This window comes from Cellulomonas sp. GbtcB1 (genome assembly GCF_019091725.1).
Lineage (GTDB): Bacteria > Actinomycetota > Actinomycetes > Actinomycetales > Cellulomonadaceae > Cellulomonas.
In genome coordinates, this window is the sequence record NZ_JAGXJG010000010.1 from 1 (window position 1) to 55,560 (window position 55,560).

At 75.8% G+C, this 55,560-nt stretch carries 54 protein-coding genes (1 of these 54 only partly in view); 31 read left to right on the plus strand and 23 right to left on the minus strand.

All coding sequences use genetic code 11. The features are described from left to right. The first annotated feature begins 64 nt into the window (after positions 1–64). Both KVT14_RS05425 and KVT14_RS05430 read left to right on the plus strand, forming a co-directional pair. A complete protein-coding gene (locus KVT14_RS05425; protein WP_308160901.1) occupies positions 65–1,345 on the plus strand; it encodes an amidohydrolase family protein in 1,281 nt (426 codons plus the stop codon). A gap of 10 nt (positions 1,346–1,355) precedes the next feature. After that, positions 1,356–2,348 (plus strand): SDR family oxidoreductase, encoded by a 993-nt coding sequence (locus tag KVT14_RS05430; protein WP_217614742.1) that lies wholly within the window; start codon positions 1,356–1,358, stop codon positions 2,346–2,348. Positions 2,349–2,365: 17 nt separating this feature from the next. Here KVT14_RS05430 and KVT14_RS05435 read toward each other — a convergent pair whose 3' ends face one another. Together KVT14_RS05435 and KVT14_RS05440 are read right to left on the minus strand one after the other, a co-directional pair. Beyond that, a complete protein-coding gene (locus KVT14_RS05435) occupies positions 2,366–2,764 on the minus strand; it encodes a hypothetical protein (protein WP_217614743.1) in 399 nt (132 codons plus the stop codon). Continuing rightward, entirely contained in the window at positions 2,761–3,393 is a 633-nt protein-coding gene (locus tag KVT14_RS05440; RefSeq protein ID WP_217614744.1) for a nucleotidyltransferase domain-containing protein, read from the minus strand. The genes KVT14_RS05435 and KVT14_RS05440 overlap by 4 nt, the downstream gene beginning before the upstream one ends. A 160-nt stretch (positions 3,394–3,553) precedes the next feature. Here KVT14_RS05440 and KVT14_RS05445 point away from each other — a divergent pair, with 160 nt between their 5' ends. From KVT14_RS05445 to kdpC, 5 genes are all read left to right on the plus strand, one after another. Then, positions 3,554–4,447 (plus strand): aldo/keto reductase, encoded by an 894-nt coding sequence (locus tag KVT14_RS05445; protein WP_217614745.1) that lies wholly within the window; start codon positions 3,554–3,556, stop codon positions 4,445–4,447. Between the two features lie 349 nt (positions 4,448–4,796). Beyond that, on the plus strand, positions 4,797–4,886 hold the full coding sequence (locus KVT14_RS23395) for a potassium-transporting ATPase subunit F (protein ID WP_147795050.1): 90 nt from the start codon (positions 4,797–4,799) through the stop codon (positions 4,884–4,886). Then, a complete protein-coding gene (gene kdpA, locus KVT14_RS05455; RefSeq protein WP_217614747.1) occupies positions 4,886–6,556 on the plus strand; it encodes a potassium-transporting ATPase subunit KdpA in 1,671 nt (556 codons plus the stop codon). The genes KVT14_RS23395 and kdpA overlap by 1 nt, the downstream gene beginning before the upstream one ends. 5 nt (positions 6,557–6,561) lie before the next feature. Beyond that, positions 6,562–8,739 carry a potassium-transporting ATPase subunit KdpB gene (gene kdpB, locus KVT14_RS05460; RefSeq protein WP_217614748.1) on the plus strand — a complete coding sequence of 726 codons (2,178 nt, stop codon included), beginning with the start codon at positions 6,562–6,564 and terminating at the stop codon, positions 8,737–8,739. 25 nt (positions 8,740–8,764) lie between these two features. Further along, entirely contained in the window at positions 8,765–9,373 is a 609-nt protein-coding gene (gene kdpC, locus KVT14_RS05465) for a K(+)-transporting ATPase subunit C (protein WP_217614749.1), read from the plus strand. A gap of 69 nt (positions 9,374–9,442) precedes the next feature. Here kdpC and KVT14_RS05470 read toward each other — a convergent pair whose 3' ends face one another. Beyond that, a complete protein-coding gene (locus tag KVT14_RS05470; RefSeq protein WP_308160902.1) occupies positions 9,443–10,327 on the minus strand; it encodes an EamA family transporter in 885 nt (294 codons plus the stop codon). Positions 10,328–10,366: 39 nt separating this feature from the next. Between KVT14_RS05470 and KVT14_RS05475 the strand changes: the two genes are divergently transcribed. From KVT14_RS05475 to KVT14_RS05505, 7 genes are all read left to right on the plus strand, one after another. Further along, complete coding sequence (locus KVT14_RS05475) at positions 10,367–10,867, plus strand: MarR family winged helix-turn-helix transcriptional regulator (RefSeq protein WP_217614751.1); 501 nt, start codon at positions 10,367–10,369, stop codon at positions 10,865–10,867. A gap of 92 nt (positions 10,868–10,959) precedes the next feature. Then, positions 10,960–11,286, plus strand: coding sequence for a ferredoxin (gene fdxA, locus KVT14_RS05480; protein WP_217614752.1), 327 nt, complete (start codon positions 10,960–10,962; stop codon positions 11,284–11,286). A 5-nt stretch (positions 11,287–11,291) separates the two neighbouring features. Next, positions 11,292–11,864, plus strand: coding sequence for a redox-sensitive transcriptional activator SoxR (gene soxR / locus KVT14_RS05485; RefSeq protein WP_308160916.1), 573 nt, complete (start codon positions 11,292–11,294; stop codon positions 11,862–11,864). Between the two features lie 35 nt (positions 11,865–11,899). Continuing rightward, positions 11,900–12,457 (plus strand): hypothetical protein, encoded by a 558-nt coding sequence (locus KVT14_RS05490; protein WP_217614754.1) that lies wholly within the window; start codon positions 11,900–11,902, stop codon positions 12,455–12,457. Between the two features lies 1 nt (position 12,458). Further along, complete coding sequence (locus tag KVT14_RS05495) at positions 12,459–13,562, plus strand: amidoligase family protein (protein WP_217614755.1); 1,104 nt, start codon at positions 12,459–12,461, stop codon at positions 13,560–13,562. Further along, complete coding sequence (locus KVT14_RS05500; protein WP_217614756.1) at positions 13,559–14,158, plus strand: RNA polymerase sigma factor; 600 nt, start codon at positions 13,559–13,561, stop codon at positions 14,156–14,158. The genes KVT14_RS05495 and KVT14_RS05500 overlap by 4 nt, the downstream gene beginning before the upstream one ends. Next, entirely contained in the window at positions 14,155–14,847 is a 693-nt protein-coding gene (locus KVT14_RS05505) for a hypothetical protein (protein ID WP_217614757.1), read from the plus strand. Before KVT14_RS05500 ends, KVT14_RS05505 begins: the two co-directional genes overlap by 4 nt. A gap of 12 nt (positions 14,848–14,859) precedes the next feature. Here the strand turns inward: KVT14_RS05505 and KVT14_RS05510 are convergent, their stop codons facing one another. From KVT14_RS05510 to KVT14_RS05520, 3 genes are read right to left on the minus strand one after another with little or no spacing between them, the layout of a single operon-like run. After that, entirely contained in the window at positions 14,860–15,567 is a 708-nt protein-coding gene (locus KVT14_RS05510; protein WP_308160903.1) for a glycosyltransferase, read from the minus strand. After that, complete coding sequence (locus KVT14_RS05515) at positions 15,564–16,922, minus strand: bifunctional PIG-L family deacetylase/class I SAM-dependent methyltransferase (RefSeq protein ID WP_217614758.1); 1,359 nt, start codon at positions 16,920–16,922, stop codon at positions 15,564–15,566. Before KVT14_RS05515 ends, KVT14_RS05510 begins: the two co-directional genes overlap by 4 nt. Beyond that, a complete protein-coding gene (locus tag KVT14_RS05520; RefSeq protein ID WP_217614759.1) occupies positions 16,916–17,983 on the minus strand; it encodes an acyl-CoA dehydrogenase in 1,068 nt (355 codons plus the stop codon). The genes KVT14_RS05515 and KVT14_RS05520 overlap by 7 nt, the downstream gene beginning before the upstream one ends. Before the next feature lie 285 nt (positions 17,984–18,268). Between KVT14_RS05520 and KVT14_RS05525 the strand changes: the two genes are divergently transcribed. After that, the gene (locus tag KVT14_RS05525) at positions 18,269–18,763 is read left to right on the plus strand and encodes a hypothetical protein (RefSeq protein WP_217614760.1); all 495 of its coding nucleotides are present in this window, start codon (positions 18,269–18,271) and stop codon (positions 18,761–18,763) included. Positions 18,764–18,861: 98 nt separating this feature from the next. Here the strand turns inward: KVT14_RS05525 and KVT14_RS05530 are convergent, their stop codons facing one another. Both KVT14_RS05530 and KVT14_RS05535 read right to left on the minus strand, forming a co-directional pair. After that, positions 18,862–19,848, minus strand: a complete 987-nt coding sequence (locus tag KVT14_RS05530; RefSeq protein ID WP_217614761.1) for an aldo/keto reductase — start codon at positions 19,846–19,848, stop codon at positions 18,862–18,864. 76 nt (positions 19,849–19,924) lie between these two features. After that, positions 19,925–20,836, minus strand: coding sequence for a helix-turn-helix transcriptional regulator (locus KVT14_RS05535; protein ID WP_217614762.1), 912 nt, complete (start codon positions 20,834–20,836; stop codon positions 19,925–19,927). 145 nt (positions 20,837–20,981) lie between these two features. Here KVT14_RS05535 and KVT14_RS05540 point away from each other — a divergent pair, with 145 nt between their 5' ends. Beyond that, the gene (locus KVT14_RS05540; RefSeq protein WP_308160904.1) at positions 20,982–21,392 is read left to right on the plus strand and encodes a cupin domain-containing protein; all 411 of its coding nucleotides are present in this window, start codon (positions 20,982–20,984) and stop codon (positions 21,390–21,392) included. Then, entirely contained in the window at positions 21,389–21,769 is a 381-nt protein-coding gene (locus tag KVT14_RS05545) for a DUF2255 family protein (protein WP_217614764.1), read from the plus strand. Before KVT14_RS05540 ends, KVT14_RS05545 begins: the two co-directional genes overlap by 4 nt. A gap of 31 nt (positions 21,770–21,800) precedes the next feature. Here KVT14_RS05545 and KVT14_RS05550 read toward each other — a convergent pair whose 3' ends face one another. Continuing rightward, the gene (locus KVT14_RS05550; RefSeq protein ID WP_217614765.1) at positions 21,801–22,223 is read right to left on the minus strand and encodes a GNAT family N-acetyltransferase; all 423 of its coding nucleotides are present in this window, start codon (positions 22,221–22,223) and stop codon (positions 21,801–21,803) included. A 123-nt stretch (positions 22,224–22,346) separates the two neighbouring features. Here KVT14_RS05550 and KVT14_RS05555 point away from each other — a divergent pair, with 123 nt between their 5' ends. Together KVT14_RS05555 and KVT14_RS05560 are read left to right on the plus strand one after the other, a co-directional pair. Beyond that, a complete protein-coding gene (locus KVT14_RS05555) occupies positions 22,347–23,831 on the plus strand; it encodes an amidase (RefSeq protein WP_217614766.1) in 1,485 nt (494 codons plus the stop codon). A gap of 106 nt (positions 23,832–23,937) precedes the next feature. Then, positions 23,938–24,525 carry a sugar O-acetyltransferase gene (locus KVT14_RS05560; protein WP_217614767.1) on the plus strand — a complete coding sequence of 196 codons (588 nt, stop codon included), beginning with the start codon at positions 23,938–23,940 and terminating at the stop codon, positions 24,523–24,525. A 160-nt stretch (positions 24,526–24,685) separates the two neighbouring features. Here KVT14_RS05560 and KVT14_RS05565 read toward each other — a convergent pair whose 3' ends face one another. The 3 genes from KVT14_RS05565 to KVT14_RS05575 form a co-directional block, all read right to left on the minus strand. Beyond that, entirely contained in the window at positions 24,686–24,883 is a 198-nt protein-coding gene (locus KVT14_RS05565) for a hypothetical protein (protein WP_217614768.1), read from the minus strand. Between the two features lie 2,418 nt (positions 24,884–27,301). Beyond that, positions 27,302–27,796, minus strand: coding sequence for an NUDIX domain-containing protein (locus KVT14_RS05570; protein WP_308160905.1), 495 nt, complete (start codon positions 27,794–27,796; stop codon positions 27,302–27,304). A gap of 2 nt (positions 27,797–27,798) precedes the next feature. Beyond that, positions 27,799–28,611, minus strand: coding sequence for a DeoR/GlpR family DNA-binding transcription regulator (locus KVT14_RS05575; protein WP_217614769.1), 813 nt, complete (start codon positions 28,609–28,611; stop codon positions 27,799–27,801). Positions 28,612–28,883: 272 nt separating this feature from the next. Between KVT14_RS05575 and KVT14_RS05580 the strand changes: the two genes are divergently transcribed. The 6 genes from KVT14_RS05580 to KVT14_RS05605 all read left to right on the plus strand — a co-directional run bounded on the left by KVT14_RS05580 (position 28,884) and on the right by KVT14_RS05605 (position 35,408). Beyond that, a complete protein-coding gene (locus KVT14_RS05580) occupies positions 28,884–30,179 on the plus strand; it encodes a sugar ABC transporter substrate-binding protein (RefSeq protein WP_217614770.1) in 1,296 nt (431 codons plus the stop codon). Positions 30,180–30,257: 78 nt separating this feature from the next. Further along, entirely contained in the window at positions 30,258–31,241 is a 984-nt protein-coding gene (locus KVT14_RS23400) for a sugar ABC transporter permease (protein ID WP_308160906.1), read from the plus strand. Position 31,242: 1 nt separating this feature from the next. Further along, entirely contained in the window at positions 31,243–32,127 is an 885-nt protein-coding gene (locus tag KVT14_RS05590) for a carbohydrate ABC transporter permease (RefSeq protein WP_217614771.1), read from the plus strand. A 58-nt stretch (positions 32,128–32,185) separates the two neighbouring features. Next, the gene (locus KVT14_RS05595; protein ID WP_147795023.1) at positions 32,186–33,052 is read left to right on the plus strand and encodes a ketose-bisphosphate aldolase; all 867 of its coding nucleotides are present in this window, start codon (positions 32,186–32,188) and stop codon (positions 33,050–33,052) included. A gap of 125 nt (positions 33,053–33,177) precedes the next feature. Further along, positions 33,178–34,377 (plus strand): ADP-dependent glucokinase/phosphofructokinase, encoded by a 1,200-nt coding sequence (locus tag KVT14_RS05600; RefSeq protein ID WP_217614772.1) that lies wholly within the window; start codon positions 33,178–33,180, stop codon positions 34,375–34,377. A gap of 5 nt (positions 34,378–34,382) precedes the next feature. Continuing rightward, positions 34,383–35,408, plus strand: coding sequence for a class I mannose-6-phosphate isomerase (locus KVT14_RS05605; RefSeq protein ID WP_217614773.1), 1,026 nt, complete (start codon positions 34,383–34,385; stop codon positions 35,406–35,408). A 10-nt stretch (positions 35,409–35,418) separates the two neighbouring features. Here the strand turns inward: KVT14_RS05605 and KVT14_RS05610 are convergent, their stop codons facing one another. From KVT14_RS05610 to KVT14_RS05625, 4 genes are all read right to left on the minus strand, one after another. After that, positions 35,419–36,144: a hypothetical protein gene (locus KVT14_RS05610; RefSeq protein WP_217614774.1), complete on the minus strand. Its 726-nt coding sequence runs from the start codon at positions 36,142–36,144 to the stop codon at positions 35,419–35,421. 65 nt (positions 36,145–36,209) lie between these two features. Next, positions 36,210–37,046 (minus strand): PhzF family phenazine biosynthesis protein, encoded by an 837-nt coding sequence (locus KVT14_RS05615; protein ID WP_217614775.1) that lies wholly within the window; start codon positions 37,044–37,046, stop codon positions 36,210–36,212. Positions 37,047–37,093: 47 nt separating this feature from the next. After that, positions 37,094–37,951: a hypothetical protein gene (locus KVT14_RS05620; RefSeq protein WP_217614776.1), complete on the minus strand. Its 858-nt coding sequence runs from the start codon at positions 37,949–37,951 to the stop codon at positions 37,094–37,096. 99 nt (positions 37,952–38,050) lie between these two features. Beyond that, positions 38,051–38,872 carry an alpha/beta fold hydrolase gene (locus tag KVT14_RS05625; protein ID WP_217614777.1) on the minus strand — a complete coding sequence of 274 codons (822 nt, stop codon included), beginning with the start codon at positions 38,870–38,872 and terminating at the stop codon, positions 38,051–38,053. Positions 38,873–39,032: 160 nt separating this feature from the next. Between KVT14_RS05625 and KVT14_RS05630 the strand changes: the two genes are divergently transcribed. Beyond that, entirely contained in the window at positions 39,033–41,345 is a 2,313-nt protein-coding gene (locus KVT14_RS05630) for a helix-turn-helix domain-containing protein (RefSeq protein ID WP_217614778.1), read from the plus strand. Positions 41,346–41,355: 10 nt separating this feature from the next. Continuing rightward, a complete protein-coding gene (locus tag KVT14_RS05635; protein ID WP_217614779.1) occupies positions 41,356–42,348 on the plus strand; it encodes a Gfo/Idh/MocA family protein in 993 nt (330 codons plus the stop codon). A gap of 9 nt (positions 42,349–42,357) precedes the next feature. On the opposite strand, the gene KVT14_RS05640 is transcribed toward KVT14_RS05635, so the two are convergent. The 6 genes from KVT14_RS05640 to KVT14_RS05665 all read right to left on the minus strand — a co-directional run bounded on the left by KVT14_RS05640 (position 42,358) and on the right by KVT14_RS05665 (position 49,019). After that, complete coding sequence (locus tag KVT14_RS05640; protein ID WP_217614780.1) at positions 42,358–42,966, minus strand: DUF664 domain-containing protein; 609 nt, start codon at positions 42,964–42,966, stop codon at positions 42,358–42,360. Between the two features lie 49 nt (positions 42,967–43,015). Then, positions 43,016–44,281 carry an APC family permease gene (locus KVT14_RS05645; RefSeq protein ID WP_217614781.1) on the minus strand — a complete coding sequence of 422 codons (1,266 nt, stop codon included), beginning with the start codon at positions 44,279–44,281 and terminating at the stop codon, positions 43,016–43,018. A gap of 365 nt (positions 44,282–44,646) precedes the next feature. Continuing rightward, positions 44,647–45,942 (minus strand): MFS transporter, encoded by a 1,296-nt coding sequence (locus KVT14_RS05650; protein WP_217614782.1) that lies wholly within the window; start codon positions 45,940–45,942, stop codon positions 44,647–44,649. Positions 45,943–46,155: 213 nt separating this feature from the next. Then, positions 46,156–47,535: a UTP--glucose-1-phosphate uridylyltransferase gene (locus tag KVT14_RS05655; RefSeq protein WP_217614783.1), complete on the minus strand. Its 1,380-nt coding sequence runs from the start codon at positions 47,533–47,535 to the stop codon at positions 46,156–46,158. Between the two features lie 94 nt (positions 47,536–47,629). Next, entirely contained in the window at positions 47,630–48,157 is a 528-nt protein-coding gene (locus KVT14_RS05660; protein WP_217614784.1) for a hypothetical protein, read from the minus strand. A gap of 268 nt (positions 48,158–48,425) precedes the next feature. Next, positions 48,426–49,019, minus strand: a complete 594-nt coding sequence (locus KVT14_RS05665) for a helix-turn-helix domain-containing protein (protein ID WP_308160907.1) — start codon at positions 49,017–49,019, stop codon at positions 48,426–48,428. A 143-nt stretch (positions 49,020–49,162) separates the two neighbouring features. Here KVT14_RS05665 and KVT14_RS05670 point away from each other — a divergent pair, with 143 nt between their 5' ends. From KVT14_RS05670 to KVT14_RS05685, 4 genes are all read left to right on the plus strand, one after another. After that, positions 49,163–50,833: an ABC transporter substrate-binding protein gene (locus KVT14_RS05670; protein ID WP_217614785.1), complete on the plus strand. Its 1,671-nt coding sequence runs from the start codon at positions 49,163–49,165 to the stop codon at positions 50,831–50,833. A gap of 5 nt (positions 50,834–50,838) precedes the next feature. Next, positions 50,839–51,888 carry an ABC transporter permease gene (locus KVT14_RS05675; protein WP_308160908.1) on the plus strand — a complete coding sequence of 350 codons (1,050 nt, stop codon included), beginning with the start codon at positions 50,839–50,841 and terminating at the stop codon, positions 51,886–51,888. 188 nt (positions 51,889–52,076) lie between these two features. Then, entirely contained in the window at positions 52,077–52,823 is a 747-nt protein-coding gene (locus KVT14_RS05680; RefSeq protein WP_217614837.1) for an ABC transporter permease, read from the plus strand. After that, a complete protein-coding gene (locus tag KVT14_RS05685; protein WP_308160909.1) occupies positions 52,820–54,583 on the plus strand; it encodes an ABC transporter ATP-binding protein in 1,764 nt (587 codons plus the stop codon). The genes KVT14_RS05680 and KVT14_RS05685 overlap by 4 nt, the downstream gene beginning before the upstream one ends. Before the next feature lie 105 nt (positions 54,584–54,688). On the opposite strand, the gene KVT14_RS05690 is transcribed toward KVT14_RS05685, so the two are convergent. After that, positions 54,689–55,560: the 3' portion of an NADP-dependent oxidoreductase gene (locus KVT14_RS05690; RefSeq protein WP_217614786.1), read on the minus strand. Its footprint extends 52 nt past the window's final position; the window shows 872 of its 924 coding nt (coding positions 53–924); its start codon lies off the right edge, out of view; it ends in the stop codon at positions 54,689–54,691.

The following is a 55,560-nucleotide window of genomic DNA, read 5'->3' on the forward strand; positions in this document are numbered from 1 at the left end:
CGGCCCCCTCGATCATCGACACGTGGCCGTCCCAGTCGGGCAGCCCCTCGGCCTTGACCATGCCGTGCGCGACGTCGTCCCGGACGCCGGCTACGGCTGGCGCTCGGTCGCGGAGTACCTGGCCGAGGTGGACCGGCGCGGGAGCGCCACCAACGTGGCCTACCTGCTGGCGCTGGGCACCATCCGGATGGACGTCGTCGGCACGGAGGTCCGCCGGGCGACCGCGGCGGAGGTGGCCGCGATGCGCGCCCTCGTGGACCAGGGGATGCGCGAGGGCGCGTTCGGGATGTCGTCGGGGCTGACCTACGTGCCGGGGATGTTCGCCGACGCCGACGGGCTGGTCGCGCTCTGCGAGGTCGTCGCCGCGCACGGCGGGTACTACGCGCCTCACCTGCGCTCCTACGGCGCCGGGGCGCTCCCCGCGTACGCCGAGGTTGACGAGGTCGCGCGCCGCGCGAGCTCCGCGCTGCACCTCTCGCACGCCACGATGAACTTCCCGGAGAACCGGGGCCGGGCCGGCGAGCTGCTCGCGCTCGTCGACCGCGCGCTCGCCGACGGCGTCGACGTCACGCTCGACTCCTACCCCTACCTGCCGGGCGCCACCACGCTGTCCGCGCTCCTGCCCAGCCGGGTGGCCACCGGCGGGCCGGAGGCCACGGTCGAGCGGCTGCGGGACCCCGCGACCCGGGCGTGGGTCGCCCACGAGGTCGAGGTGGTCGGCAGCGACGGCTGCCACGGCGTGCCCGTCGACTGGTCGACGATCGAGGTCGCGGGCGTGCGGGACCCGGCGCTCGCGGACCGCGTCGGGCGGACCGTCGCCGGGATCGCGCGCGACGAGGCGCGGCCCGCGGCCGAGGTGTTCCTCGACCTGCTGGTGGCGGACCGGCTCGGGACGGGCATCCTGCAGCACGTCGGCGACGAGGCGAACGTCCGGGCGGTGATGCGGCACCCCCGGCACACCGGTGGCAGCGACGGCATCCTCGTCGGCGCGAAGCCGCACCCGCGCGGCGCCGGGACGTTCGCCCGCTACCTCGGGCACTACGTCCGCGAGGAGGGCGTGCTGACGCTCGCCGAGGCGGTGCGGCACCTGTCGGGGACGCCGGCGGAGCGGCTCGGGCTGCGGGACCGCGGGCGCGTCGCGCCCGGGTACGTGGCGGACCTGGTGGCGTTCGACCCGGCGACCGTCGCCGACCGCGCGACGTTCGCGGAGCCGCGGCGGACCGCGGCCGGGATCCCCTGGGTGCTGCTCGGCGGCGAGCCGGTGGTCGCGGACGGCGAGCGCACGGACGCGCGGCCGGGGCGCGCCCTGCGGCACGGACCGGCGGCGCCGCGGTCGCTCGGCTAGCGTGCCGGGCATGGCAGCAACGCGGCTCCTCGTCATCGGCGGCACCGGCGTCATCAGCTCGGCCGTCACCCGGCTCGCGGTCGAGCGGGGGTTCGACGTCACGGTCCTCAACCGCGGGTCGAGCGCGACCCGCCCGCTCCCGGACGGCGCCGAGGTCGTCCAGGCCGACGTGCGCGACCCGGCGTCCGTGCGCGCCGCGCTCGGGTCCCGTGAGTTCGACTCGGTCGTCGACTGGGTCGCCTTCACCCCGGAGCACGTGCAGACCGACGTCGACCTGTTCGCGGGGCGGACCGGCCAGTACGTGTTCATCTCGTCCGCGTCGGCCTACCAGACGCCCCCGGAGCGGCTGCCGGTCACCGAGTCGACGCCGCTGCGCAACCCGTTCTGGCAGTACTCCCGGGACAAGATCGCGTGCGAGGACCTGCTGGTGCGGGCGTACCGCGACTCGGGCTTCCCCGCGACGGTGGTCCGGCCGTCGCACACGTACGACCGGACGCTCGTGCCGCTCGACGGCGGCTGGACCGCGATGGAGCGGATGCGCCAGGGCCGGGAGGTCGTCGTGCACGGCGACGGCACCTCCCTGTGGACGCTGACGCACCACGAGGACTTCGCGCGCGGCATGGTCCCGCTGCTCGGGAGCCCGCGGACGCGCGGCGAGGCGTTCCACATCACCTCGGACGACGCGCTCACCTGGGACCAGATCGTGCGGGCGCTCGCGGCCGCCGCGGGCGTCGAGCCGCGGATCGTGCACGTGCCGTCCGACGCGATCGCCGCCGCCGACCCGGAGTGGGGCGCGGGGCTGCTGGGGGACAAGGCGCACTCGATGGTGTTCGACACGACCAAGCTCCGCCGGTTGGTGCCCGACTTCGCGACGACCATCCGGTTCGAGCAGGGCGCCCGGGAGATCGTCGACTGGCACGACGCAGACCCGGCACGCCGTTCCGTCGACACGCGCCTGGACGCGGTGATGGACGACCTGGTGGCCCGCTTCCGCGTGGGGTGAGGGGACGGGACGCGCGATCAGGTCGTGCGTGCCCGGGCCTCCTCGACCAGCGACCCCGCCGCGCGGAGCGCGGCCCGACGGTCCCGGTCGGTCAGGAGGCCGGTGCCGTAGTGGGCGGCCGGCTTGAGCGCGACCAGATCGCGCAGTCCCTTGCCGTGCCGGCTGTCGACCCGCGACAGCAGCTCGGCCGCCGCGGCGTGGTCCTGACCTGCATACCGCTCGCCCGTCGCGGCGACGCAGATCGCATCACCGGCGGCGATGCCTGCCAGGACGCACAGCCCGACGCAGACGTTGACCGCCGCGCCGTCCTCGGCCTCGATCAGCTCGGCCACCTCCAGGTACTTCTCCGCGATCCTCCGCCGCGCCGTCGCGTGCGGCGCGTCCTGCCGCCGGGTGGCGAGCCGCCGTGCGTTCACGACGGGCCGCTCCGTCCGGGCAGGAGCGCGTCGAACGCCGACCCGACGAGCACGAGGGCGTCGCGCGCGAGCTCCTCCACGAGCGGTTCCCCGGCGGCGGCCGCGGCGACGAGCTCGTCGGTGGACAGCACGAGGGGCTCGAGGGTGTTGCCGGTCCAGGTCAGCACGTCGTCCTCCAGGGCCCGCATCTGCGCGCGCCACGACTCAGCCTGCCGGTCCAGGCCGGGCGGTGTCACCACCAGAAGATCGAGGTCGGAGGCCTCGTCGCCTGCGCCGCGCGCGAAGGAGCCGAACAGCGACGCGTGCGCCGGCACGGGCGTCAGCGCCCCGACCGCCGCGCGGAGGCGGGACACGACCTCTCGGCGCGCGGCCACCGCGGACTCGACCGCCGGGGCGAGCACGTGGCTCCGGTTCAGGCGGTACATCGCTCCCGTGTTGGACGGCTCGGCGGTGATCAGGCCGGTCACGCTGAGGCGCTCCAGCACCAGCGACAGCCCGGCCCGGCTGCCCCGCCCTGCGAGGCGGGCCACCTGGCTGGCGGACAGCGCCGACTCCGTGCCGGCCAGCACCGCGAGGGCCGCGGAGTCGAGGCTGGGGATGAGCGACCGGAGCGGGTCGGAGAGGTCCATGCGCCGATCCTCGCGCTCGTCCAGCCCGGGTGCAACTATTCTGGCGCAGCGCCAGTATTCTGACGCGGTGGCCGCGATGGCCCCGCTGCAGGAGCCGGGCCATGCTGGACCCCGGCCCCGCCGCAGCCCGCCGCGGGGCGCCCGCCGCGAAGGAGCACCCGTGCAGCACCGCAGCATCGGCCCGTACACCGTCTCCGCGATCGGCCTCGGCGCCATGCCGATGTCGATGAACAACGACAAGGTCTACCCGGACCACGACGAGGCGATCGCGACCGTGCACGCCGCGCTCGACGCTGGCGTCACGCTGATCGACACCGCCGACATCTACGCGCCGACGTGGGACCAGATGGGCCACAACGAGCGCATCGTCGCCGAGGCCGTCCGCACCTGGGGCGGTGACACCGACGGCCTGCTGATCACCACCAAGGGCGGCATCACCCGCAGCGAGGGCGAGCAGTGGGGCCGCGACGGATCCCTCGCCTACCTGCGGTCGGCGGTCGAGAAGTCCCTGCGCGAGCTCGGCGTCGAGGCGATCGACCTGTACCAGTACCACCGCCCCGACCGGTGGCTCGTCTACGGCGAGATCATGGAGCACCTGGCGACGCTCAAGCAGGAGGGCAAGATCCGCGAGATCGGCATCTCCAACGCCAGCGTCGAGGAGATCGAGATCGCGCAGCAGGTGCTGGGCGACGGCGGCCTGGTGAGCGTGCAGAACGAGTTCTCGCCGCGGCACCCCGGCAGCTACGACGAGCTGCGGTACTGCGAGGAGCACGGGATCGCGTTCCTGCCGTGGAGCCCGCTGGGCGGCACGGGCGGCGGCGGCCGCGGCGTCGGCGACCGGTTCTCCGTGTTCCAGGAGATCGGCGAGGCGCACGGGGTCAGCCCGCAGCAGGTCGTCCTCGCGTGGGAGCTCGCGCTGAGCGACGTGCTGGTCGCGATCCCGGGTGCCCGGCGCCCGGCGTCGATCACCGACTCCGCGCGGGCGGCCGACCTGGCGCTCACCGCCGAGGAGGTCGAGCGCTGCTCGCGCGCGGTGGGGCTCGACGTCGGCTGACGCCGCTCCCCGACGCCGCGCCGCCCCCGGTCACCGCCGCCGCGTGACCGGGGGCGTCGTCGTCCCCCGGGAGGTTCGGGCCGGGGCGGGACTCCCGCGCACGCGATCCGTCAGGAACCGGCCGCGGCCCGTATGGAACCCGTGAGGATGGCCGCCGCCGCGCCGCGGCGGGAGTCGGATGGGACACGGCCCGGGGAACCGACCCGGGTCCGCCGGCGCGGCGCCCACCCCGGGGCCCGCCGGCGCGGTTCGACGTCTGGAGTCCCCCCGTGCTGGACCTGGTGTTCGTGGTGGCCGCGGTCGCCCTGTTCGCGCTCGTGAGCGCCGTCGCCGCGGGGGTCGAGAGGCTGTGATCGTCCTCGACCTCGTCGCGGCGGCGCTCGGCGTCGCGGCGGTCGTCTACCTGGTGTGGGCGCTCGTGAAGCCGGAGCGGTTCTGATGGCCGGCTGGCTGGCCGCGGGTCAGCTGCTGCTGGTGGCCGTCGTGATCGCGGCGCTGTACCGGCCCCTCGGCGACTACCTCGCCCACGTGTACACGTCGCCGCGCGACCTGCGGGTCGAGCGCGGCCTGTACCGGCTCGTGGGCGTCGACTCCCGGTCCGAGCAGTCCTGGCGCTCCTACGTGCGCAGCGTGCTCGCGTTCTCGCTGGTGGGCGTCCTGCTCGTCTACCTGCTGCAGCGGGCGCAGGCCGTGCTGCCGTGGGACCTGGGCCTGCCCGCGGTCCGTCCCGACCTGGCGTTCAACACGGCGGCGTCGTTCGTCGGCAACACCAACTGGCAGTCGTACTCGCCGGAGCAGACCCTCGGGTACTCGGTTCAGGTGCTCGGCCTGGCGGTGCAGAACTTCGTGTCGGCGGCCGTCGGCATGGCGGTCGCGGTCGCCCTGGTGCGCGGGTTCGCCCGCCGCCGCACGGGCACGATCGGCAACTTCTGGGTCGACCTCACCCGCGGCACGCTGCGGGTCCTGCTGCCGGTCTCGGTGGTCGGGGCCGTGGTGCTGATCGCCGGCGGCGTCATCCAGAACTGGGCCGCACCCACGGATGTCACCACCCTGGCCGGCGGCGTGCAGTCGATCCCCGGCGGACCGGTGGCCTCGCAGGAGGTCATCAAGCTCTTCGGCACCAACGGCGGCGGGTTCTTCAACGCGAACTCCGCGCACCCGTTCGAGAACCCGACGGGCTGGACCAGCCTGTTCGAGGTCGTGCTCATGCTCGCGATCCCGTTCGCGCTGCCCCGGACGTTCGGCCGCATGGTCGGCTCGCACAAGCAGGGCTACGCGATCCTCGCCGCGATGGGCGCGATCTTCCTGGCCAGCACCGTGCTGCTGACGGTCGTGGAGAGCCACGGCGCCGGGGCGGCCCCGCAGCTGGCGGGTGCCGCGATGGAGGGCAAGGAGCAGCGGTTCGGCATCGCGGCGACCACGCTGTTCGGCGGCGTCAGCACGCTGACGTCGACCGGCGCGGTCAACGGCATGCACGACTCGTTCACCGCGCTCGGCGGGCTGTTCCCGATGATCAACATGATGCTCGGCGAGATCGCCCCCGGCGGCGTCGGGTCCGGGCTCTACGGGATGCTCGTGCTCGCGGTCATCGCGGTCTTCGTCGGCGGCCTGATGGTCGGCCGCACGCCGGAGTACCTCGGCAAGAAGATCGGCCCGCGCGAGATCAAGCTCGCCTCGCTGTACATCCTGGTGACCCCGACGCTCGTCCTCACCGGCACCGCGCTGTCCTTCGCGATCCCGGGCGTGCGGGCGTCGGTCGAGTCCACCTCCATCTGGAACCCGGGGGTGCACGGCTTCTCCGAGGTGCTGTACGCCTTCACGTCGGCGGCGAACAACAACGGCTCGGCGTTCGCCGGCCTGACCGCGAACACCCCGTGGTTCAACACCGCGCTCGGCGTCGCGATCCTGCTCGGCCGGTTCGTCCCGATCGTGCTGGTGCTGGCGCTCGCGGGCTCGCTCGCCGCGCAGGACAAGGTCCCCGCCACCGCCGGCACCCTGCCCACCTCCCGGCCGCAGTTCGTCGGCCTCCTCACGGGCGTCGCGGTGATCGTGACCGCCCTCACCTACTTCCCCGTTCTCGCGCTGGGTCCCCTGGCGGAAGGTCTGTGACGTCGATGAGCACTGCCCTGCAGCACGACGCTGCCCCGACGACGGGCCCGGCCGACCCGGCCGCGCCCGCCCCGCGCCGCCCCCGCGGGCTGAGCCCCGCCCAGGCCCGTGAGGCGCTGCCGGACACGTTCCGCAAGCTCGACCCGCGCCTGATGTGGCACAACCCGGTGATGTTCGTCGTCGAGGTCGGCGCTGCGCTCACCACGGTCCTGGCCGTCGTCGAGCCGTTCACCGGCGGCCCCGAGCAGTCGGGCGGGACCGGCACCCCGGCCACGTTCACCGCCGGCATCGCCGTGTGGCTCTGGCTCACGGTGCTGTTCGCGAACTTCGCGGAGGCCGTCGCCGAGGGTCGCGGCAAGGCCCAGGCGGACAGCCTCCGGCAGACCCGGTCGAGCACCACGGCCGCGGTGGTCGACGGGTACGACCCCGTGCGCGACCCGGGTGCCGCGCGCGCCCGCACCCGGCCGGTCGCCTCGCCGGACCTGGTGCTCGGCGACGTCGTCGTGGTCACCGCGGGCGAGCTGATCCCGGGCGACGGCGACATCGTCTGGGGCATCGCCTCGGTCGACGAGTCCGCCATCACCGGCGAGTCCGCGCCCGTGGTCCGGGAGTCCGGCGGCGACCGGTCCGCCGTCACCGGCGGCACCCGCGTGCTGTCCGACCGCATCGTCGTGCGGATCACCTCGAAGCCGGGGGAGACGTTCGTCGACCGGATGATCGCCCTGGTCGAGGGCGCGGCCCGGCAGAAGACGCCGAACGAGATCGCGCTGAACATCCTGCTGGCGTCGCTGTCGATCGTGTTCGTGGTGGTCGCGCTGACTCTGAACCCGATCGCCGGGTACTCCGGGGCGTCGGTGAGCGTGCCGGTGCTGGTCGCGCTGCTGGTGTGCCTGATCCCGACGACGATCGGGGCCCTGCTGTCCGCGATCGGCATCGCCGGCATGGACCGGCTGGTGCAGCGGAACGTGCTGGCGATGTCCGGCCGCGCCGTCGAGGCGGCGGGCGACGTCACGACCCTGCTGCTCGACAAGACCGGCACCATCACCTACGGCAACCGGCGGGCCGTGGCCTTCCTGCCGCTGGCCGGGGTGGACGCGCACGACCTGGTGCGGTCCGCCGCGCAGGCCTCCGCCGCCGACCCGACCCCGGAGGGGAAGTCGATCGTCGACCTCGCCGCCGGGCAGGGCGTGGCGGGCGACGCCGCGACGATCGCCGCGGGCACGGAGGTCGTGCCGTTCACCGCGCAGACCCGGATGAGCGGCGTCGACCTGCCGGACGTCACCCGGATCCGCAAGGGCGCCGGCTCGGCCGTCGTCGTGTGGCTCGAGGAGGAGGGGACGCTGCCGGCTCCCGTGCGCCGGGAGCTGGACGGCCTGGTCGAGGGCATCTCGTCCGACGGCGGCACCCCGCTCGTCGTCGCCGCGAAGGACTGGTCCGGCCGCGGCCGGGTCCTCGGCGTCGTGCACCTCAAGGACGTCGTCAAGGACGGCCTGGCCGAGCGGTTCGCCGAGCTGCGCGCGATGGGCATCCGCACGGTGATGATCACCGGCGACAACCCGCTGACCGCGAAGGCGATCGCCGCCGAGGCCGGGGTGGACGACTTCCTCGCGGAGGCCACCCCGGAGGACAAGCTCGCGCTGATCAAGCGGGAGCAGGAGGGCGGCAACCTGGTCGCGATGACCGGGGACGGCACCAACGACGCCCCCGCGCTCGCGCAGGCCGACGTCGGCGTGGCGATGAACACCGGCACCTCGGCCGCCAAGGAGGCCGGGAACATGGTCGACCTCGACTCGGACCCGACCAAGCTGATCGACGTCGTCCGGATCGGCAAGCAGCTGCTCATCACCCGCGGCGCGCTGACGACCTTCTCCATCGCGAACGACGTCGCGAAGTACTTCGCGATCATCCCCGCGCTGTTCGCCGGGGTGTTCCCGGGCCTGGCAGCGCTCAACATCATGCAGCTGTCGTCGCCCGCGTCCGCGATCCTCTCCGCGATCGTGTTCAACGCGCTGGTCATCGTCGCGCTGATCCCGTTGTCCCTGCGCGGGGTGCTGTACCGCGCCGCGGCCGCGTCGTCGATCCTCGGCCGCAACCTGCTGGTCTACGGCCTCGGCGGCGTCGTCGCGCCCTTCCTCGGCATCAAGCTGATCGACCTAGTCGTCAGCCTGCTGCCCGGCTTCTGACCCCCTCGGACTGAAGGAGAGAGCCGTGAGCTCCCCTCGCACCACCTGGTCGCACCTCGTCGTCTCCCTGCGGGCGATGCTGGTCCTCACCGTGATCCTCGGGGTCGCGTACCCGCTGCTCGTCACGGGGCTCGGCCGGCTGATGCCGGCGCGGGCCGACGGGTCCCTCGTGACCGGGGCGGACGGCGCCGTCGTCGGGTCGTCGCTGATCGGCCAGTCGTTCACCGACGCCGACGGCGCGCCGCTGCCGCGGTACTTCCAGTCCCGGCCGTCCGCGGCCGGCGACGGGTACGACGGGGCCGCGTCGTCGGGGTCGAACCTGGGGCCGGAGAACCCGGACCTGGTCGCCGCGATCGAAGCACGCCGCGAGGCCGTCGCGGCCCTCGAAGGGGTCGACGTGGCGGCGGTGCCGGCGGACGCCGTGACCGCGTCGGGCTCGGGGCTCGACCCGCAGATCAGCCCGGCTTACGCGGAGCTGCAGGTGCCCCGCGTGGCGCGGGAGCGGGGGCTGCCGGAGCGGCAGGTCCGCGCGCTGGTGGCCGCCGCGACGACGGGCCGCGCGCTCGGCGTGCTGGGCGAGCCGGCGGTGGACGTCCTCGAGCTGAACCTGGCGCTGGACCGCGCGGGGTCCTGAGCGCGGCGCGTCGACTTCGGTGCCTGTCGCCGAGCTCGGTGCCGGGGAGCACCGAGCTCGGCGACAGGGCTACCGCGCGCCGACCACCTCCGGCACCCGGCGCCGTGCCCGGGTCGCGCCCAGCGCCATCGCCCCGAGCACCACCGCGATGCCCGCGACCTGGCGCCAGGTCAGCACCTCCGCCGCGAGCACCGTCCCGAGCAGCACGCCCGTCACCGGGTTGAGCAGCCCCACGAGCCCGACCGTCGACGGCCCGAGGTGCCGCAGCGCGGCGAACCACGCCACGTTCGCCACGGCGGTCGCGATCAGCGAGACGTACGCGAACCCGAGCAGCGCCGTGCCGTCGAGCGCCGGCGGCGCCCCCTCGACCGCGACCGCCACCGGCAGCAGCACCAGCGCCCCCGCGACGAGCTGCCAGGCGGTCAGCGGCAGCACCTCGACCTCGCCCTGCCAGCGGTTGGCCAGCACGTACCCGATCGACGACATCAGCATGGCGGCGACCGAGGCGAGGATCCCGCGCGGGTCGAGGCCGGCGCCGTCCCCGCCGCCGAGCAGCATGACCGCCACGCCGACGATCCCCAGCACGCCGCCGACCACGGCCCGCAGCCGCGGGCGCTGGCCGAGCAGCACCCACGCCGCCAGCATCATCGCGACCGGCCCGACGGCCATCACGGTCGACGCGATGCTGCTCGGCAGCGCCTGCGCCGCCACGTAGACCAGCGCGAAGAACGCCCCGACGGTGAGGGTCCCGAGCACGAACGACCGCCACCACCACGACCCGCGCGGCAGCCGGCGGGCCAGCACGAGCAGCACGATCCCCGCCGGGAGCGCACGGAGGACGCCGCCCCACAGCGGGCTGTCGGCGGGCAGCGCGTGCCGCGTGACGTAGTAGGTGCTGCCCCAGAGGACCGGCGCGATCGCGGCGATGGGCAGCCAGCGGCGGTTGTCTTCCACGGAAGCGACTATACCTTCCGTGGAAGATATGATCGGGCCATGGCACCGGACCATGTCGACCGCATCCAGCAGGAGTGGGCCCGCGAGCGACCGGATGTCGACGTGCGCCCGCAGGGCGTCATCGGCCGGCTGCACCGGCTCGCGCTCGCCCTCACCGGCGAGATCACCGAGGTCTACCGGGAGCACGGGCTCGGCGAGGGCGAGTTCGACGTGCTCGCCGCGCTGCGCCGGGCGGGGGAGCCGTACGAGCGCGCGCCGGGCGACCTCGCGGCGCACACGATGGTGACCACCGGGGCGATGACGAAGCGGGTCGACCGGCTGGAGCGCGCCGGCCTGGTCACCCGCCGGCCCAGCGCCGTCGACGGCCGCGGGCGGGTCGTCGCGCTCACGCCGCGCGGCCGGGAGGCGATCGACGCGGCGTTCACCGCGCACATGGCGAACGAGCGGCGGCTGCTCGACCTGCTCGGCCCCGAGGAGGACGCGGCGGAGCTCGAGCGGCTGCTCCGCCGGTGGCTCGCGGCGCTGGACCGCGGGGTGTGACCTCGGCCACCGCGCCTTGATCTCGACCATGGTTGAGGTCCTAGCGTCGAGGCGGGCCCGGCCGCCGGGGCGCGGGCCCGGACGGAGGCCTCGTGACGTACGTGATCGCCCAGCCCTGCGTGGACGTCAAGGACAAGGCGTGCATCGAGGAGTGCCCGGTCGACTGCATCTACGAGGGCAAGCGCAGCCTGTACATCCACCCCGACGAGTGCGTGGACTGCGGCGCCTGCGAGCCGGTCTGCCCCGTCGAGGCCATCTACTACGAGGACGACCTCCCCGAGCAGTGGAGCGAGTACTACAAGGCGAACGTCGAGTTCTTCGACACCCTCGGCTCGCCCGGCGGCGCCGCGCGGACCGGGGCGCAGACCTTCGACCACCCGGTGATCGCCACGCTGCCGCTCCAGGTGCACGGCGACTGAGGCCGATCGCCGCGTCGCACCGAGGGGGTCCCGTGGAGCCGGAGGACACGCTGTCGGTCGGCGAGGTGAGCCGCCGCACCGGCGTGCCCGTCTCCGCCCTGCACTTCTACGAGCGCCGCGGCCTGATCGTGTCGACCCGGACGGCAGGCAACCAGCGCCGGTACGCCCGGCACATGCTCCGCCGGATCTCGCTGATCGTCGTGGCGAAGCGGCTCGGCGTCCCGCTGGCCGAGCTCAGCGAGGTGTTCGCCGCGGTGCCGATCGACCGCGCCCCGACCACCGGCGAGTGGCGACGGCTGTCCCGGGAGTGGAAGGAGCGGCTGGAGGAGCGCCGGCGCACCATCGAGCGGCTGGAGCGGGACCTCGCCGGCTGCATCGGCTGCGGCTGCCTGTCGCTCAAGGCGTGCGCGCTGCTCAACCCGGACGACGTGCTGGGGGAGCGCGGGGCCGGGCCGGTGCGGTTCGACGCGGAGGTGGCGCGGGGGCCCGCGCCGGACCTCGCCGCGGACCCCGGGGCCGGCCCGGGCGAGATCCGACCCGGCCAGGACTCCACATCCGGGGGCCGGGCCGCGTTCTAGGGGGGCACGCACGTCGCACCCACCTGGAGGTCCCCGTGACCAGCACCACCCGCCCCACCCGCTCGCGGTCCATCCGCCTGCTGACCATCGGCGCCGCCGCGTCCGGCCTGTGCCTCGCCGGCGCCGGTCTGGCCGCCGCCACGGGCGCGTTCACCGTCGAGCCCCGGCCCGAGCTCGTCGCGGAGTTCGACGCCGCGAACGAGGGCACCGACTTCAGCGAGATGCCCGCGGACTACACCGAGCAGCAGTACCGCGCGTTCTGGACGTCGGGCTACACGGCCGAGGACCTGGTCGCGCTGGAGGAGCTGTGGTCCGTCGACGAGACGGAGGCGAAGGCCCGCGCCGGCCAGGCGGTGCTGGACGGCGCCGCCCTGCCGTTCGCCCCCGGCACCCACGCCACCGCGGAGCTGTCGCCGGAGGTGCTGGCCGCGATCGACGCGTTCTTCGCCGCCGGGTACACCGGCGAGGACGTCGCGGAGCTCGCCGACCTGTGGAGCACGGACACGGTCGAGACCAAGGCGCGGGCCGGTCAGCTCCTGATCGATGGGCAGACTGTCCCGGTGGCCCCGTCCGGCACCCCGGCCGGCGCCTGACGTGACCCCGGCACCGCGGACGGCCCAGGAGACGACCATCGCCACGCTGACCCTGCGCACCGGGTTCGAGGTCGAGCTGCTCGCGCCCGCCGGCTCGGACCGGCAGGTGCTCGCCGACGACCTCGCCGCCCGGTGCGGCGGGCGGGTGCGGCGGTCGTCCCACACGGACTCCGAGCCGTCCGCGGTGCCGGGCGTCGGGCTGTTCCGGCACCTGTCGCCGGCGTTCGACGTCGTCGGGCCGGACGGCGCCCCGGTCGCCCGGCTGGTCGACGACATCACGATCGAGGCCGACCTCGCCGCGGCCCCGCGCACGCCGCCGGGGCACCGCGGCTGGTACCGGGTGCTCTGCGACGACGCCCGGCTGCTGCGGCTGGTCGAGCGGCAGGTCGATCCCGCGGCGGCGCTGCCGGACGTGCTCGCGCCGGTCGCGGCGCTGTTCGGCACCGTGGTCGAGCTGGTCGGCGGCGCGGCGCGCGTCAACGACGCCACCGGCGCCACCGTGGCGGTCGCGATGCCGCTGCCCGGGGGCCGCGAGCGGCCCTGCGAGGTGATCACGCCTCCGCTGGCCCGGGACCACGGCGCCGCGCTCGACGCGCTGCTCGCCCCGGCCCGGGCGCTCGGGTTCACCGTGCCGGTCGAGGCCGCGGTGCACCTGCACGTCGACGGGTCGCCGTTCCGACGGCCGGCCGCGTTCGCGAACCTGGTCCGGCTGTTCGGGCGGTGGCGCGAGCCGCTCTGGGCGGCGCTCGGGACCAACCCCGCGTGCCGGCGGCTCGCGCCGCTGCCCGCCGAGCTGGTGGCGCTCGTGGAGCGCGACGCGCCCGCGACCTGGGCCGACCTCGCGGCGGCGGCCCGTGGGACCGGGGTCACCAAGTACGCCGACGTGAACCTCACCCAGCTCGTCGCCGCCCGCCCGGCCCGGGACACCGTCGAGGTGCGGATCCTGCCGGGGTCGGCCGACGCGGCGGAGATCGTCGGCCGGGCGGCCCTGGTCGAGCGGCTGCTGCTGCGCTGCCTCGACGACCGCCCGGTGCCCCCGCCCGGGGCCGACGCCGCGCGGGACCCGGCCGGGGCGCTCGCGGCGCTCGCGGGGATCGGGGCATGACGACCTACCTGCCCGTGCCGGGCCCGGAGAGCGCGCCGACGCCGCGGGTCGTGCCGCTGCCCGTCCGCGAGGGCCCCCGCGCGGCGGAGGGAGGCGCCGGCGGCCTCGACGACCTCGTCCGCACGCACCTGGCCGGCCTGCTCCGGTACGCGACGGTCCTGGTCGGCGACGAGCACACCGCGGCCGACCTCGTGCAGGAGGTGCTGCTGCGCGCGCACGTGCGGTGGCACCGCATCGCGCTCATGGAGCGGCCCGACCTGTACCTGCGCCGCATGGTCACGAACGAGCACCTGTCCTGGCGCCGCCGGTGGCACGTCCGCACGATCCGGCCCGCCGCCGACGAGGTGCTCGCCGCCCACGCCGGGAGCGCCGGGGACCACGCGCACGGCCTGGCCGAGGAGGACGCCATGTGGCGCCGCCTCGCCGACCTGCCGCCCCGGCAGCGCACCGTCCTCGTGCTCCGCTACTACGAGGGCCTCGCCGACGCCGACATCGCGAGCGTCCTCGGCACCTCCGCCGCCACCGTCCGCTCCCACGCCTCGCGCGCGCTCGTCACCCTGCGGCGCGCCGACCCCACCTCCCCGGAGCCGTCATGACCGAGCACCGCCCCGCCGCACCGTGCGGCACGCCCGACGACGTCGAGGCGCGCATCGCCGCCGCCCTCCGCTCTCGCGAGCCCGCGCCCGCCGCCACCTCCGCCGCCGCCGACCGGATCGCCGCGGCCGTCGCGGCCGGCGCGGACGCGCACCCGCGCGGTGTCGTCCGCGCGCTGCCGATCTCCCGCGCGGGCCGGATCGCGGCGGCGGGCGTCGTCACGACCACCCTGGCGGTCGTCGGCGCGGGGGCCGCGGCGGCGGCGAACCCGTACTCCGGCTTCGCGGTCGCGGTGGAGGACGCCGCGCGGGCGGTGGGCGTCGACTGGAGCGCCATGCCCGCCGGCTACACCCGCGAGCAGTACCAGGCGTTCTGGGACGCCGGGTACACGTCGGACGACGTCGCGGCGCTCGAGGACCTGTGGCAGACCGACGCGACGACCGCCAAGGCGCGCGCCGGGCAGCTGCTGCTCGACGGCGGCACCGCCCCGATCGCGCCGGGCGCGGCGGAGCCCGCCACCGGCTCCACGGCCGGCGACCCGGCCGAGGCGTTCTGGGACTCCGGGTACGGTCTCGGCGACGCGGAGCGGCTCGCCGAGCTGTGGCAGGTCGACATCAGCACCGCGAAGGCCCGCGCGGGCGACCTGCTGCGGGACGGGCAGCCGCTGCCGATCGGCCCGGGCGAGGGCTGACCCGACGGCGCATCAGGCGGAGAACGCGTCCCGCAGGTAGCCCGCGTAGCCGCCCGGGGTACGGCCGACCGTGCGGCCGGACGTCACGACGTCCACCTCGTCGGACGCCCGCACCACGACCTCGGGGTCGGCCCGCAGCCGCGCCACGAGGTCCACGTCCTCGTGCTCGACGACCGAGGCGAAGCCGCCCGCGCGGAGGTAGGCGGCGGCGCGGATCCCGAGGTTCGCGCCGTGCACGTGCCCGTTCGGCCGGCCGGGGACCCGGGTGGCGCGCCACGCGGCGAGCTGCCGCGGGGTGAGGTCGCGCGGGTCGGGGCGGACGGTGCCGACCACCACGTCGGCGCCGGCGTCCGCGAGCGCGCGGTGCCCGCGCAGCCAGTGCGGGGGCACGACCGTGTCGGCGTCGGTGCAGGCGATCCACACCGAGCGCGGGTCGTCGTCCCGCAGCGCGAGGCCGGCGGCGACCCCGGCCGCCCGCGCCGCGCCGACCGCTCCGGCCCGCACGGTCAGCGTGCGCACGCCCGCCGCCGCGGCCGCCGCGGCGGACCCGTCGCGGCAGTCGTCGAGCACGACCACGACGTCCACCGGTGCTCCCGCGGCGTCGGCGGCCGCCGCGACGGACGCCAGGCACGCGGCCAGCAGCTCCTCCTCGTCGTGGACGGGCACGACGACCAGCAGCCGCTCGACGGGCGGGCGCGCGGCTGCCGGTCGCCGGGTCACGGCAGCAGGCCCTCGCGCTCCGCCACGGAGGCGGGGTCGGCGGACCACACGTCGAGTGCCACGTCCGCGTCCCGGTACGACGCCACGCGGGCCAGCCCCAGCGCGCGGTCGAGCGTCGCCTGGACGTCGTCGCCGGTCTGGGCGTGCTCGGCGACGGGGTGCCGCCAGTGGCAGCCGAGCACGGTGGCGCCGGGTGCGAGCTCGGGGCGCAGCCGCTCCACCAGGTCGAGCAGCTCGGGCCGGGTGAGGTAGTACGCGACCTCGGACAGCACGACGAGGTCGTAGGGTCCCGCCGGTACCCCGGACCGGGCGTCGTGCCGGCGCACCGTCACGTGCGGCTGGTCGGCGACCCGCTCCCGGGCGGCCTCCACGGCGGCCGGCACCACGTCGGTCGCCAGCAGCCGGTCGCTCCGCCGGGCCAGCTCGGCCGTGAGCGTGCCGACCGAGCAGCCGACCTCCAGCACCGAGCCGTACCGCCGGGCCGGCAGCGCCGCGAGCGTGAGCGCCCGCTTGCGCTCCTCGTACCACCGCGTCCCGAGCCCCCACGGGTCGTCGCGCCGCTCGTACTTCCCGGCGAAGTACTCCGTCGGGACGCCGGCGGGCAGGTCGTCGGCGACCACGAACGGCTCGACGTCCCGGTCGAAGTTCCGCAGGAACTCCGGGTGCAGCGGCGCGGCGTCCTCGGGTGCGGGCGACCAGGGCTGCGTCTGGGTGACGTGCTGCGCGAGCGCGCGGCGCTTCGCGGTGAGGTCCCGGTCGTCGAGGGGCAGCGCGCGCAGGTGGTCCCACGGCACGTCGGCGTGGTCCGGCGTCGCCCAGTGCCACAGCCACACGGGGTACTCGAGCAACCGCGCGCCCGTCTCGGCCGCGAGCTCGGCGCAGACCTCCCCGACGACGCGGTGGTCCCGGTGGCCGTCGCCGCGCCACGGCGCGACCAGGACGGCGAGCGGCTCGTCGCCGACCGCCGCGCGCAGCGCCGTCGCGACCGCCTCGCGGTGCTCGCGCGTCCCGCCGTCGGGGAAGCCGAGCGTGGTGACGGTCGACCCCGGGGACAGCACGGCGACGCCCGCCGCCAGCTCGCGCGCCCGCATCGGGACCAGGTCCTCCGGGGCCAGGGTGACGGAGCCGGCGTGCGAGCCCGCCCCGTCGGTGACGACGACGACGTCCGCCGGCCGCCCGGCCTCCGCGAGCCGGTGCAGCAGGCCGCCGGCGCCGAGGGTCTCGTCGTCGGGGTGCGCCGCCACGACGACCGTGCGGCCCGCGGGCAGCGCCAGCCCGGGCAGGGCGGCGAACCGCGCGGAGGCCTCCCAGATGCCGGCCGGGGTGCCGCCCGCCCGGCCGTCGAAGATCACCACGGCGCCGGTCCCGCCGCGAGCAGGCCGCCGAGCGACGCGTCGTCGCGCTCCGCGTGCTGCTGCCGGACGTAGACCTCCAGGTCGGCGACGCGCTTGGCGTGCTCGGGCTCCTGGGTCAGCGGCCCGGGGCCGAGCGCGTGGCCGGCGAGCCGCAGCACGTCCTCGCAGGTGCGGGCCACGGTCGCGCGGACGCGCTTCGCGAGCACCCGGCCCGCGGCGCGGGCCTCCTCCGGCTCCGGGTCGAGCCCGCCGCGGGTGGCCGCGCCCGACGCGTCGACGCGGGCGGCGGCGTCCGCGAGGACCACGCGCGCGGCGGCCAGGCGCTCGTCGACGGCGCCGAGGTGCATGGCGAGCAGCCGGTCGTCGGGGCGGGCCGCGGCGTGCGCGTGCAGGCGCCGGGCGACGCCGACCGCCCCGCCGAACCAGCACGCCGCGACGCCGATCGCGCCCCACCAGAACCCCGGTCGGTCCAGGTACCAGGCGCCCTCGGCGACCAGCGTCGCGCGCGCCCGGTCGAACCGCACCGGGGTGCTCGGGATCTCCGCGAGGCCGCGCGACGGCCACGGGGCGTCGACGGGCTGGACCTCCGCGGCCCGCAGGTCGACGGCGAACAGGCCGCGGCGGGCGTCGTCGTCAGCCACGCGGGCGGTGACGAGCGCGGCGTCCAGGTCGCTCGCCAGCGAGCACCAGGGCTTGGTGCCCTCGAGGAGCCAGCCGTCGTCCACGGCGGTGGCCGTGAGCGCCGGGCCGGGGTCCTCGGCCGCGTACACGCCCCAGGTGGTCGCGGCGGCGTCGAGGGGGCTGCCGGTCCCGGTCTGGTCGAGGATCGCGCGGGCGTCGAGGTGCGGCTCCACGGCCCGCGCGACGGCGAGGTCGTGGGCGGCGAGCGTGGCGAGGAGCTCCCAGAGCGCGGCGGTCGACCCGGCGCCGGGGCGCAGGTGGTCCGGCCAGGCAGCGGCCGTCCGGAGCGCGTCGGCGACGGTCGCCGGGAGCGGGGCGAGGAGCAGGTCCGGCGGCGGGCCGGCGTCCTGGAGGCGGACGGGGCGGGTGCCGTCGGGCATGGGTCTCCTCGCGGCTCGGGGATCGGCGGATCCGCCGGGGGGCGGTTCCGGCCGCGATCATCGCTCGCGCCGGACGGCGCCGCCAGCGGGGGGAACCGCTGACCAGCCGATCCGCCCGACCGGGCGGTGCCGCTCGGGCGTGCCGGTGCGGCGCGGGGCACCGGCCCCGACCTGGACGTGGTCCGCCGGACGGACCACGCCGCTCCGCCGCAGGACGGATGTGGGCCGCGCGGGTCGCTGGTTAGCGTGGCGGGACGACCCGTCGACCACCTCGGAGGATCCGTCATGCCGTCCACCCCGCCCGTCTCCCGCGTGCTGAACGCCGCGGTCGGCGGACTGGCCGCGACCGCCTACTACGCCGCGCCGGACCTGATCCGGTCCCGCGCCGGCCGCGGCTGGGCCAAGGCCGCCCTGACCGCCGTCGTCGTCGCCACGTCCGTGCCGGACATGCGCCGCGGGCTCGCCGAGGTGCGCGCCCAGCGCGAGGCCGACGCGCAGGACCCCGAGGCCGAGCAGGTCGACTGGGCGGCGATGTGGGGCTCGATGTCGCCGGGCGGCCGCGCGTCGGCGGTGGGCGCGGGCGCCGCGGTGCTCGCCGGGTCCGTGGCGTCGGTCGTCGCGATCGAGCGCGCCGTGTTCCGCCGGGGCGAGCGCCGCCGCGCCGCCGGCGTGCGGTTCGCGCACACCCGACCGGCGCTGGTGTGGGGCGTGCTCACCACGGTGGTCGCCCTGCTCCCGGACCAGCCGTCCGCGCCCCCGCGCCCGCTCCCGCGCGCCTGACGCCGGTCGCCGCGTGGGCGCGGCCTACGGTTTCCGGCCGCGCCCACGCCGATCGCGGGCGGTTGGGCGGGAAACCGTAGGCCGGGGTGCCGGCGCGCTCAGCGGCCGACCATCGCCATGCCCGCGTCGTCGTAGCGGTTGCCCGAGACGCCCACCGTCGTCGCGAGGGCGTCGAGCTCGGCCCGCTCGTCGGCCGACAGGGCCACCGTCGTGGCGTCCGCGTTCTCCTGCACCCGGGAGAGCCGCCGGGTGCCCGGGATCGGCACGACCCACGGGTGCTGCGCGAGCAGCCACGCGAGCGCGACCTGCCCCGGCGTGGCCCCGCGGGCCTCGGCCAGAGCGCGCACCCGCGCCACCAGGGCCTCGTTCGCGTCCCGGTTCTCGGCGGTGAACCGGGGGACCCGGTGCCGGATGTCGCCCTCCGCGAACGTCGTCGAGGAGTCGACGGTGCCGGTGAGGAACCCCTTGCCGAGCGGGCTGAACGGCACGAACCCGATGCCCAGCTCCGCGCACGTCGGCAGCACCTCGGGCTCGGGGTCGCGCGTCCACAGCGAGTACTCCGACTGCACCGCGGTCACGGGGTGCACGGCGTGCGCGCGGCGGATCGTGGCCGCGCCCGCCTCGGACAGCCCGAGGTGCCTCACCTTGCCCTCGGCCACCAGCTCGCCCACCGTCCCGGCGACGTCCTCGACCGGCACGTCCGGGTCGACCCGGTGCTGGTAGAAGAGGTCGATCGCCTCGACCCGGAGCCGGCGGAGCGACGCCTCGGCGACCGCGCGGATCTGCTCGGGGCGCGAGTTCAGCCCGACCATCCGGCCGTCAGCGATGTCCCAGCCGAACTTGGTGGCGATTACCACCCGGTCGCGCATCGGCGCGAGCGCCTCGCCGACCAGCTCCTCGTTGACGTACGGGCCGTAGACCTCGGCGGTGTCGACGAACGTGACGCCGAGGTCCACGGCCCCGCGGAGCACCGCGATCATGTCGTCGCGGTCGCCGGGGTTGGGGCCGTAGGACATGGAGATGCCCATGGCGCCGAGGCCGACGGCCGAGACCTCGAGCCCCTGTCCGAGCGTGCGGGTGTGCATGGCGGTGCCCTCCGTGGGGTCGACGGGGTGCACCCGGCCGGACGGGACGGGTGCGTGCGGGTGCGGCCGCGGTCGGTCAGCCGACGGCGGTCGTGGGGGTCGCGGGCGACGGCTCCGTCGCCGCGGCGGGGTCGGCGTTCGCGGACCAGCTCGCGAGCAGCTGGAGAGCGTCGGCCGACGCCGTCCCGGGAGCGGCGGTGTACACGAGCATCGTCAGACCGGGTGCCTGCGCGATCGGCAGCGTGTCGTACATGAGGTCCAGCCGCCCGGCGACCGGGTGCTGGATGTGCTTGAGCCCGCCGCGGTGCAGGTGCACGTCGTGCCGGGCCCAGCGCTCGCGGAACTCCTCGCTGCGGGTGGACAGCTCGCCGACCAGGTCGTGCACCGCCTTGTCGTGCGGGTCGCGACCGGCGACGCCGCGCAGGATGCCGACCGTGTCCTTCGCGGCCTTCTCCCAGTCGACCCAGTAGTCGTGGGCGGCGGGGTCCAGGAAGGCGAACCGCGCGTGGTTGGCGGGGCGGCCCTCGACGTGCGACGGCCCGGTGAACAGCGGTGCGTAGAGCGCCCGGCCGAGCGCGTTGGTCGCGAGGATGTCGAGCCGGTCGTTCCGCACCACGGCGGGCGCGCCGGTCATCGCGTCGAGCATCACCTGGACGCTCGGCGGCACGGGCGGCGTGGGCCGGCGGCGGGCGCGCGTGGTGCGGGGGCCGGCGGCGCGGGCGAGGTCGTGCAGGTGCAGGGTCTCCGCCTCGTCGAGCTGCAGCGCCCGGGCGATCGCGCCCAGCACCGACTCGGAGACGCCCGACAGGTTCCCCCGCTCCAGGCGCACGTAGTAGTCGGAGGACACCCCGGCGAGCAACGCGACCTCCTCGCGGCGCAGCCCGGCGACGCGGCGGTTCGACCCGTAGGCGGTGAGCCCGGCCTGGGCGGGCGTGATCCGCGCCCGGCGGGACGCCAGGAAGTCACGCACCTCGTCGCGGTTGTCCATGCCTCGACGGTACGTCCGGCGCGGCGCGGCTGGCAGGTCCTGCCAGTACCCGTCACGGCGGGGCCTCCCGGGTGCGACGGCCCGGGTGTCTGCTGGGACGGTGCGCCGCGGTCCGCGCGGCGCCGAGCGCGCCGAGGAGACCCGCGTGGAGATCCGCACCCAGGAGCCGACGACCGCCGGCCCGTCCGCCCTGTTCACCGGCGACGTCTGGTTCGACGTCCTCGCCGCCCCGCCCGCCCCGTCGCGGCTGCGGGTCAACGTCGTCCGGTTCGCCCCCGGCGCCCGCACGCACTGGCACAGCCACGCCGCGGGGCAGTCGCTGCGCGTGACCCAGGGCGTCGCCCGCGTCGGGACCCGCGACGGGCGCGTCGTCGAGGCGCTGCCGGGCCAGACCGTCTGGTGCCCGCCGGGCGAGGAGCACTGGCACGGCGCCGGCCCCGACGCCTTCATGGAGCACCTGGCGATGTGGGAGACGACCGACGCCCGGGACGGTTCGGAGACGACGTGGGCCGAGCCGGTCGACGACGCGCAGTACGCCGCGGGTGGGGCGCGATGAGCGCCTGGATCGCCGACGAGCTCGACCGGATCGGCCGGGCGGAGGAGCTGCGGCTCGCCTCCTCCCGGCCGGACGGCACGCTCCGGCCGGCCGTGACCATCTGGGTGGTCCGGGTCGGCGACGACCTCGTGGTCCGCTCGGCGTACGGCCCGGGAAACGGCTGGTTCCGCCGCGCGCAGGCGTCCGGGCGCGGCCGCGTCGAAGCCGGTGGCGTGACCCGGAACGTGCGGTTCGTGGCTGCCGACCCGGCCGGGCACGACGCCGTCGACGCGGCGTACCACGCGAAGTACGACCGGTTCGGGCCGCGGATCGTCGGGTCCGTCGTGGGTCCCCAGGTCGTGGACGTGACGCTGCGGCTGGTGCCGGAGGGCGCCTGACACGGCGCGGGGCGCCGGTGCGGCGGTGCGCTCAGGGCCGGGGCTCGACCACGCGCACCATGCCCGTCATGTCGCCGACCTCGAACCCCGCCGCCCGGTAGAGCGCGCTGCCCTCGGCCGTCGCGAACAGCGTCACGAACGCCGGCGCCGGCGCGCGCCGGGCGATCAGGTCCAGCACCCGTGCGAGCAGCGCCCGCCCGATGCCCTGCCCCTGCCGGCCGGGCAGCACGACGACGTCCTGGACCATGAAGTACTTCACGCCGTCGCCGACGACCCGCGCCATGCCGACGGTCTCGCCGTCGGCGGCCACGGCCACGACGCCCAGGGTCGAGCCGGCGAGCGACGCGGGCTGGGACGGCCAGTCGAACGCGTGGGCCCAGCCGACGGCCTCGGCCAGGCGGCGGTGCTCGTGCGGGGTGGGGAGGCGGTCCTCGAGCATCACGTCGGCGGGCATGGCGCCCATGCTCCCGCGGGACGGTCGCACCCGGGTGCGCCGCGCGTGGCGCCGTGCGCTTCCGGGTAGGTGCTCGCCGGGGAGGCCCGTCCGCCCGGGCCGCCGCGTGCCTAGGCTGGCCGGGTGACCGCGCTGCACGAGATGACCGCCCTGGCCCTCCGTGACCTGCTGAGGTCCGGCGAGCTCGACCCCGCCGACCTCGCCGAGCACTACCTGGCCCGCATCGCGGACCGCGACCCCGGGCTCGGCGCCTTCGCGACGGTCACGCCGGACCTCGCCCGGGAGCGCGCCGCCGCCCTGCGCCGTGACGCCCGCCCCGGACCGGACGCCCCGCTCTGGGGACTGCCCACGGCCGACAAGGACCTCACCGACCGGGCGGGCGTGCCGACGGGCTTCGGCTCGCGGGCGTTCGCGGGGCCGTTCCGGTACGTGCCCGAGGTGAGCAGCGACATCACCCGGGTGCTCGACGACGCCGGCATCGTGTCGCTCGGCAAGACCGCGGCGCCCGAGCTCGGGTTCCCCTCGTACACCGAGACCCTCGTCGGGCCGCCCGCGCGGAACCCCTGGGACCCCTCGCGCGGGTCGGGCGGGTCGAGCGGCGGAGCGGCCGTCGCGGTGGCCGCCGGGCTGCTCCCGGTCGCGCCGGGGTCCGACGGCGGCGGGTCGGTCCGCATCCCCGCCGCCGCCTGCGGGCTCGTCGGGCTGAAGACCACCCGCGGGCTGCTGCCGGCCGGCGGTGGCGTGGAGTCGCTGGGCGGGCTGGTGGTGCACGGGCCGATCGCCCGGACCACCGCGGACGCCGCGCTGCTGCTCGAGGGCATGCTGCCGCGGCGCGGGGACGGCACCGTCGACCACCCGCGGACGCTCCGCACGGCCGCCGGCCCGCGGGGCTCCTACCTCGACGCCGCGCGGCGGGGGCGGACCCCGGACGGGCGGGCGGCCTTCCGGATCGGCGTCAGCACGTTCAGCGCGTGGGAGGGGGCGTACGACATCGTGCTCGGTCCCGAGGCGCGGGCCGCCCTCGACGCCGGGTCGACCGCGCTCGACGGCCTCGGCCAAGCCGTCGTGGACACCGGCGCCTGGGAGCCCGACCCCGCGTACGCGCCGGCGTTCCGGACCCTGTGGATGGCCGGCGCCGCCGCCGTGCCGATCGACGACCCCGAGCGGCTGGCGCTGCTGGAGCCGCTGACGCAGTGGCTGATCGAGCGCGGCCGGGCGGTCCCCGCGCGGCAGCTGGTCGAGGCCGTCGGGGCGCTCGCGGCCTTCGAGCGGACGATGGTCGCCCGGGTCGAGCAGTACGACGCCGTGCTGCTGCCCGCGATGGCGCTCGCCCCACGGCCGCTCGGCTGGTACGACGCGGAGGACCCGGAGCGGAACTTCGCCCAGCAGTGCGAGTACACGCCGTACACGTCGATGCTCAACGTGTGCGGCCTGCCCGCGATCACCGTGCCGACGCACTGGACCGAGCCCGACGCCGGCGCCCCCGCGGGGCTGCCGATGGGCGTGCAGCTCGTCGGGCGTCCCGGCGGCGAGCACGTGCTGCTGGCGCTCGCGGCGCAGCTGGAGGAGCGGCTGCGGTGGCCGGAGCGGCGGCCGCCCGTCTGGTGACGCGGCGCGGCCCGGTGACCCCGGCGCGGTCCGACCGTTGCGGTCCCGCGCACCGGCGCCGCCCGGTGCGGAGAGTCCGCGCACGGTGCTCCCTAGCATCGTGCGCATGACGACCGACTACTTCGCCGACGACCCGCGCACCAACCTCGAGCGGATGCTCGCGGGCGACCTGTACGTCGCCGACGAGGAGATCGAGGACCTCACCCGCCGGTCGGCGCGGCTGGCGGAGGCCTACGGCCGGGTCGCGCTCCTCGACGACGCGGCGGCCCGCGCGATCCTCACCGACCTGCTCGGCACCCTGGGCGAGGGCTCGGGCATCCGCCCGCCGCTGCACGTCGACCTGGGGACGAACATCCACGTCGGCGCCCGCACCTTCGTGAACTTCAACCTCACGGCCCTCGACGTCGCGCCGATCCACATCGGCGACGACTGCATGATCGGCCCGAACGTGCAGCTGCTGACCCCGATCCACCCGATCGAGCCGCAGCCCCGCAAGGACAAGCTCGAGGGCTCGAAGCCGATCACGATCGGGGACAACGTCTGGCTCGGCGGCGGCGTCATCGTGTGCCCGGGCGTCACGATCGGGGACAACTCCGTCATCGGCGCGGGGTCGGTCGTCACGCGGGACATCCCGGCGAACGTCGTCGCGGTCGGGAACCCCGCGCGGGTCGTCCGGGAGGACATCGACCGCTGACCCGGCCGGACGCGGGGCGGCGTGCGGTGGCCGGCCCGGTGAAGGAGGCAGACGTGAGGACCGGCGCGGTCGCGGAGGCGGGCGGCAGGCCCGGCGCCGTCTCGGAGGGCGACGGCAGGAGTGGCCGCGTCGCGGAGGCGGACAGCCAGGACCGGCCCCGTCAGCTGGCGCGGCGCAGCTGGGCGTACGTCGCGGACATGCGCTCGAACTCGTCCCGGGTCAGGCCCATCGCCTCGATGAGCTCGGCCTCGAGCCGGTCGTAGGCGTCCTGCTCCGCGAGCGTGCGCGGCGGCGGCGTCGCCGAGAACCGCGCGTGGATCTCCCGGAGTCGCTCGTGGTCGATGGCCCGCCTGCTCATGTCCCGAACCGTACGACCCACCACTGACACGCCCCTGTGCGCGGGCCGTGGCGAACGCGCGCATGCTCGGGGAGCGGCCGGGGGCCCGGACACAGTGCTGCGGACGCGCTGGACAGGAAGCGGACACGCTCGACCTTGGGCGGGCACGCCTGGCCTGGGGCGGGCACGCCCGGATGCGTGCGGGCACGCCCGGATGGGTGCGGCGCGGCGGCACGCTCGGCCTGGGGCAGCAGCCCGAGGCGCGGCAGGGTCGGCCTGGGCAGCAGCCCGAGGCGCGGCACGCCACTGGGGAGGGGGCGCGCTCGTAGAGGGACGGATGCATCGGAGCGACCGACTCGCTGGGTCAGAACGGGGGTGGTGCGTCGTAGGGGTCGGCAGTCGCGTCGTGGCACTGCCCGGTGCCGGGACGGGTGAGGTACCGGTGCCCGGTGGGGGTGATCCACTCGTAGAGCCCGGGTTCGATCTGCCGCAGCCGGAACCCGCCGTCGGTCTTGAGGCGGTGGTGCCGGTGGCAGACCGGTCCGAGGTTGTCGGCGTCGGTGCGGCCGAGGGGCGCGTCGGGGTCACCGCCGGGTCGGGGGTGGAACTCCTGGGTGTGGTCGATCTCGCATGCGCAGGCGGGGACCCGGCAGCCGGGTGCGGCGCACGTTCCGTCGCGGGTGCGGACGAGTTCGGCCAGGGCGGCGGGTGGTCGGTAGCGCTCGCGGCCGACGTCCAGGACCCGGTCGGTGAGCGGGTCGGTGACGACTCGCTGCCAGACCCCGCCGATCGCCAGGGCCCTTGCCTGGACGGCGTCGATGGGTCCGTGGCCGTCGAGGTGGGCGGGCTGGTCGTCCAGGCCGAGCAGGGTGGACGCCGGGATGGTGATGCGAACCTCGGCGCCGGGGCGTCCGGAGCAGCGGGTGCAGCCGCGGGGGTGGTCGCGACGGTGTTCGGCGCAGCGGCGGGTGCAGAGGCATCTGTCGGCGCGCCCGGCGCGACGGTTTCGCTCGGCGCGCCCGGCGCGACGGCGTCGGTCGGAGCGCCGGGCACCGCGGCTCTGGTCGGAGCGCCAGGCACCGCGGCTCTGGTCGGAGCGCCAGGCACCGCGGCTCCGGTACCGGTCTTGGTCGCCGTCGCCGTCGCCGTCGCCGTCGCGGGCGCGGTCTTCGTCTCCGTCGCAGTCTCGGTCGAGGTGGCGGGCGGCCCGGCCAGCACGCGGGGGTCATGTGAGCCGGGCACCGAGTGTGCACCTGAGTCGCCGAGCGGGATGAGCCTCGCGATCGGGATCGGCTCCACCGGGCGGGTGAGCAGCGCACCGTCCCGGTCGGTCATGGTCGCCCCGTTCCACGATCGTCTCGGCTCCGGCGGCACCGGCAGACCTGGGGACAGACGGACCTCGAACGCCGGACCATCCGACACGGGGACGTCCCCGACCACCAGGTCGCGCAGACCATCCGCGCGCAGCTGGTCCAGGGTCCGGTCGTCACCCAGCGCCTTGGCGGTCTTCGCAGCGTGGGTCAGGACCCCGTCGACCCGGAGCGCGTCCGCCGCGTCGAGCACCAGCCACATGGAGGCCATCCCGTCCGGCTGGGGCCGGGGGTGGGACACCTTCCTCGTGCAGCGGGCGCGTTCGCGGCGGGCGGCGGCGCCCTCGGGGTCGACCAGCCGGATCTCCCGCGCCACCCGCTGCCGGAGCTCGGCGACCGAGCACTGGTCGGCGTCCGGCAGCACGGCGTCCTCCACGGCGTGGGCGACCTGGAACGACAGGTCCGCCAGCTCGGCCGTCAGCACCTGGGCCTTGGCGGGGTCGAGGTGCCCGACCTCCAACGCCTGCCGGGTCGCGCCGAGCATCCCGTCGAGCACGAGGGCCCGGTGCACGGTCTTGGTCGCGGTGACCCGCGGCCACCCGAGGCGCATCTGGAGCTCGTCGCCGGCCACGCAGGCCTGCGTCGGGGGCGCACCGGCCAGCGGGGACCACTGCGGGCTCATCTCGTCCCGGGAGGCGAGCTCGGCGACCATGGCCAGCTTGCGGGCGTGCTGATGACTCTCGACCCGGTCCTGCGCGGCGATCACCTCGACCAGGATCTTCGAGGACAGCACCTGCAGGTCCAGCCCTCGCAGCCAGGCGTCCAGCTCGGGCCCCGGCGGGCACGCCGCGATCGCCTCGACCTGCCGCTGCTCACCCGTGCGCGGCACCCCACCGGCCGCCACGACGGGGTCCGGGCCGAAGTCCGTCAGGCACGTCCCGTCGGGCCCGTAGACCGGCAGCACGACGGCGGCGACCGGGTCGCCGTCGGGGTGTTCCTGCAGGTCAGATGCCATGGAACGACACTACCGACGGCCACCGACACGACCCCGGCGACCGACCCCCTCCCTGGGGACGACGCACGACGACGGCACCTGTGGACGGCTCGGCACCCGCACGCCCGGCCCGGCTCAGCGGCCGGAGAGGTGCGCCAGCAGCCGGTCCAGGAACTCCGCCTGGGCGGCCACGACGAGCTCCCTGGCCTCCGGCACCGGCACCCACCGCAGCTCGTCGAGCTCGGGGAACGTCACCGTGCGCCCGCTGCGCGGGGGCCAGTCGACCGTCACCTGGCTCACCGGTCCGCGCGGGGCGTCGAGGTCGAGGGTGGCGGCCCGCGCCCAGACCCGGACCACCTTCCCTGCGCGCTGCCGGACCTCGCCGAGGTCGACGTCCTCCCCGTCGGGCGCGGGGACGCCGACCTCCTCGGCGAACTCGCGCAGCGCGGTGGCGTGCGGGTCCTCGCCGTCCAGCGGCTCCCCCTTGGGGACGGTCCAGCCGTGCGGCTTGCGCGCCCAGAACGGGCCGCCCATGTGCCCGAGCAGGACCTCGGGCGCGCCGGGGCCCCCGGCGCCCGGCCGGTGCAGCAGCAGCCCCGCGCTCGTGCGGGCGGCAGCGGCGACGGCCACGCTCAGGACTCCGGGAGCAGGACCTCGACGCCGGCCTCGTCCAGCGCCGTGCGCAGGTCGGCGGGCGGCGGGGCGTCGGTGACGAGGTAGTCCGCCCGGCCGAGCTCGGCGATCTGCGCGAACAGGCGGCGGCTGAACTTCGACGAGTCGGCGAGCACCGCGACCCGGTCGGCGCGGTCCATCATGTCGCCCATCATCGAGGCCTCGACCAGGTTGCTCGTCGAGTACCCGACGTCGGCGGACACGGCCCCGACGCCGATGAGCGCGAGGTCGCACCGGATGTCGACCTCCGGCTGGTGGGTCCACGCGGGCAGCCGCACGGGCCCGAGCGTGGCCTGGTCGGTGATCCGCACGCTGCCGCCGAACACGTAGAGGTCGCGGTACGCGGACGGGGCGAGCTCGGTCGCGCCGCGCAGGCTGTTGGTGGCGACGGTCAGGTCGCGCCGTTCGCCGAGCGCCCGGACGAGGGCGAGCGTCGTGGTGCCGGCGTTGACGATGATCGCCTGCCCGTCCCGCACCAGCGCGGCCGCCCGGGCGCCGATCCGCTCCTTGGCCTGGGTCTGCATGCGCATCCGCACGTCGAGCTCCGTGTTGGGGCGCGGGGCGGTGCTGAGACCGACGGCGCCGCCGTGGGTGCGGACGAGAACGCCGTCGGCGTCGAGCTGGTCGAGGTCGCGGCGGATGGTGTCGGCGGAGACGTCGAACCGGTCGGCGAGCTGCGCGACGGTGACCTCGCCCGTCTCGGTCACGTACGCGGCGAGCTCGGCCTTGCGCCCTGCCGGGAGGCGGCGCGGTGCGGTGTCGGAGGACGACATGCAGACACATCTAGCACAAAATCGCGTCCCCTCGCAGGAAGTCGCGGATACCTACCGCACGGTCACGCATCACTCGACAGGTGCTGATCGCGGCCGTTCTGGCCCGTGATCGTGCGGCTCACCGCGTGGGAGCGAGGCCATCGCGTCCTCAGGTCTCAGTGCGGTAACGCGCCGAGACCATCCCTTGACGACCGCAGAGACCCGCACTAGCGTGCTCAAACACGCAGAGAAGCGCACTCAGCCGCACAAAGCGGCATCCCGGAGGGAGAGTCATGAGCAACGGAGCTCGGATGCGGTACCTCAGTGCCGCGGCCATCGCCGGGGCCTCGGCCCTGGTCCTGACCGCGTGCGGCAGCGGCGGCGACGCCGCGGTCGGTGGCGGGTCGGACGGCGGTGACGTCACGCTCGAGTTCGCCCAGTGGTGGGAGCCCGAGCTGCCCGACGGCGCGTTCCGCGAGCTGATGGACAAGTTCGAGGACGAGAACCCCGGCATCACCGTCGAGCTGCTGAGCGGCCCGTACGCGTCGACCAAGGAGCAGGTCCTCGCCGGCGCGGCCGCCGGCACGATGTCGGACGTGGTCGGCCTGGACGGCGCCTGGGTCAACGACTTCGCCAAGCAGGGCGCGATCGCCGACCTGTCCGCCCTCATGGCGGACGACGGGTTCGACGACGGCCAGCTGGTCAGCCAGGTCCAGGTGGACGGCTCGACCTACATGATCCCGGTCGTGAACTTCGTGTACCCGATGTTCACGAACGACGACCTGCTCGCCCAGGCCGGCGTGGACGCGCCGCCGAGCACGCGCACCGAGTTCCAGGACGCGGCCGAGGGCATCACCGCTCTGGGCGACAACACGTACGGCTGGGTGCTGCCGCTGTCGCTCGAGGCGCCCAACGGCGTCCAGAACGACGTGATGTCGTGGGTCTGGGCGTCCGGCGGCTCGATGCTCGACGACGGCCAGCCGGCGCTCACCGACAACCCGGATGTGGAGAGCGGCGTGCAGTTCGTCGCCGACCTCTGGGACGCGGGGGTCGTCGCGCCGGGCTCCTTCACGATGAAGGAGCAGGACAAGGTCGAGGAGTTCACCAACGGCCGGGTCGGCATGATGATCGACTCCCTGGCCCACGTGACCACGATCCAGGAGGCCAACCCCGACCTGCAGTTCTCGATCTCCGCCATCCCGGCCGAGGACGGGTACACGGGCGAGCGCGGCATCCCCTACGCCTCGTGGGGCATCGGCGTCGCGGAGAACTCGGAGCACAAGGCCGAGGCGATGAAGCTCGTCGAGTTCCTCATGAGCGAGGAGACCAACGCCGAGCTGTCGTCGATCGCGAACGCGTTCCCGGGCAACACGGAGTCCGTGCCGGACTTCGTCGAGGACAACGAGCTGTTCGCGACGGCGTTCGAGATCTACCAGGACGGCTACCCGGCGAACGAGTTCACGGGCCTGCCCGTCGCCGAGGAGCTCATGCGGCAGCTCGGCGAGCAGCTGCAGAAGAGCCTCAACGGCGACCAGAGCGTCGACGACGCCCTCACCGCTGCGCAGGAGCAGTGGGAGAGCGAGTTCTGACCGACCCCTCCAGCGACCGCGCCGGGCGGGGATCCCTGAACCCGCCCGGCGTGGTCCCCCGGTCAAGGAGGACCGAGAGTGTTCACCTCGCACGTCGAGCGACCCGTGGTCGCTCCCACCGCCGGCGGCTCGCCGGGCCCGGACCGCGCGGCCCCGGCCGAGCAGCCGCCCGCCCGCTCCGGCTGGGAGCGGCTGAAGCGCCGGCTCACGCCCTACGGGTTCCTGACGCCGACCGGCGTCCTCATGGCGATCCTCATGCTCACGCCGATCGTCATGGTGATCTGGTACTCGCTGCTGGACGGCGTGATCACCACCAAGAACTCGGCGTTCGTCGGGTTCGCGAACTACGCCGAGGTGCTCACCGACCCGGTGTTCTACACCGCGGTCCGCAACACGCTCGTGTTCACCGTCTCCAGCGTGGTGGCCCACTTCGCGATCGGCCTCGGCTTCGCGATGCTGCTCAACACCCCGCTGCTGAGCCACCGCACCAAGGCCTTCTTCCGCGTGATCTACGTCCTGCCGTGGCTGTTCACGGTGGCGATCATCGCGGTCCTGTGGCGGCTGCTGCTCAATCCGAACGGCGCCGTGAACTACCTGCTCGGCAGCCTCGGGATCACCGGCGGCCAGACCGAGTGGCTGTCCGACCCGAGCACCGCGCTCGCCGCGGTGACGTTCATCAACATCTGGTCCGGCTACCCGTTCTTCATGATCAGCCTGCTGGCCGGCCTGCAGGGCATCCCCAAGGACCTGTACGAGGCCGCCCGGGTGGACGGGGCCACTCCGTTCCAGCAGTTCCGGAACGTCACCCTCCCGCAGCTGCGCCCGATCATCATCTCGATGGCGCTGCTGGACTTCATCTGGACCACGCAGCAGTTCGCGCTGATCTGGATGACCACCGGCGGCGGGCCGATCAACGCGACCGAGATGCTCAGCACCTTCACCTACAAGCTCGCGTTCAGCCGCTACGAGTTCTCGGTGGCGTCCGCGTCCGCGGTGGTCGTGCTGCTGCTGTCGATGGTCCTCGCATTCTTCTACGTCCGGCACCAGAAGGCGCGTGACTGACATGGCGACCCTGACCCCGACCCCCGTGCGCGCCGGTTCCCGCGAGCTGCGCCGCCCGCCCGCCAAGACCGGGCAGAAGGCGCTCGTGCTGATCGCGCTGACGCTCGGCGCGCTGTTCGCCGGCCTGCCGGTGCTGTGGATGCTGTCGAGCTCGTTCAAGGCGAACCCGGAGATCTTCGCGTCGCCGCCGCGGTTGATCACCGAGGGCTTCTCCTTCGACGCCTACACGTCGATCCTCACGGACCCGGTGAAGCTCCGGTTCTTCGGGAACTCCTACCTCGTGGCCGGCGCCGTGACGCTGCTGACCCTGCTCGTCGCGGTCCTCGCGGCCTACGCGTTCAGCCGCTACGAGTTCCGCGGCAAGAAGGTCATCAACGTGGTGATCGTCAGCGTCCAGGCGGTTCCGCCCATCACGCTGCTCATCCCGTACTTCGGCCTGGTGGTGGCGCTGCGGCTCTACAACACCTACCCGGGCCTGATCCTCACGTACATGGTGTTCACGCTGCCCTACGCGATCATCATGATGACCGGCTACTTCAACACCCTGCCGCGGGAGCTCGACGAGGCCGTCAAGGTCGACGGCGCCGGGCCGCTCACCGCCCTGTGGCGCATCCTCGTCCCCATCTCGGTGCCCGGCCTGGTCTCCGTCGGGATCTACACCTTCATGATCGCGTGGAACGAGTTCCTGTTCGCGCTGACGCTCACCCGCACCGAGGACATGCGGACCGTCCCGATCGGCATCCAGCTCCTCATGGGCCAGCACTCGTACAACTGGAACGAGATGATGGCGATGAGCATTCTCGGGTGCATTCCTGTCCTCGTTCTCTTCCTGTTCTTCCAGCGGTACTTCATCGGTGGGATGACCGCAGGGGCGGTCAAGGTCTGACGACCTCGGCCACGGCACGGCAACGACGCACGACCCGACACGAAAGAGGAGTCACCCCATGTTGATGAACGGCGCGGACCTGCTGGCCGTCGCGAACGAGCACAGCTTCGCGGTGCCGGCGTTCAACATCAGCGACTACGCGATGTTCAACGGCATCGTCGACGTCTCGGAGCAGCGGCGCGCGCCGCTGATCGTGGCGATCCACCCCGACGAGGTCAGCCACATCGGCCACGACGTCCTGCCCGCGCTGATCCAGCGGGCGCACAAGGCCACCGTGCCGGTGACGATCCACTGGGACCACGGCGGCACCTACGAGCAGATGCTCCGGGCGTTCCAGATCGGGTTCACCTCGGTGATGATCGACGGCTCGATGCTCCCGTACGAGGAGAACGTCGCGCTGACCGCCAAGGTCGTCGAGGCCGCGCACGCCGTGGGCGTCTCGGTCGAGGGCGAGCTCGGCACGATCGGCAAGCTCGACGAGCAGGCCGAGGCCGGTGTCGCGGTGTCGGACATCATCTACACCGACCCGGACCAGGCCGTCGACTTCGTGCGGCGCACCGGCGTCGACAGCCTCGCGGTCGCGATCGGCACGGCGCACGGCCTGTACCCGAAGGGCCTCACCCCGGAGCTCAAGCTGGACCTGCTGACCGAGATCAAGTCCCGGCTGCCCATCCCGCTCGTGCTGCACGGCGGGTCGGGCAACCCGGACGACGAGATCGGCCGCGCGGTGAAGCTCGGCGTGAACAAGATCAACATCTCCAGCGACATCAAGGTCGCCTACCACGACCGCATGCGCGAGGTCCTGGCCGACCTCACGCTCCGCGAGCCGAACACGATCCAGCCGCCGGCCATCGAGGCCATGAACGCCGTCGCGGCGCAGAAGATCGAGCTGTTCGACGCCGCGGGCAAGGCCGACCTGTACTGAGGTCGGGCACCACGGACGCCCCGGTCCGGGTCGGTCCACCCCGGCCCGGACCGGGCTGCACCACCACCACCACCGTCGGCGCCGGCCGGCACCGCACGACCGCACGGACCGCGAAGGAGCGGCAGATGGGCACGCGCTACGTCCTCGGGCTCGGGGGGACCGTCGACTACGAGATCGACTGGGACCCCGCGACGCTGACCCGGCTGGCGGCCGAGTGGGGCCTGCGGGCCGACGAGCTCGACGCCGGGGTGCCGATCCTCAGCGAGCGGGACCTGCTGCGGTCGCTGCTCGGGTTCGTCCGGGACGGCGTCGGGGGCGAGCGGTTCGTGGCGTCCTCGGAGATCGTCGAGGCGTTCGCCCGCCGGTTCGAGCGCCGCGTGACCCTGGGCGGCACCTGCGTGCGCGCCGCCATCGCGATGGACCGGGTGCGCGACCTGCCGGCCCTGGTGCACCTCGTCAGCATCGACGACGACGTGCGCCGCCTGCTGCCGGCCTCCACGACGTACCTGTGCTCGGCGGACCGGGACACCACCGACCCGCATCTGATCGTGCAGTACCCCGCGTCGTCGCCCGTGCGGGTGGCGGGCGAGGACGTGGTCGCTGCGCACCCGAACCGGCTGATCTACGTCAACGACCCGCCGAACCTGGAGCTCGTGCTGCACCCCGGGCTGGGCGACGCGGTGGCCGCCGCCGACGTCACGCTGGTGTCGGGGTTCAACGTGATCCAGGACCGCGCGCTGCTCGCGGACCGGCTCGCGACCGTCGCCGCGGCGCTGGACGGCCGGGCGCCGGGGTCGTTCGCCTACTTCGAGGACGCCGGGTACCACGTGCCTGCGCTCCGGGCCGACGTGCGGGACGCCCTCGCCGGCCGGGTCGACGCCTGGGCGATGAACGAGGACGAGCTGCAGGCCTGGATCGGCCGCGCCGTCGACCTGCTGGACGCGGCGGACGTCGCGAAGGCGCTCGTCGACCTCCGTGCCGCGGTGCCCGCGCGCACCCTCGTCGTGCACACCAAGTACTGGGCCTTGGCGGCCGGGCCGGGCGCCGGGGACCTGCGCCAGGCGCTGCACGGCGGCATCACGATGGCGAGCACCCGCTACCTGCACGGCGACGACTTCACGGTCGACGACTACGCCGCGACGGGCGCGCGCGAGCCGGGTCCGCTGGGCGCCCGGTTCGCGGCGGAGGTCGAGGCGGTCGCGGGCGCGGCGGCCGGCGCGGTGGCGTGCGAGCCCGCGTACGCGCTGGACGTGCCGCGGCCGACGACGATCGGGCTGGGCGACACCTTCGTCGGCGGGTTCCTCGCGGCGCTGGCGGACCGGTGACGGCGGTGGGCGGCACGCCGGCCGGGCCCGTCGTGCTGGCGGCGAACCAGCCGGAGGACCGGTTCTACGCGGGCGGCGCGCGGATCGCGGAGTTCCGAGGCCCGGACGGCGCGCCCGCGGACGGCGACCACGTGCCCGAGGACTGGGTCGGCTCGGCGACGACGCTGTTCCGCGAGGACGCGCTCGGCCTGACCGTGCTGCCCGGCGGCGGGACGCTCGCCGACGCGGTCGCGGCCGACCCCGTCGCCTGGCTCGGCCCGGAGCGCGCGTCCGCGCACGGTGCCGACGTCGGCCTGCTGGTCAAGCTCCTCGACGCGGGCGAGCGGCTCCCGGTGCACGCGCACCCCGACGTGCCGTTCGCCGCGCGGCACCTGGGCCTCGCGCACGGCAAGACGGAGGCGTGGGTGGCGCTGACCGCCGCGCCGGTGCACCTCGGGTTCCGCCGTGACGTCGGCGCGGACGAGCTGCGCCGGTGGGTGGACGAGCAGGACAGCGGGGCGGTCCTCGCCGCGATGCACGTGCTGGACCTGGAGCCGGGCGACGCGGTCCTGGTCCCGGCCGGGCTGCCGCACGCGATCGGCGCCGGGGCGTTCGTCGTCGAGCTCCAGGAGCCGACCGACCTGTCGGTCCTCGTCGAGTGGGCGGGCTTCGCGATCGACGGGGCCGCCGCGGGGCATCTGGGGCTCGGGTTCGACGCAGCCCTCACGGCGGTCGACCGCCGGGGTTGGTCGACCGCGGAGATCGCCGCGCTGCGCGGGGCGCGGGTCGCCGACACCGGCGACCTGCTGCCCGCCGCCGCGCCGTTCTTCCGGGTCGAGCGGTGGCGCGGCTCGGGCGAGTGGGACGCGGGGTTCGCGGTGGCGGTCGTCGTCGGCGGCGCGGGCGCGCTGGTGCAGCCAGGCGGCGTCCGCACGGAGGTGCGGCGCGGGTCGACGGTGCTCGTCCCGTGGTCGGCCGGTCCGCTGCGGCTGGAGCCGGCGGCGGGGGAGACGCTCGAGGTGCTGCGGTGCCGGCCGCCGGCGGGCGGCTAGCGGCGCGGGATCAGCACCCGGCCTCGTCGTAGGCGCAGAGCAGACCCCACGCCTCCTGCGCCAGCCCGGTCGCGGTCGCGCGCTCCGTCGCGATGGTGCCCTCGCCGCCCTCGAACCCGACGAGCGTGATCGCCGGGCCGCGCCGGGTGAGCGCCAGGTAGCTGCCCACCGCGTCGTCGATCGAGCCCTCCGCGGACGCGCCGTAGTAGTCGGTCGCGAGGCCCAGGCCCTGCGCGCCGACCTCGACCTGCTCGACCACGTACGTGGTCGCGCTGTCGGAGGCGTACCGGGTGCAGGCGGCGAGCGCGGCGGTCAGCCGGTCGGCCTCGGCCACCGCGGCGTCCGCGTCCGGGAGGAGCACCACCTGGTGCACCCCGACCGGCGACTCCGCCTCGCCCGAGCCCTGCGCGACCGTGCGCATCGCGATCGCCTCCGTCGGCGTGCCCGCGTCGCAGGACTCCGGCAGCCGCCAGTCGACGACGCCGGCCGACTCCTCGCGCGGGCCCTCGGGGCCGGTGCCCTGCCAGGACGTCTCCGGCAGCATGACCTCCGGCGGGACGTCGGTGGCGACCGGCGCGGTCGCGGTCGGGTCGCCGGTCGGGGCCGAGCCGGACGGCGTCGGCGCCGGCTCGGCCGCCGTGGTGCTCGGGTCCTGCGTGGTCGGGTCAGCCGACGTGCAGCCCGCGAGGGCGAGGGCGCACGCGGCGACGGTCAGGGTCCGCGTGGTGGTCCGCATGCCGTCCAGCCAAGCAGCGATGCCGCAGGCCCGCGCGCCGGGCGCCGGCCCGCGGGGCCCCGCGGTCAGTCGCGGACGGTGCCCTCGATGCACGTCACGGTGTCGCCGCCGACCCACACCGTGCCGTCCGCGTCGCGCTCGACGTGGACCCGGCCCGCGCGGCCGAGCGCGGTGCCCTGCGCCGCGACGTACCGCTCCGGGGCGCGGCCGGTGCGGATCAGCCACTGCCCGATCGAGGCGTTCAGGCTCCCGGTGACCGGGTCCTCGGTGAGCCCCATGCCCGGGGCGAAGCCGCGCACCTCGAACGCCGTCTCGCCGCCCTCGGCGTGCGGCCCGACCACGCCGACGTCGACGCCCTCGATCGCGGCCCAGTCCGGGCGCAGGCCCAGGACGCGGTCCGCGGAGTCGAGGAGCAGCACGTGCCACCGCGGGCCGTTGTCCAGCAGGCGGTGGTCGACCACGGCGTCCGCGGGCAGGGCCAGGGCGGCGAGCACGCGGTCCAGGGTCGCCGCGTCGACGGGCGCGTCCTCCCGCGGCTCCGGCGCGGCGAACTGCAGACCGCCCGCGCCGCGGCGCAGGACCACCGGCCCGACGCCGCACTCCTGGACGATCGTGCCGCCACGCGCCGGCCGCCCGCCCGCGGCCAGCCACGCGTGGCAGGACCCGAGCGTCGGGTGTCCCGCGAACGGCAGCTCGCCGCCGGGTGTGAAGATGCGCAGCCGGTAGTCCGCCGCGGCCGGGTCGGTGGGGCGGAGCAGGAACGTCGTCTCCGAGAGGTTCGTCCACCGGGCGAACGCGGCCATCTGGGCGTCGGTGAGGCCGTCGGCGTCGTGCACGACCGCGACGGGGTTGCCGCGGTACGGCTCGGCGGTGAAGACGTCGACCTGGGTGAACGGGCGCACGGGTCCACCGTAGAGCGCGGCGGTCCGGGGGACTCCCGCGGGGCGCCTCAGCCCCCGTACGGCGGGAGCCCCGTCGGCGGCTGGCGCGGGACCGCGCCCGGGGGGACGCCCGGTGCCGGGTCCGGGGTCCACGCGAGCGGCGTGCGGGGTGCCCCGTCGGTCGGCCACGCGGCCGGGGCGAGGGGTGCCGCGGGCCCGCCCGCACCGCCCGGCGGGTACCAGCCCCCGAGCGCCGCGGCGGACCCCCGCCGCCGGCGGCGCACCAGCGCCACCACGAGCGCCACGCCGCCGCCGAGCAGCAGCAGCCCGGCCCCACCCGCGACCGCGAGCCCGAGCCACGGGGCGCCGGCCTCCGACGCGACGGCCTGCAGCACGAGGTCCTGGGTGCCGTCGCCGGTCCACGAGACGGTGCGGGGGTCGTCCGGGTCGACCTGGCCGTTGGTCTCCTCGACGTCGCCGGGGAACGTGAAGGCGATCCGGATGTCGGCCTGCACGGACATCCCCAGGTCGGTGTCGCCGGTCGACGCGGGCAGCGTGCCGTCGAGCGTGTAGCGACCGTCGGCGTGCGCGAGCGTCATGCCCTCGCCGTTGAAGACCGCGAACGGCACGGCGTCGAACACGTACCGGCGCCCGACGGCGTCCTCGTCCTCGTAGGGCTCCTCGCGGACCTGGACCCCGCCGTCCTCGCCGAGCAGGCCGCTCGGGCCGTCCGCCCCGGTGCCGAGCAGCTCGTCGACGTCCTGGCCGGTCATCTCGAGCACCGACCGGTCGACCGCGACGACGTACGAGCCGGAGACGGTGTCGTCCTCGCCGACCTCCACCTGCATGTCGAACCGGAAGCAGCCGGACAGGGTCGCGACCGCGAGCAGGGCGACGGCGAGCGCGCGGACCGGGCGGGTCGTCATGCCTCACCCATCGGCGGGCCGTGGCAGCGCCTTGACGGGCGTCGCCCGATCGGCGCACAGCGGGTGCACAGACCGGGCGACGCCCGCGGGGCCGGCGGGTCAGTCGGCGATGAACGCCAGGATGTCCTTGATCAGGGCCTCCTGGTACGCGCCCGAGATGCCGTGCGGGGCGCCCGGGTAGACCTTGAGCGTGCCGAGCTTGACCAGGTCGATCGACTTGTACGCCGCCGCGGCGATCGGGACGATCTGGTCGTCGTCGCCGTGCGCGATGAGGATCGGGACGTCCAGCGCCTTGAGGTCCTCGGTGAAGTCGGTCTCGGAGAAGACCTGCACGCAGTCGTAGGCGGCCTGGAGCTCGGCGAGCATGCTCTGCCGCCAGAAGTCGTCGCGCAGGCCCTGGCTGATCGTCGAGCCCTCCCGGTTGGCGCCGTAGAACGCCTCGGAGAGGTCCTGGTAGAACTGCGAGCGGTCGCGCAGGACGCCCTCGCGGATGCCGTCGAACGCCTCGATCGGGGTGCCCTCGGGGTTGCTCTCGGACTTCAGCATCACCGGCGGGACGGCGCCGGCGGTGACGACCTTGGTGACGCGGCCCTTGCCGTGCTGCGCGGCGTACCGGACGACCTCGCCGCCGCCGGTGGAGTGGCCGACGACGGTCAGGTCCGTCAGGTCGAGCTGCTCGACGAGGGACGCGAGGTCGCGGGCGTACGTGTCCATGTCGTTGCCGCCGCTGGTGCGGGACGAGCGGCCGTGGCCGCGACGGTCGTGCGCGATCGCGCGGTAGCCGGCGTCGTGCAGGACCTTGAGCTCGTAGGCCCAGGCCTCGGAGCTCAGCGGCCAGCCGTGGCTCAGCAGGACGGGCTTCCCCTGGCCGTAGTCCTGGTAGAAGATCTCGGCGCCGTCGGGCGTGCTGACGTAGGGCATGGTTCCTCCTCGGTCGGGGTCCGGACCGACCTGCCGCGGGGCACTTGCCCGGGGCGTCCGTCCCCGGTCACGATTGGACCGCGCAGCGCCGCGCGCGGACCAGGAAGAAGTCCGGCAGAACTCGGGGGAGCTCGCCGGCCGGGGGCAGAGGCGGGCGAGGGTGGACGACGACCTGGGAGCGCTCCTGCGCCGGCACCGGCAGGACGCTGACCTGACGATCGAGGACCTGGCCGCCGCCTCGGGGGTGAGCGACCGGGGCATCGGCGACATCGAGCGCGGCGTCAGCCGGGGTCCGCAGCACCGGACGGTCGAGGCGCTCGCGGACGCCCTGCGGCTGCGCCCGGACGACCGTGCGGCGCTGCTCCGCCTGGCCCGGGAGGGTCGCCGGCGCCCCGCGGCACCCGTCCCGCACGCCCTGCCGCTCCCGCGCCGGGTGCCGGACTTCACCGGTCGCGCGCAGGAGCGGGCCGGGCTGGGCCAGGTGCTGCGGGGCGGCGGCCCGGACGCCCCCGCCCCGGTCGCCGTCGTGACCGGGCCGCCGGGCTTCGGCAAGACGACCCTCGCGGCTCAGGTGGCGCGCGACCTGCGGGACGACTTCCCCGAGCGCCTCTTCCTGGACCTGCGCGGCGTCGACCACGAGCCCGTGACGCCGGACGCCGCCGTGCGGCGGGTCGCGGAGGCGCTCGCGTCGGGGACCGTCCCGCCCGACCCCGACGCGGCGAGCGCGCACGTCCGCGGCCTGCTCACCGACCGGCGTGTGCTGCTGGTCCTCGACAACGCGGCGTCCGAGGAGCAGGTGCGCCCGCTCGTCCCGGCGGACGGGCCGTCCGCCGTCCTGGTCACCAGCCGGCGCGCGCTCGCGGGGCTCGACGGCGTGCAGCACCGCGCGGTGCTCGGCCGGCTCGCGCCCGGCGACTCGGTCGGCCTGCTGGACGCGATCCTCCCCGGGCGCGGGTCCGCCGAGGACCTCGCCCGGCTCGCCCGGCTCTGCGACGACGTCCCGCTCGCGCTGCGGATCGCGGGCAACCGGCTCGCGGCGCGCGGCGGCTGGTCGATCGACGGGCTGGTGCGCCGGATGGCCGCCGACGAGCGGCGCCTCGACGCCCTCGCCGCGGGCGACCTGCGGGTGCGCGCGGCCTTCACCTCGTCGTACGAGCAGCTCGGCCCGGGCGCGCAGCGGCTGTTCCGGCGGCTCGCCCTCGTGGACGCGCCCACCACGGGCGCCGGGCTCGCGGCCGCGCTGGTCGGCGAGTCCGTCTGGCGGACCGAGGACCTGCTCGACGAGCTCGTGGACCTGAGCCTGGTGCAGCACCTGCCCGGCGACCGCTACGGGCTGCACGACCTGCTGCGGCTCTACGCCCGGTCCGAGCTGGAGCACCAGGAGGACGCCGCCGCGCACGACGCGGCGCGCGCCGCGGCCGACGACTGGCTGCTCCGGACGACCGTGCGCGCCGGGTACCGGTTCGAACCGGACCACGCCCACGAGGGGTCCGCCGTGCCCGGGGAGCGGGACGTCGACCTCCCCGACCAGGAGGCGGCGCAGGCCTGGCTGCGCGCCGAGTCGGCGAGCTGGCTGCCCGCGCTCCGCCGGGCGGCGGCCGCAGGCGCGCACGCGCGCGTCGCGGAGGTGGCGGACGCGCTGCACTGGTTCTCCGACCTCTGGGCGACGTGGGACCGCTGGGCCGAGGTGTTCGACCTGTCGGCCGACGCGGCGACCGCGCTGGGCGACGACCGGCTGATCGCGGTGCACGAGGGCTACCGCGCGTGGGCGCAGTCGATCTGCCGCGGCGACCTCGTGCGGGCGCGCGCGGCCGCGGACCGCGCGCTGGCCGCGGCCCGGCGGTGCGGGGACACCACCCAGGAGGGCTGGGCGCTCAGCTACCGGTCCTGGATCGCGTCGCAGTCGGGCGACCTCGCGCACGCCGAGCGGGACGCGGCGGCGGCGGTGGACTGCATGCTGGCGGCGGGCGACCACGAGGGCGCGCCGCAGGCGATGCTGTCGCTCGCGAAGGCCCGGCAGCGGCTGGGTCGCCTCGACGAGGCCGCGGCGACCGTGCGCGCGACGATCACCCGCGTCGCCGACCCGCGCACCCGCCCCCGGGCGCAGGTCGCGCCGTTCACGGAGGCCAACGCGCACGTCTACCTCGCCTCGATCCTCGTCGAGGCCGAGCGGTGGGAGGAGGCGCGCGCGGTGGCGTCCGAGGCGCTGCGCCTCGCCGCGCCGCTCGGGGTGCCGCGGATCGTGGCGACCGCGCACCTGGCCCGCGGCCGCGCGCACGCGGCGCTCGGCAACACCGACGCCGCGGTGGTGGACATCGAGATCGCGGTGGCGGCGCGCCGCGAGCTCGGGATCGACGCGCCGCTCGCGGCCGCGGTGGCGGCCCTGGCGGAGGTGCGCGCCGCCGCCGTGGCGGCGCCCGTGACCGGGCCGGGCGCGCCGGACCGCGCGCCGCAGCCGACCGCCGCGGGCTAGGGTGCGGGACATGTCGACGGTGCGTCTCGGGGTCCTCGGTGCTGCTCGCATCCTGCACGACGCGGTGGCCGCGCCCGCCGCGTCCGTCCCGGAGGTCGAGGTGACGGCCATCGCCGCCCGCGACCGGTCCCGGGCGCAGGAGACGGCCGACGCGGAGGGCATCCCGCGGGTGCTCGACGACTACGACGCGCTGCTCGCGGACCCGGACGTGGACGCGGTGTACGTGCCGACCCCGGCCGCGCTGCACGGGGTGTGGGTGCTGCGGGCGATCGCCGCGGGCAAGCACGTGCTCTGCGAGAAGCCGTTCACGGCGAACGCGGCCGAGGCCGAGGACGTCGAGGCCGCCGCCGCGGGGAGCGGGCTGGTCGTGATGGAGGCGTTCCACTCGCAGCACCACCCGTCGTGGGCGCGGCTGCGCGAGCTGCTCGCGGAGGGCGTGATCGGCGACGTGACGTCCGCGGAGGCCGACTTCTGCGTCGAGATCGCCGACCGCGGGGACATCCGGTGGCAGGAGTCGATGGGCGGCGGGGCCCTGATGGACCTGGGCGTCTACCCGCTGCGGTTCCTCTCGCACGTCCTGGGTGCGCCGACGGTGCGGTCGGCCGAGGCGGTCGACGTCGACGGGGTGGACGCGTCGATCGTGGTGCACCTGGACCTGCCGGGCGGGGTCGAGGGGACCGTGCGGGCCAGCATGGTCGCGTCGGAGGACCAGAGCGTGCGGGCCCGGATCGTCGGGACGAGCGGGACGATCACCATGCACAGCCCGTACGGGCCGCAGAACGGCGGCCGCATCGTGGTCGAGCACGCCGACGGACGGGTCGTCGAGGAGCCCGTCGACCCCACCGCGTCGTACGTGTGGATGCTGCGGTCGTTCGCCGACGCCGTGCTGCGCGGCGGGGACCCGGTGTCGGGGACCGCGCAGGCCGTGGCGGCGATGCGGCTGGTGGACGACGCGTACCGCGCGGCGGGCATGGCGCCGCGGGAGCCCGCGCCGCTGGGCTGACCGCCCGGGTCAGGCCGGGCGCTCCGGCAGCGGGTACAGGGCCGGCGCCGCCGGCGGGTCCTCCCCGACGAGGCCGTCGACCGCCTCGCGGTACAGGTCCGCGTGCCCGACGTGCCGCGCGTACTCCTCGACGAGGTCGACCAGCACCCGGCGCACGCTCGGCCGCGCGTCGGGGTCGTCGGACCAGGCGATCGGCCGGTCCAGCCCGCCGTCGACGACCGCGTCCGCGAGCGACTCCCGGGCCCGCAGCACCGAGTCCCGCCACAGGCCGTAGAGGTGCTCGGGCTCGTCGTCGGCGGCCGAGGTCCACGGCCAGTCGGGGGTGGCGTCCCAGTCGACGCCCTCCCACGGGTCGCCCGGGCGCCGGCCGTTCACCCGGGTGCACAGGTGGAACACCTCGACGAACGCCAGGTGCTTCACCAGCCCCCCGAGCGTGATCGCCGACGGGCCGAGCGTGGCGGACAGCGCCGCGCGGTCCAGGCCGCCGACCTTCCAGGCGAACGTCGCCCGCTGCCGCTCGAGGGAGCCGATCAGCGAGGCGACCTCGTCACCGGCGACGGGCGGACCCCACCAGCCGTCCCGGTCGTCCCGGTCGTCCCGCGCGACGTCGTCGGACATGGTGCCTCCCTCGTCGGAGCCGCCGGCGGGCCCGCCGGTGCGGGGGACGCTACGCCGGGCCACCCACACGCCGGGCGCGGGCCTGCACGACGGCGCGCCACGCGACGCCCGCCGCGACGACGGCGGCCCCGCCGGCGACCGACGCGGGCGGCAGCGTCGCGGCGAGCACGACGCACCCGACGGCGCCGAGCACCTGGAGCGCGCGCGGGAACCGCCGGTGCGCCCGGTCCTGGGTCAGCGCGGCCGCGTTCGCGACCAGGTAGTAGAGCAGGACGCCGAACGAGGAGAAGCCGACTGCCCCGCGCAGGTCGACCGTGAGCACCAGGACGACGACCACCACGGCGAGCGCGACCTCCGCGCGGTGCGGCACCCGGTACCGGGGGTGCACGGCGGCGAGCGGCCGCGGCAGGTCGCCCTCGCGGGCCATCGCCAGCGTGGTGCGGCTGACCCCGGCGACCAGGGCGAGCAGCGCGCCGAGCGAGGCGGCGACGGCGCCGAGGCGGACCACCGCGCCGACCCACGGCCGGCCCGTCGCCGCGGCGGCGTCGGCCAGCGGCGCGGCGCTCGCTGCCAGCGCGTCCGGGCCGAGCACGGTCAGCAGCGTCACCGCGACCGCGGCGTACACGAGGACCGCGAGACCGAGGGCGAGCTGGATCGCGCGCGGGATCGTCCGGGCGGGGTCCCGCACCTCCTCGCCCATGGTGGCGATCCGGGCGTACCCGGCGAACGCGAAGAACAGCAGCCCCGCCGACCCGAGCACGCCGGACCAGGTCGCGTCGGCGCCGACCGCGACCCGCGCCCACGACGCGTCGCCGCCGGCCAGCCCGGTGACGACGAGGGTGGTGAGGGCGCCCAGCGCGACCGACACCACGACGCGGGTCAGCCGCGCCGTCCGGGTGACGCCGCGGAGGTTGACGGCGGTGAGGGCCACGACGGCACCGGCCGCGACCGGGCGCTGCCAGCCCGAGGGCACGGCGTACGCCGCGAACGTCAGCGCCATCGCCGCGCAGCTCGCGGTCTTGCCGATCACGAAGCACCAGCCGGCGAGGAACCCCCACCAGGCGCCGAGGCGCTCGCGCCCGTAGACGTACGTGCCGCCGGACGCCGGGTACTGCGCCGCGAGCTGCGCGGAGGACGTCGCGTTCGCGTAGGCGACCACGGCGGCGAGCGCGAGCCCGACCAGCAGCGCGGAGCCGGCGGCCTGCGCCGCGGGCGCGAAGGCGGCGAACACCCCGGCGCCGACCATCGAGCCGAGTCCGATGACGACGGCGTCGCCCAGGCCGAGGCGCCGGACCAGGCCGGTGCTGCCGCTCATGCCGTGGTCCTCCCCGGTGCCGTGGGCGGGGCGCCTGCCCGGCCGTCGCGGGCCAGTGTGGCCGACCGAGGTGTCCGGGCGGTGTCCGGCGTGCCCCGGACGTCCGCGCGCTGGCACAGTGGGGCCGCACGGCGGCCGGGGGAGGTGACGCCGGTGGACGCCGACGAGGTGCACCGCGTGCTCGACGCGCTCGCCGCCGCGGGACGTGGACCGGGCGGACCTGGCGGTGCTGGGACGGCTGGCCGGGGGTGGCGCCGCGATCTGAGCGCGGGCGGGTGCGAGAGGCGCGGAGCCCCGGGTCGGACGTGCGTCCGGGCCCGGGGCTCCGTGGCGGGGGTGCGGCGCGCGGCCGCCGGGGTGTCAGGTCAGCGGACCGACTTGATCCGCGTGATGAAGAAGGCGCCGAGCAGCGCGGCCACGATCGACACCGGGAACACCAGCCCGTAGCCGCCGGTCGCCACGACCAGGGCCGAGGTGATGAGCGGGCCGACGGTCTGGCCGGCGGTGGTCGACAGGTTGAGGATGCCGAGGTCCTTGCCGGCCTCCTCCTCGTTCGGGAGCACGTCGACGTTCAGCGCCTGGTCGACGGACGTGTAGACGCCGTAGCCGAGGCCGGCGATGCCGGCGAACAGGAACATGCCGGCGGGGGTCGGCCAGACCCACGGCATCGCGATACCGACGGCGAACAGCACGCTCGACAGCACCACGGGGAGCTTGCGGCGGCCGATCAGGTCGGAGATCGGGCCGGCGGCGACGGAGCCGACCAGCGACACGACCAGCGTGATGACGGCCATCGTGGCGATGGTGGCCGCGGACTCGGCGGTGGTCTGCCCGACGTGGTCCTGCACGATGTAGAGCTGGTACGCCATGATCATCTGGTACGAGACCAGCATGAACAGGCGGCCCGCGAAGGCCAGGTAGAAGTCGGGCGCCTTGCGCGGCGGCCGGAACGACTTCAGCAGCTCGCCGAACCCGGCGGCCGCCGGCGGCAGGTCGACGGCTGACTTCTCGCGCGGCCAGACGATCAGCGCGATGACCGCCGAGACGGCCATGAGCGCACCGCCGAGGACGAAGCCCGGCAGCGAGTTGGTGATGAACGCGGCGCCGACCAGCGAGCCGATCGGGGCGCCGCCGGCCAGGCCGCCGCCGTAGAACGCGGACATGGTGCCGCGGACCTTGCCGGGCACGCGGTCCGCGAGGACGGCGACCGCGGGGGCCAGCATCATGTTCAGGCCGACCATGCTGATGCAGTAGGACAGCGTGATCAGGCCGGGGCTGGTCAGGACGCCGATCGCGAACAGCGAGACGCCGCCGAGGACGCCGCCCCCGAGGATCCACGGGGTGCGGCGGCCGAACCGGCCGCGCGTCCGGTCGGAGAGGTTGCCGAACACGAGGTTCGACACCAGCGACACGATCGCGGTGATCGCGCTGATGGAGCCCAGGAGGGTCTCGGGGGAGTCGACGCCGATGTCGCGCAGGCGCTGCGGGAGCAGCACCGCGGCGACGATCTGCAGGCCGACGATCCACAGCAGGCCGTAGGCGAAGAACCCGGCGCCGAAGCGCAGGGTGCGTGCCCGGGTGAACGGGGCACCCGTGTCGGGGGCGATGTCGTCCCGCGTCGAGGGGGTGCCCTCGGCGGCGACCGTTGCCTGCGCGTCCATGCGAACCTTCTTCGGCGTCATGGGAGTCGGACGGCTCCACGTTGAGACGTCGTGGGCCGGCCGACGCCGGCGCCACCACTACCTACCGCTTGGTAGGTACCGCAGAAATTACGACCGGGTGGTCGGGATGTCAACTCGCTCGCCGGGACGCACGAGGGCCCCGGCCGGCGTGCGCGCGGCACACCGGTCGAGGCCCTCGGGAGAGCTCGCTGGTCAGCCGCCGATCGTGGTGCCGCCGGCGATGGTGCCCGGCGCGCCGTCGGCGTCCACGACGGCCGTGCCGGTCGCGACGACCCCCGGCTCGAAGGTCCAGTCGCCCTTCACCGTGAACGAGGACGCGCCGCGCAGCGACGGCGCGGCGGGGAACCGCTGCTCGAACTTCCCCACGGTCTTGTAGACCTTGCTGTCCAGGTCGACCAGCGGGGCCTTCTCGACCGCGAGCCGCAGCGTCGCGTCCTCGCCGAGGTCGTACGCGTCGGACCGGAGGAGCAGCAGGTCGTTGGTCGTCTTGACCGGCAGGAACCGCTCGCGGCCCACGGCGATCGCGGTCGCGCCCTCGAACACCTCGATCGCCGCGCCCATGGCCGTCTCGATCTGGAACACCTCGGGCGAGGAGGAGTCGGTCGGGTCGACGGTCTTGACGTTGCGGATCAGCGGCAGGCCGAGCACCGCGCCGCGGGCCTCCAGCGCCGCGGCGATCTGCTCCAGGTCGAACCACAGGTTGTTCGTGTGGAAGTACGGGTGCCGGTGCTCGTCGGTGAAGTAGTCCATCTCGTCCGCGGGGGTCTGCGCGGTGTCGCGCAGGATCAGCCGGCCGTCGGACTTCCGGACCGCCAGGTGGCCGCCCTTGCGGTCGGCGGCGGTGCGGCGGCACAGCTCGGCGGCGTACGGCGCGCCCGAGGCGGCGAACCAGCCGGCGATGGTCGGGTTCGGCGCGGCGCCGAGGTTGTCCGAGTTCGACACCGACGCGTACCGGAAGCCCGCGTCCAGCAGCTGCTGCAGCACGCCCGAGGCGAGCAGCGCCGTGTACAGGTCGCCGTGGCCCGGGGGGCACCACTCCAGCGTCGGGTCGGCCTCCCAGGTCACCGGGGTCAGGTCGTCCGTGCGGAGCTTGGGCTCCTGGTTCTGCAGGAAGTCCAGCGGCAGGCCGTCGACGGCCAGGCCCTCGTGCTCCGCCAGCGCGGCGAGCGAGTCGGCCTGGGTGCGGAACGAGTTCATGAGGATGAGCGGCAGGCGGGCGCCGGTCTCGGCGCGGGCGTGCTGCACCTGCTCGACGATGAGGTCGAGGAACGACTTCCCGTCGCGCACCGGGAGCAGCGACTTGGCCTTGTCCATGCCCATCGAGGTGCCGAGGCCGCCGTTGAGCTTGATGATCGCGGTCTTCGCGAACGCCTCGCGCGCCGCCTCGGGGTCGATGTCGACGTCCGCGAGCAGCGGGGGGTCGAGCAGGGGGTCGATGGTGCCCTCGGGGATGAGGCCGGTGGCCCCCGCCTCGAGCTCCCGGTAGTAGTGGGTGAAGACGTCGATCGCGGTCGGGGCCACCCCGGCCGCCGCCATCTTGTCCTGGGCCTGCCGCAGTCCGGTGTCGCTCATGGGGTCGATCCTAGGAACACCGGGTGAGACGGGGCCACACGCGCGGGCGGTGGCGCGCGGCGAGCAGGTGAACGGCGGGCGACGCGCGCTCCGCTCACGCGTCGACGACGAGGGTGACGATGCCCGAGGTGCGGCGTCGCCAGTCACCGCCCTGGCTCCACGCCCACGCGACGGCGTCGGGGATCGCGAGGAGGGGCTCCGTCGCGGCGCGGGCGTGCGTGTACCGGAGTCGGTCCTGGCACCTGGCGTGACGCGCTGCCGCGTAGAGGGCCGCGCGATCCGGCTCGACGAGGGTCTCGTCGAGCTCGAGCACCAGGTGCGTCTCGCCCCGTCCCGCGAGGTCGCGCACGAGCCGGTCGAGGCATCTCCGTCGCCGCTCTCGATCGTTCGTGCCGCGACCGACGCGGTAGATGCCCACGGTGCCCGGCGTGCTGGCGATCGTCGAGAGGATCGCCCGCTGTCGTGACGCGCGTTCCTTGACCATGTGGAGCCGGCTCTGGCCGGGGAGGTGGAGCGCCCGGATCGCGCGCCGCGCGGCGGCGGCGTCCCCGCGCCGGAGGAGCGCGACCGCCAGGACGTAGTCCGACCTCTTGCTCTCGTCCGCGAGTGCGTACGTCGTCATGCAGGTGCGGGGTGGTCGGGCGCCGTCATGGCTCGACGATAGGGAGGACGCGCCGACCCGGTCGGCGTCGTCCCCAGGCCGTCCGTCCAGAGGTGGTGGAGTGTCCCGGTTCTCACCCACATGTCCGCTCGGCGATCACCGTTGAGTCGGGCCTGATGGGCCGCTACCGTGGGAGCAGCCCGCTGCACTAGCGGCGGGAAGTGGACCCGAGACCCTTCCGGACGGTTGTGGCGCTCGGGTCTCGCGCTGTGCGGGGCCGCCCGGCTCGTCAGCCCAGCGCGCCGCGCACCGGCGCGAGCGCGCGGTCGAGCAGGTCCGGCAGCCGGGTCCGCTCCGCTCCCGCCCGGGCCCACGCCTCGACCGCCGCGACGAGCGCCCCGGCCCAGGCCGCGCCCGCCACCCGGGCGTGCAGGGGCTCGACGCCGCGGCCCGCGGCGTACGCCGCGATGGTGGCGCCGAGGTCGGCGGCGCGGCGCGCGGCCGCCAGCCGGAGGTCGTCGCCGAGCCCCATCGTGTCGGCCTGGGTGAAGGCGAGGGCGACGTGCTCGGCGGGGAGCCGGGCGGCGAGGTCGCGCAGGGCCGCCTCGACGACCTCGCCCGGGGTCGCGTCCGCCGGTCCGGCCGCGAGGGCGGCCCGCAGCGCCTCGACCCGCTCGTCGAACGCCGCCCACAGCAGGTCGGACTTCGCGGTGAAGTAGTTGAAGAATGTGCTCCGCGAGACACCCGCGCGCTGCGTGATGTCGGCGACCGAGGTGGTGGCGTACCCCCGCTCGAGGAACAGCTCGCCCGCGGCCTCCTCGAGCATCGCCCGCGAGGAGGCGTGCGGGCGCCCGGACCGGCGGGGGGCGGCGGGGCTGGGCACGCGCCCATGCTAGGCGGGCGGTGGGACCGGGATCACAGCCGGTGGGGCGGGATCCCCGCGCGACCCGGCCTATTGTTGGACGCAGTGCAATAAGCCGGTCGGTCGACGAGCCGCGACCGGACCCCGACGCCCGAGGTGGACCCGTGCCCCACGCCCTCCGTCCGACCCGCGCCCGCACCGGCGCCGCGCTGGCCGCCGTCGCCGCGCTGGCCGCCGTCGCCGCCCTCGCCCTGGCGGCGTGCACCGGCTCCGGCGGGGACGCCGACGACGCCTCGACGCCGCGGGACGGCGGCACGCTGGTCTACGCGACCGGCGACGCCGAGCCCACCTGCCTCGACCCGCACGTCGGCGGCAACTACCCGCAGGCCCTGATCAGCACCCAGTACCTGGAGCCGCTGGTCGGCCGGGACGCGGACGGCACCATCCTGCCGTGGCTCGCCAGCGAGTGGTCGGTCAGCGACGACCTGCTGACCTGGGACTTCACCCTCGTCGACGACGTGACGTTCACGGACGGCACCCCGTTCGACGCCGCGGCGGTCCAGGCGAACATCGAGCACCTGCAGGACCCGGACACCGGCTCGTCGACCGGCTACCTCGCGGTGCAGAAGGTCGAGTCCGTCGAGGTCGTGGACGCGACGCACGCCCGGTTCCACCTCACCGAGCCGGACTCCGCGCTCCTGGAGTCGCTGAGCCAGCAGTGGACCGCGATGGAGTCGCCCGCCGGCATCGAGCGCGGGACGGACGAGAACTGCGCGGCCCCCGTCGGCACCGGCCCGTTCGTCGTGGACGAGTGGGTGCCGCAGCAGCAGGTGACCCTGGTGCGCAACGACGAGTACGTGCCGCTCGACCCGCAGGCGGAGCACGACGGCCCCGCCTACCTCGACGAGATCGTCTGGCGGTTCGTCCCCGACGCGGCGACCCGGTACGCGGCGCTCCGCTCCGGCGAGGTGCAGGTGATCGACAACCCGCAGCCCGACGCGATCGCGCAGGCCGAGCAGGGCGGCGACATCACCCACGTCGACGCGCCGCGGCCCGGCTCGTCCAACCGGATCGAGCTGAACAGCGCGCAGCCGCCGTTCGACGACGTCCGGGTGCGCGAGGCGTTCGTCCGCGCGGCCGACCCGGACCCGGGCATCGAGACCCTGTTCGCCGGCACCGCGACCCGGTCGCACTCCCCGCTGTCGAGCGTGGAGCCGACCGCGTACGGCGACGAGGACCTGTTCACCACGGACACCGACCGCGCGGAGCAGCTGCTCGACGAGGCCGGCTGGACCGCCACGGACGACGAGGGCTACCGGACCAAGGACGGGCAGCGTCTGACCGTGCGGTTCCCGGTGAGCACCAACCAGTCGGTGGCCGCGGAGCAGTCGCTGTTCGAGCAGATCCAGGCGAACGCGAAGGCCGTGGGCTTCGAGGTCGTCCTGACCCCGAGCGACCTGTCAGCCTGGTACGCCGCGCTCGGCGCGAACGAGTACGAGGCCGTGTCCGCGCCCTACACGAAGGTCGGCCCGGACGTGCTGCGGATCCTCTACCACTCGGACGGCACGGTCCCGGCGCCGAGCGGCTACTTCGCCAACCACGCGCAGGTGACGGACCCGGAGCTGGACGACCTGCTGGACCGCGCCGCTGCCACGGCCGACGACGCCGAGCGCGCCGACCTCTACGAGCAGGCGCAGCAGATCGTGCTGGAGGGCTACTACATCCTCCCGCTCTACGACCAGCAGAACCACTTCCTCACCCGCGGCGTCACCGGGATGCGGACGCTCGACACCGTGTCCACGCCGACGTTCCTCGACGCCCGACTCGGGTCCTGACCGCCGTGCGCGCCGTCGCCGTTCGCCGGGCGGTCCGCCGCCCGTGGCTGCGGTGGCTGCTGGTGCGCCTCGGCGCAGCGGCCCTCGTGGCCTGGGTGGTCGCGACGGTGGTGTTCTTCGCGCTCCGCGCGGCCGGCGGCGACCCGACCGAGGCGATCCTCGGCGGACCCGGCTCCCAGGCGGGACCGGAGGCGGTCGCCGCCGCGCGGGCGCAGTACGGGCTCGACCAGCCGCTCGTCGTGCAGTACCTGGTGCAGCTCTGGCGGGTGGCGACGTTCGACCTCGGCGACTCGTACGCGCGCCGGGTGCCGGTCTCCGACCTGTTGGCCGAGCAGCTGCCCGGGACGATGCTGCTCGCGGTGCTGGCGCTCGTCCTCGCGTGGGTGCTGGCGCTCGCCGTGGCGACGCTCGCGGTGCGGGCCACCGGGCCGGTCGGCCGGGCGTGCGCGGCGGCGCTGCGCGGGGCCGAGGTCGTGGCGGCGGTGCTGCCGCACTTCTGGCTCGGGGCCGTGCTGATCGTGGTGTTCTCGTCGACGCTCGGCTGGTTCCCCGCGACGAGCAGCGGCACCGACCTCGCGGGCCTGGTGCTGCCGACGGTCACGCTCGCGGTCCCGGTCGCGGGGTTCCTGGGACAGGTCATGCGCGACTCGCTGGAGGAGGCGGCGGCGGCGCCGTTCGCCACCAGCGCGCGGGCCCGTGGGGCGTCGCCGGTGCGGGTGCTCTGGCGGCACACGCTGCGGCACGGGGTGCTGCCCGCGGTCTCCCTGTCGGGGTGGGCGTTCGGGTCGCTGCTCAGCGGGGCCGTCGTCGTCGAGACGCTGTTCGGCCGCCCGGGGCTCGGCCGGCTCCTGCTCGACGCGACGATGCAGCGGGACGTGCCCGTGGTCGTCGGGGCCGTGGTGGTCGTCGCGCTGGCGTACGTCGTGGTGATGCTGCTGGTCGACGTCGCCGAGCGGCTGCTCGACCCGCGGCTGCGGGGTGCCGCCGAGGTGCCCGGGGCGCCGGGCGGGGCGGCACCGGCCGCGCGCGCCGGGGAGCCGGCGGTGCTCGGGTGACGGCAGTGGCGGCGGAGCGGCGGGGCGCCGCGGACGACGGGCACGGCGCGCGCGGGGGCGCGGGCGGCCCGGGGGGTCCGGGACGTGCCGGGGCCGGGGGCGCGCGGTCGCGGCTGGTCGCCGGTGCCGTCGCGGTGGTGCGCGGGCTCGGCGTCCCGGGCGTGCTCGCCGCGCTCGCGGTGCTCTGGATGGCCGTCGCGGTGCTCTGGCCCGACGTGCTGGCCCCGGGCGACCCGAATGCGATCGACGCGCGCGCGGCGTTCACGGCGCCGGAGCCCGGCCACTGGTTCGGCACCGACGAGTCCGGCCGCGACGTCTACACCCGCGTCGTGCACGGCGCGGCGGCGTCGCTCGGCATCGGCGCGGCCGCGACCGCGATCGGCGTCGGCGCCGGGCTGGTGCTGGGGTTCGCCGCGGGGCTCGGGCCGCGCTGGCTCGACGCCGGGATCGGGCGGGTGCTCGAGGTGCTGTTCGCGCTGCCGACGCTCGTGCTCGCGCTGCTGCTGGTCGCCGTGCTCGGGGCGGGGGTGGAGGCGTCGGTGCTGGCCGTCGGCGCGGCGACCGCGCCGGGGTACGCCCGGATGCTGCGCGCCCGGGTGCGGTCGGTGGCCACCAGCGGGTACGTGGAGGCGGCCCGGCTCGAGGGGCACCCGCCGCTCACCGTGCTGCGCCGGCACGTCGTGCCGAACACGCTCTGGCCGCTGGTGTCGGTCGCGACCCTCGGGATCGGGCAGGCGGTGGTGTGGGTGTGCGCGCTGAGCTTCCTCGGGCTGGGGACGCTGCCGCCGTCGCCGGAGTGGGGGGCGATGCTCAACGCCGGCCGGGTGTACATCGACACGGCGTGGTGGCTGACGGTGTTCCCCGGGCTCGCGATCACGGTGACCGCGGCGGCGCTGACGGTGCTCGGCCGCCGGGTCGGGGCGGTGGCGTCGTGACGGGGCGGGTCGGGGAGGCCGGTGGGCCGGGGGCGGCGCTCGGTGAGGCCGGCGACGGCGGTGCGGGCGACGGGGTGCCGGTGCTCGACGTCGCCGGGCTGCGCGTCGCGTTCCCGGGCGGCGCCGAGGTGCTGCACGGCGTCGATCTGCGCGTGGCGGCAGGCGAGTGCGTCGCGGTCGTCGGCGGGTCCGGCGCGGGCAAGTCGGTGCTGGCGCGCACGCTCGTGGGGCTCGCGGGCGAGGGGGCGCGCGCGGACGTCCGGGCGCACCGGCTCGCGCTGCTCGGCCGGGACGCGCTGCGGTTCACCGAGCGGGACTGGCGCGCGGCGCGCGGGCGGGACGTCGGCCTGGTGCTGCAGGACGCCCTCGGCTCGCTGGACCCGCTGTGCACCGTCGGGGCCGAGGTGGGCGAGGCGCTCGCGGTGCGCCGGCCGGGTGCCGGCGGCGCGGCGGGCGCGCGCGGCCTCTCGTTCCCCCGCCGATCCTCGCGCCGCCACCCGATCGATCAGGGTGCCGCGCGAGGATCCGACGGGGATCCGGGGACGCCGCGGGTCTCCCGGGTCGACCGCGCCGAGCGGGTGCTGGCCGCGCTCGACGAGGCCGGGCTGCCCGACCCCGCGGTGCGCGCGCGGCAGCGCCCGGGGGAGCTGTCCGGCGGCATGCGGCAGCGCGCGCTCATCGCGTCCGCCGTGGTCGCCCGGCCACCCCTGCTCGTCGCGGACGAGCCCACGACGGCGCTCGACGCGACGGTCGCGGCCCGGGTGCTCGCCCTGCTCGGTGACCTCCGCGACGCGGGCACCGCGGTCGTCCTGGTGACGCACGACCTCGGCGCCGTGGCGCGGGTCGCCGACCGGGTCGTGGTGCTGCGGGACGGCCGGGTCGTCGAGGAGGGCGCCACCGCCGACGTGCTCGGTGCGCCCCGGCACGGGTACACCCGCGAGCTGGTCGCGGCCGCGCGGCTGGGCGCGGGGCCGGGCGCGGTCCCGGAGCCGGGCGCAGCGGTGCTCGAGGGCCACGGGCTGCGCCGGGTGTTCCCGCTGCCCGGCGGCGGGGCGGTGACGGCGGTCGACGACGTGGACGTCGCGGTGCGCGCGGGCGAGGCCGTGGGGCTGGTGGGGGAGTCGGGGTCGGGCAAGACGACGCTGGCCCGGCTCCTCCTCGCCGCCGACGCCCCGGACGCCGGGGAGGTGCTGCTGGACGGCCGGCCGTGGTCGGCGCTGCCCGAGCGGGAGCGGCGCGGGCTCCGGTCGGGTGTCCGCCTGGTGCCGCAGGACCCGCTGGGCACCGTCGACCCGCGGTCGACGGTGCGGGCGGTGCTGCGGGCGGCGCTCGCGACGGGGCCCCGGCCGCCCGCCCGTGCGGACCGGGACGCCGCGGCGGCCGCGCTGCTCGCGCGCGTGCACCTGCCCGCGGCGGTCCTGGACCGGCGGCCCCGGACCCTGTCCGGGGGGCAGCGGCAGCGGGTGGCGATCGCCCGGGCGCTCGCCTCGGAGCCGCGGGTGCTGCTGCTCGACGAGCCGGTGTCCGCGCTGGACGTCCAGGTGCAGGCGGCGATCCTCGACCTGCTGGTCGAGCTGCGCCGGGACACCGGCGCGGCGATGGTGCTGGTGTCGCACGATCTCGGCGTGATCCGGCGGGTGTGCGACCGGGTGCTCGTGATGAGCGGCGGCCGGGTGGTCGAGCAGGGCCCGGTGCCGGACGTCTTCGGCGCCCCGGCCCACCCCGTCACCCGCGACCTGCTCGCGGCCCGCGCGGTGTGACGCGCCGCCGAGCGCCGTCGTCCGCGCCGAGCGCGGCAGCCCGAGCCACCGCGCTCGGCGCCGGGCACCGCGCTCGGTCCGAGCCGCCGCGCTCGGCGGCGCGGGTCAGACGGTGACGACGATCTTGCCGCGGGTGTGGCCGGTCTCCAGGGCGCGGTACGCCTCGGCGGTCTCCTCGAGCGGGTAGGTCGCCGCGATCTCGACCTTGACGACGCCGCGCGCCGCGAGGTCGGCCAGGTGCGCCAGGTCGGCGCTGTCGGGGCGGACCCACACGTACTGGCCGCCGAGCTCGTCGCGGGCGCGGGCGTCGGTGATCGACGCGATCGTGCCGCCCGGGCGCAGGAGCGCCGGCGCGGTCTCGACCGCCTGGCCGCCGACGTAGTCGAGCACGACGTCGAAGCCGCCGGCAACGGCGGCGCGCGCGGCCTCGACCAGGCCGTCGCCGTACGCGACCGGCTCGGCGCCGAGCGAGCGCAGGTAGTCGTGGTTCCGCTCGGAGGCGGTGCCGACGACGCGGGCCCCGGCGTGCACGGCCAGCTGCACGGCGATCGAGCCGACCCCGCCGGCCGCGGCGTGCACCAGGACGGTCTGGCCCTCGGCGAGCCCGGCGCGGCGGATGCTCTGCAGCGCCGTGAGCCCGGCCAGCGGCAGCGCGGCGGCCTCCTCGAACGACAGCCCGGCCGGCTTCTTCGCCGCGGTCCGCACGGGGACCGCCACGTACTCGGCCAGGGTGCCGTCCTGCACGACGTCCTTGCGGGCGTAGGCCAGCACCTCGTCGCCGACCTGCAGCTCGGGGGTGTCGAGCCCGGCCTTCACGACGGTGCCGGACACGTCCCAGGCGGGGACCGCCGGGAAGTGCACGTCCATCAGGCCGCGGAGGTACCCCTCGCGGATCTTGTAGTCGACCGGGTTCAGGGACGCGGCGGCGACCTTCACGACCACGGCGTCCGCCCCGATGTGGGGCTCCGGACGGTCGA

What these genes read in the sequence shown, in the direction of transcription:
- KVT14_RS05430 (WP_217614742.1), top strand. Translation starts at nt 1,356, where the DNA reads ATGGCAGCAACGCGGCTCCTCGTCATCGGCGGCACCGGCGTCATCAGC.
- KVT14_RS05440 (WP_217614744.1), bottom strand. Translation starts at nt 3,393, where the DNA reads ATGGACCTCTCCGACCCGCTCCGGTCGCTCATCCCCAGCCTCGACTCC.
- kdpA (WP_217614747.1), top strand. Translation starts at nt 4,886, where the DNA reads ATGGCCGGCTGGCTGGCCGCGGGTCAGCTGCTGCTGGTGGCCGTCGTG.
- kdpB (WP_217614748.1), top strand. Translation starts at nt 6,562, where the DNA reads ATGAGCACTGCCCTGCAGCACGACGCTGCCCCGACGACGGGCCCGGCC.
- KVT14_RS05475 (WP_217614751.1), top strand. Translation starts at nt 10,367, where the DNA reads ATGGCACCGGACCATGTCGACCGCATCCAGCAGGAGTGGGCCCGCGAG.
- KVT14_RS05500 (WP_217614756.1), top strand. Translation starts at nt 13,559, where the DNA reads ATGACGACCTACCTGCCCGTGCCGGGCCCGGAGAGCGCGCCGACGCCG.
- KVT14_RS05505 (WP_217614757.1), top strand. Translation starts at nt 14,155, where the DNA reads ATGACCGAGCACCGCCCCGCCGCACCGTGCGGCACGCCCGACGACGTC.
- KVT14_RS05520 (WP_217614759.1), bottom strand. Translation starts at nt 17,983, where the DNA reads ATGCCCGACGGCACCCGCCCCGTCCGCCTCCAGGACGCCGGCCCGCCG.
- KVT14_RS05525 (WP_217614760.1), top strand. Translation starts at nt 18,269, where the DNA reads ATGCCGTCCACCCCGCCCGTCTCCCGCGTGCTGAACGCCGCGGTCGGC.
- KVT14_RS05530 (WP_217614761.1), bottom strand. Translation starts at nt 19,848, where the DNA reads ATGCACACCCGCACGCTCGGACAGGGGCTCGAGGTCTCGGCCGTCGGC.
- KVT14_RS05535 (WP_217614762.1), bottom strand. Translation starts at nt 20,836, where the DNA reads ATGGACAACCGCGACGAGGTGCGTGACTTCCTGGCGTCCCGCCGGGCG.
- KVT14_RS05545 (WP_217614764.1), top strand. Translation starts at nt 21,389, where the DNA reads ATGAGCGCCTGGATCGCCGACGAGCTCGACCGGATCGGCCGGGCGGAG.
- KVT14_RS05550 (WP_217614765.1), bottom strand. Translation starts at nt 22,223, where the DNA reads ATGCCCGCCGACGTGATGCTCGAGGACCGCCTCCCCACCCCGCACGAG.
- KVT14_RS05560 (WP_217614767.1), top strand. Translation starts at nt 23,938, where the DNA reads ATGACGACCGACTACTTCGCCGACGACCCGCGCACCAACCTCGAGCGG.
- KVT14_RS05565 (WP_217614768.1), bottom strand. Translation starts at nt 24,883, where the DNA reads ATGAGCAGGCGGGCCATCGACCACGAGCGACTCCGGGAGATCCACGCG.
- KVT14_RS05575 (WP_217614769.1), bottom strand. Translation starts at nt 28,611, where the DNA reads ATGTCGTCCTCCGACACCGCACCGCGCCGCCTCCCGGCAGGGCGCAAG.
- KVT14_RS05580 (WP_217614770.1), top strand. Translation starts at nt 28,884, where the DNA reads ATGAGCAACGGAGCTCGGATGCGGTACCTCAGTGCCGCGGCCATCGCC.
- KVT14_RS05590 (WP_217614771.1), top strand. Translation starts at nt 31,243, where the DNA reads ATGGCGACCCTGACCCCGACCCCCGTGCGCGCCGGTTCCCGCGAGCTG.
- KVT14_RS05595 (WP_147795023.1), top strand. Translation starts at nt 32,186, where the DNA reads ATGTTGATGAACGGCGCGGACCTGCTGGCCGTCGCGAACGAGCACAGC.
- KVT14_RS05600 (WP_217614772.1), top strand. Translation starts at nt 33,178, where the DNA reads ATGGGCACGCGCTACGTCCTCGGGCTCGGGGGGACCGTCGACTACGAG.
- KVT14_RS05610 (WP_217614774.1), bottom strand. Translation starts at nt 36,144, where the DNA reads ATGCGGACCACCACGCGGACCCTGACCGTCGCCGCGTGCGCCCTCGCC.
- KVT14_RS05620 (WP_217614776.1), bottom strand. Translation starts at nt 37,951, where the DNA reads ATGACGACCCGCCCGGTCCGCGCGCTCGCCGTCGCCCTGCTCGCGGTC.
- KVT14_RS05625 (WP_217614777.1), bottom strand. Translation starts at nt 38,872, where the DNA reads ATGCCCTACGTCAGCACGCCCGACGGCGCCGAGATCTTCTACCAGGAC.
- KVT14_RS05635 (WP_217614779.1), top strand. Translation starts at nt 41,356, where the DNA reads ATGTCGACGGTGCGTCTCGGGGTCCTCGGTGCTGCTCGCATCCTGCAC.
- KVT14_RS05640 (WP_217614780.1), bottom strand. Translation starts at nt 42,966, where the DNA reads ATGTCCGACGACGTCGCGCGGGACGACCGGGACGACCGGGACGGCTGG.
- KVT14_RS05645 (WP_217614781.1), bottom strand. Translation starts at nt 44,281, where the DNA reads ATGAGCGGCAGCACCGGCCTGGTCCGGCGCCTCGGCCTGGGCGACGCC.
- KVT14_RS05650 (WP_217614782.1), bottom strand. Translation starts at nt 45,942, where the DNA reads ATGGACGCGCAGGCAACGGTCGCCGCCGAGGGCACCCCCTCGACGCGG.
- KVT14_RS05655 (WP_217614783.1), bottom strand. Translation starts at nt 47,535, where the DNA reads ATGAGCGACACCGGACTGCGGCAGGCCCAGGACAAGATGGCGGCGGCC.
- KVT14_RS05660 (WP_217614784.1), bottom strand. Translation starts at nt 48,157, where the DNA reads ATGACGACGTACGCACTCGCGGACGAGAGCAAGAGGTCGGACTACGTC.
- KVT14_RS05680 (WP_217614837.1), top strand. Translation starts at nt 52,077, where the DNA reads ATGGCCGTCGCGGTGCTCTGGCCCGACGTGCTGGCCCCGGGCGACCCG.